General features: G+C 64.1%; 52 protein-coding genes and 3 pseudogenes (1 of these 55 running past the window's edge). 24 read left to right on the top strand and 31 right to left on the bottom strand.

The window, feature by feature from the left end:
* Positions 1-5 carry the 3' portion of a purine-nucleoside phosphorylase gene (locus V8683_RS21430; protein WP_411192786.1) on the top strand. The gene continues 1,063 nt to the left of window position 1, outside the view, so 5 of the gene's 1,068 nt are visible here — the last part of the coding sequence; its start codon lies off the left edge, out of view; it ends in the stop codon at positions 3-5.
* 41 nt (positions 6-46) lie between these two features.
* Here V8683_RS21430 and V8683_RS21425 read toward each other — a convergent pair whose 3' ends face one another.
* Together V8683_RS21425 and V8683_RS21420 are read right to left on the bottom strand one after the other, a co-directional pair.
* Entirely contained in the window at positions 47-298 is a 252-nt protein-coding gene (locus V8683_RS21425; protein WP_411192787.1) for a DUF3562 domain-containing protein, read from the bottom strand.
* Positions 299-693: 395 nt separating this feature from the next.
* Complete coding sequence (locus V8683_RS21420; RefSeq protein WP_411192788.1) at positions 694-909, bottom strand: DUF3820 family protein; 216 nt, start codon at positions 907-909, stop codon at positions 694-696.
* A 381-nt stretch (positions 910-1,290) separates the two neighbouring features.
* Between V8683_RS21420 and V8683_RS21415 the strand changes: the two genes are divergently transcribed.
* From V8683_RS21415 to V8683_RS21390, 6 genes are all read left to right on the top strand, one after another.
* Positions 1,291-2,364, top strand: coding sequence for an asparaginase (locus V8683_RS21415; protein WP_411193514.1), 1,074 nt, complete (start codon positions 1,291-1,293; stop codon positions 2,362-2,364).
* A gap of 107 nt (positions 2,365-2,471) precedes the next feature.
* Positions 2,472-3,386, top strand: coding sequence for a LysR substrate-binding domain-containing protein (locus V8683_RS21410; protein WP_411192789.1), 915 nt, complete (start codon positions 2,472-2,474; stop codon positions 3,384-3,386).
* A gap of 181 nt (positions 3,387-3,567) precedes the next feature.
* The gene (locus tag V8683_RS21405; RefSeq protein ID WP_411192790.1) at positions 3,568-4,863 is read left to right on the top strand and encodes a dicarboxylate/amino acid:cation symporter; all 1,296 of its coding nucleotides are present in this window, start codon (positions 3,568-3,570) and stop codon (positions 4,861-4,863) included.
* Positions 4,860-6,383, top strand: a complete 1,524-nt coding sequence (cuyB, locus tag V8683_RS21400) for a cysteate racemase (RefSeq protein WP_411193516.1) — start codon at positions 4,860-4,862, stop codon at positions 6,381-6,383. Before V8683_RS21405 ends, cuyB begins: the two co-directional genes overlap by 4 nt.
* A complete protein-coding gene (gene aspA / locus V8683_RS21395; protein WP_411192791.1) occupies positions 6,367-7,785 on the top strand; it encodes an aspartate ammonia-lyase in 1,419 nt (472 codons plus the stop codon). The genes cuyB and aspA overlap by 17 nt, the downstream gene beginning before the upstream one ends.
* 280 nt (positions 7,786-8,065) lie before the next feature.
* The gene (locus tag V8683_RS21390; RefSeq protein ID WP_411192792.1) at positions 8,066-8,812 is read left to right on the top strand and encodes a glucose 1-dehydrogenase; all 747 of its coding nucleotides are present in this window, start codon (positions 8,066-8,068) and stop codon (positions 8,810-8,812) included.
* 27 nt (positions 8,813-8,839) lie between these two features.
* On the opposite strand, the gene V8683_RS21385 is transcribed toward V8683_RS21390, so the two are convergent.
* A complete protein-coding gene (locus V8683_RS21385) occupies positions 8,840-9,445 on the bottom strand; it encodes a TetR/AcrR family transcriptional regulator (protein ID WP_411192793.1) in 606 nt (201 codons plus the stop codon).
* A 129-nt stretch (positions 9,446-9,574) separates the two neighbouring features.
* Between V8683_RS21385 and V8683_RS21380 the strand changes: the two genes are divergently transcribed.
* From V8683_RS21380 to V8683_RS21355, 6 genes are all read left to right on the top strand, one after another.
* Complete coding sequence (locus V8683_RS21380) at positions 9,575-10,498, top strand: NAD-dependent epimerase/dehydratase family protein (protein WP_411192794.1); 924 nt, start codon at positions 9,575-9,577, stop codon at positions 10,496-10,498.
* Between the two features lie 2 nt (positions 10,499-10,500).
* Positions 10,501-10,845 (top strand): DoxX family protein, encoded by a 345-nt coding sequence (locus V8683_RS21375; protein WP_411192795.1) that lies wholly within the window; start codon positions 10,501-10,503, stop codon positions 10,843-10,845.
* Positions 10,846-11,090: 245 nt separating this feature from the next.
* Complete coding sequence (locus tag V8683_RS21370) at positions 11,091-12,536, top strand: DEAD/DEAH box helicase (RefSeq protein ID WP_411192796.1); 1,446 nt, start codon at positions 11,091-11,093, stop codon at positions 12,534-12,536.
* 76 nt (positions 12,537-12,612) lie between these two features.
* On the top strand, positions 12,613-13,503 hold the full coding sequence (locus tag V8683_RS21365) for a LysR family transcriptional regulator (RefSeq protein ID WP_411192797.1): 891 nt from the start codon (positions 12,613-12,615) through the stop codon (positions 13,501-13,503).
* Positions 13,504-13,723: 220 nt separating this feature from the next.
* Positions 13,724-14,278 (top strand): cupin domain-containing protein, encoded by a 555-nt coding sequence (locus V8683_RS21360; RefSeq protein ID WP_411193517.1) that lies wholly within the window; start codon positions 13,724-13,726, stop codon positions 14,276-14,278.
* A gap of 65 nt (positions 14,279-14,343) precedes the next feature.
* The gene (locus V8683_RS21355; protein WP_411192798.1) at positions 14,344-14,745 is read left to right on the top strand and encodes a VOC family protein; all 402 of its coding nucleotides are present in this window, start codon (positions 14,344-14,346) and stop codon (positions 14,743-14,745) included.
* 109 nt (positions 14,746-14,854) lie between these two features.
* On the opposite strand, the gene V8683_RS21350 is transcribed toward V8683_RS21355, so the two are convergent.
* From V8683_RS21350 to V8683_RS21325, 6 genes are all read right to left on the bottom strand, one after another.
* Positions 14,855-15,748 carry an alpha/beta fold hydrolase gene (locus tag V8683_RS21350; protein WP_411192799.1) on the bottom strand — a complete coding sequence of 298 codons (894 nt, stop codon included), beginning with the start codon at positions 15,746-15,748 and terminating at the stop codon, positions 14,855-14,857.
* Positions 15,749-15,830: 82 nt separating this feature from the next.
* The gene (locus V8683_RS21345; protein WP_411192800.1) at positions 15,831-16,592 is read right to left on the bottom strand and encodes an SDR family oxidoreductase; all 762 of its coding nucleotides are present in this window, start codon (positions 16,590-16,592) and stop codon (positions 15,831-15,833) included.
* A gap of 406 nt (positions 16,593-16,998) precedes the next feature.
* A complete protein-coding gene (locus V8683_RS21340; protein ID WP_411192801.1) occupies positions 16,999-18,957 on the bottom strand; it encodes a glycoside hydrolase family 127 protein in 1,959 nt (652 codons plus the stop codon).
* Between the two features lie 14 nt (positions 18,958-18,971).
* Entirely contained in the window at positions 18,972-19,913 is a 942-nt protein-coding gene (locus V8683_RS21335) for a carbohydrate ABC transporter permease (RefSeq protein ID WP_411192802.1), read from the bottom strand.
* Entirely contained in the window at positions 19,906-20,847 is a 942-nt protein-coding gene (locus V8683_RS21330) for a carbohydrate ABC transporter permease (protein WP_411192803.1), read from the bottom strand. The genes V8683_RS21335 and V8683_RS21330 overlap by 8 nt, the downstream gene beginning before the upstream one ends.
* Before the next feature lie 22 nt (positions 20,848-20,869).
* Positions 20,870-22,111: an ABC transporter substrate-binding protein gene (locus V8683_RS21325; protein WP_411192804.1), complete on the bottom strand. Its 1,242-nt coding sequence runs from the start codon at positions 22,109-22,111 to the stop codon at positions 20,870-20,872.
* 97 nt (positions 22,112-22,208) lie between these two features.
* Between V8683_RS21325 and V8683_RS21320 the strand changes: the two genes are divergently transcribed.
* The 7 genes from V8683_RS21320 (at position 22,209) to araH (ending at position 30,870) form a co-directional block, all read left to right on the top strand.
* On the top strand, positions 22,209-23,192 hold the full coding sequence (locus tag V8683_RS21320) for an AraC family transcriptional regulator (protein WP_411192805.1): 984 nt from the start codon (positions 22,209-22,211) through the stop codon (positions 23,190-23,192).
* A 171-nt stretch (positions 23,193-23,363) separates the two neighbouring features.
* Positions 23,364-25,115, top strand: a complete 1,752-nt coding sequence (locus tag V8683_RS21315; RefSeq protein WP_411192806.1) for an IlvD/Edd family dehydratase — start codon at positions 23,364-23,366, stop codon at positions 25,113-25,115.
* Positions 25,116-25,200: 85 nt separating this feature from the next.
* Positions 25,201-26,139 carry a dihydrodipicolinate synthase family protein gene (locus V8683_RS21310; protein WP_411192807.1) on the top strand — a complete coding sequence of 313 codons (939 nt, stop codon included), beginning with the start codon at positions 25,201-25,203 and terminating at the stop codon, positions 26,137-26,139.
* A gap of 54 nt (positions 26,140-26,193) precedes the next feature.
* Positions 26,194-27,123, top strand: coding sequence for a Gfo/Idh/MocA family protein (locus tag V8683_RS21305; protein ID WP_411192808.1), 930 nt, complete (start codon positions 26,194-26,196; stop codon positions 27,121-27,123).
* An 81-nt stretch (positions 27,124-27,204) separates the two neighbouring features.
* Entirely contained in the window at positions 27,205-28,209 is a 1,005-nt protein-coding gene (locus V8683_RS21300) for an arabinose ABC transporter substrate-binding protein (protein WP_411192809.1), read from the top strand.
* A 31-nt stretch (positions 28,210-28,240) separates the two neighbouring features.
* Positions 28,241-29,779 carry an L-arabinose ABC transporter ATP-binding protein AraG gene (gene araG / locus V8683_RS21295; protein ID WP_411192810.1) on the top strand — a complete coding sequence of 513 codons (1,539 nt, stop codon included), beginning with the start codon at positions 28,241-28,243 and terminating at the stop codon, positions 29,777-29,779.
* A gap of 80 nt (positions 29,780-29,859) precedes the next feature.
* A complete protein-coding gene (gene araH, locus V8683_RS21290; protein WP_411192811.1) occupies positions 29,860-30,870 on the top strand; it encodes an L-arabinose ABC transporter permease AraH in 1,011 nt (336 codons plus the stop codon).
* Positions 30,871-30,926: 56 nt separating this feature from the next.
* On the opposite strand, the gene V8683_RS21285 is transcribed toward araH, so the two are convergent.
* The 8 genes from V8683_RS21285 to V8683_RS21250 all read right to left on the bottom strand — a co-directional run bounded on the left by V8683_RS21285 (position 30,927) and on the right by V8683_RS21250 (position 39,703).
* Positions 30,927-31,670, bottom strand: coding sequence for a FadR/GntR family transcriptional regulator (locus V8683_RS21285; protein WP_411192812.1), 744 nt, complete (start codon positions 31,668-31,670; stop codon positions 30,927-30,929).
* A 49-nt stretch (positions 31,671-31,719) separates the two neighbouring features.
* A complete protein-coding gene (locus V8683_RS21280) occupies positions 31,720-32,472 on the bottom strand; it encodes an ATP-binding cassette domain-containing protein (protein ID WP_411193519.1) in 753 nt (250 codons plus the stop codon).
* A gap of 80 nt (positions 32,473-32,552) precedes the next feature.
* The gene (locus V8683_RS21275; protein WP_411193521.1) at positions 32,553-33,566 is read right to left on the bottom strand and encodes an ABC transporter permease; all 1,014 of its coding nucleotides are present in this window, start codon (positions 33,564-33,566) and stop codon (positions 32,553-32,555) included.
* Complete coding sequence (locus tag V8683_RS21270; protein ID WP_411192813.1) at positions 33,566-34,690, bottom strand: sugar ABC transporter substrate-binding protein; 1,125 nt, start codon at positions 34,688-34,690, stop codon at positions 33,566-33,568. The genes V8683_RS21275 and V8683_RS21270 overlap by 1 nt, the downstream gene beginning before the upstream one ends.
* Before the next feature lie 329 nt (positions 34,691-35,019).
* A complete protein-coding gene (gene yjfF, locus V8683_RS21265) occupies positions 35,020-36,138 on the bottom strand; it encodes a galactofuranose ABC transporter, permease protein YjfF (protein ID WP_411192814.1) in 1,119 nt (372 codons plus the stop codon).
* Between the two features lie 17 nt (positions 36,139-36,155).
* Positions 36,156-37,184: an ABC transporter permease gene (locus V8683_RS21260; RefSeq protein WP_411192815.1), complete on the bottom strand. Its 1,029-nt coding sequence runs from the start codon at positions 37,182-37,184 to the stop codon at positions 36,156-36,158.
* Positions 37,181-38,701, bottom strand: a complete 1,521-nt coding sequence (locus V8683_RS21255) for a sugar ABC transporter ATP-binding protein (protein WP_411192816.1) — start codon at positions 38,699-38,701, stop codon at positions 37,181-37,183. Before V8683_RS21255 ends, V8683_RS21260 begins: the two co-directional genes overlap by 4 nt.
* A 54-nt stretch (positions 38,702-38,755) precedes the next feature.
* On the bottom strand, positions 38,756-39,703 hold the full coding sequence (locus tag V8683_RS21250; RefSeq protein WP_411193523.1) for an ABC transporter substrate-binding protein: 948 nt from the start codon (positions 39,701-39,703) through the stop codon (positions 38,756-38,758).
* 271 nt (positions 39,704-39,974) lie between these two features.
* Between V8683_RS21250 and V8683_RS21245 the strand changes: the two genes are divergently transcribed.
* Complete coding sequence (locus V8683_RS21245; protein WP_411192817.1) at positions 39,975-41,717, top strand: IlvD/Edd family dehydratase; 1,743 nt, start codon at positions 39,975-39,977, stop codon at positions 41,715-41,717.
* 48 nt (positions 41,718-41,765) lie between these two features.
* Here the strand turns inward: V8683_RS21245 and catC are convergent, their stop codons facing one another.
* From catC to alr, 8 genes are all read right to left on the bottom strand, one after another.
* The gene (gene catC, locus V8683_RS21240; RefSeq protein WP_411192818.1) at positions 41,766-42,050 is read right to left on the bottom strand and encodes a muconolactone Delta-isomerase; all 285 of its coding nucleotides are present in this window, start codon (positions 42,048-42,050) and stop codon (positions 41,766-41,768) included.
* A 40-nt stretch (positions 42,051-42,090) separates the two neighbouring features.
* On the bottom strand, positions 42,091-43,428 hold the full coding sequence (locus V8683_RS21235; protein WP_411192819.1) for a short-chain fatty acid transporter: 1,338 nt from the start codon (positions 43,426-43,428) through the stop codon (positions 42,091-42,093).
* A gap of 77 nt (positions 43,429-43,505) precedes the next feature.
* Positions 43,506-44,207 carry an SDR family oxidoreductase gene (locus V8683_RS21230; protein ID WP_411192820.1) on the bottom strand — a complete coding sequence of 234 codons (702 nt, stop codon included), beginning with the start codon at positions 44,205-44,207 and terminating at the stop codon, positions 43,506-43,508.
* 43 nt (positions 44,208-44,250) lie between these two features.
* Positions 44,251-45,303 carry a cyclase family protein gene (locus V8683_RS21225; protein WP_411192821.1) on the bottom strand — a complete coding sequence of 351 codons (1,053 nt, stop codon included), beginning with the start codon at positions 45,301-45,303 and terminating at the stop codon, positions 44,251-44,253.
* An 86-nt stretch (positions 45,304-45,389) separates the two neighbouring features.
* On the bottom strand, positions 45,390-46,133 hold the full coding sequence (locus V8683_RS21220; protein WP_411192822.1) for an IclR family transcriptional regulator: 744 nt from the start codon (positions 46,131-46,133) through the stop codon (positions 45,390-45,392).
* Positions 46,134-46,448: 315 nt separating this feature from the next.
* A complete protein-coding gene (locus tag V8683_RS21215; protein ID WP_411192823.1) occupies positions 46,449-47,636 on the bottom strand; it encodes a GGDEF domain-containing protein in 1,188 nt (395 codons plus the stop codon).
* Between the two features lie 52 nt (positions 47,637-47,688).
* A complete protein-coding gene (locus V8683_RS21210; protein WP_411192824.1) occupies positions 47,689-48,951 on the bottom strand; it encodes a multidrug effflux MFS transporter in 1,263 nt (420 codons plus the stop codon).
* Between the two features lie 157 nt (positions 48,952-49,108).
* Positions 49,109-50,227 (bottom strand): alanine racemase, encoded by a 1,119-nt coding sequence (gene alr / locus V8683_RS21205; protein WP_411192825.1) that lies wholly within the window; start codon positions 50,225-50,227, stop codon positions 49,109-49,111.
* Between the two features lie 268 nt (positions 50,228-50,495).
* Here alr and V8683_RS21200 point away from each other — a divergent pair.
* Positions 50,496-50,954: pseudogene (locus V8683_RS21200) on the top strand (PDDEXK nuclease domain-containing protein); the annotation flags it as partial.
* Between the two features lie 60 nt (positions 50,955-51,014).
* Here V8683_RS21200 and V8683_RS21195 read toward each other — a convergent pair.
* Positions 51,015-51,980, bottom strand: a complete 966-nt coding sequence (locus V8683_RS21195) for a quinone oxidoreductase family protein (protein WP_411192826.1) — start codon at positions 51,978-51,980, stop codon at positions 51,015-51,017.
* Positions 51,981-52,007: 27 nt separating this feature from the next.
* Positions 52,008-52,259: a hypothetical protein gene (locus V8683_RS21190; RefSeq protein WP_411193524.1), complete on the bottom strand. Its 252-nt coding sequence runs from the start codon at positions 52,257-52,259 to the stop codon at positions 52,008-52,010.
* A 96-nt stretch (positions 52,260-52,355) separates the two neighbouring features.
* On the opposite strand from V8683_RS21190, the gene V8683_RS21185 reads away from it, so the two are divergent.
* Positions 52,356-53,162: an AraC family transcriptional regulator gene (locus V8683_RS21185; RefSeq protein WP_411192827.1), complete on the top strand. Its 807-nt coding sequence runs from the start codon at positions 52,356-52,358 to the stop codon at positions 53,160-53,162.
* 71 nt (positions 53,163-53,233) lie between these two features.
* Here V8683_RS21185 and V8683_RS21180 read toward each other — a convergent pair whose 3' ends face one another.
* The 3 genes from V8683_RS21180 to pdxR all read right to left on the bottom strand — a co-directional run bounded on the left by V8683_RS21180 (position 53,234) and on the right by pdxR (position 56,038).
* Complete coding sequence (locus tag V8683_RS21180; protein ID WP_411192828.1) at positions 53,234-53,674, bottom strand: SET domain-containing protein; 441 nt, start codon at positions 53,672-53,674, stop codon at positions 53,234-53,236.
* A gap of 224 nt (positions 53,675-53,898) precedes the next feature.
* Positions 53,899-54,339: a PRC-barrel domain-containing protein gene (locus tag V8683_RS21175; protein WP_411192829.1), complete on the bottom strand. Its 441-nt coding sequence runs from the start codon at positions 54,337-54,339 to the stop codon at positions 53,899-53,901.
* Between the two features lie 217 nt (positions 54,340-54,556).
* Positions 54,557-56,038, bottom strand: coding sequence for a MocR-like pyridoxine biosynthesis transcription factor PdxR (gene pdxR, locus V8683_RS21170; RefSeq protein ID WP_411192830.1), 1,482 nt, complete (start codon positions 56,036-56,038; stop codon positions 54,557-54,559).
* Between the two features lie 123 nt (positions 56,039-56,161).
* Here pdxR and V8683_RS21165 point away from each other — a divergent pair.
* Positions 56,162-56,893, top strand: a pseudogene (locus tag V8683_RS21165) (GNAT family N-acetyltransferase); the annotation flags it as partial.
* Between the two features lie 54 nt (positions 56,894-56,947).
* On the opposite strand, the pseudogene V8683_RS21160 reads toward V8683_RS21165, so the two are convergent.
* Positions 56,948-57,365 (bottom strand): annotated as a pseudogene (locus V8683_RS21160) (hypothetical protein); the annotation flags it as partial.

Raw genomic sequence — 57,365 nt, 5'->3', positions numbered from 1 at the left:
GGTAAGGCGTTTGCGGCGTGGTGAAGCTGACCGCGCCGGTTGGCCGCTAGCTGCCGTCCGTCCGGGTCGTTGCCGGATCGCCTGGCGCGGCCCCTTGTTTTATTGATTGCAATGAGGCGTTCTTGAGGTTTTCACGAACCCGTCGTGCCGCCAGGAGGGGGACATAGTCCATTATTCTTGCATCGTGCCTGAAATCGGCCAGCGCTTCTGCATACATCCGGGACACCAGTTGCTCCGGTTGATTCGTTGAGGATGCAAGTTCTTGAACAATCGTCCTCGCGTCATCATTTCTGGCCATAACAACCTCCTTGAGTGGGTTCCTGTCGTTTGACCCTGCCTCGGTCAAACGACTTCGATGCTGCGCAACGGGCTAACGAGCTGAAGCGGATGGGCCACATCCAGCGGGTCAAACCTCCAAAATTTTGACGTGTGTCAACATGACAAGTATAGGAGCGGGGGTAGCCCAATCCCTGCGGCGCACAGTCGCTAACTCGGCCGACTAGATTAACCATCCGGTTAAAACGCCGGCTACGGCTCGTACTCGTGCGCGCATCGAAAGCGATTAAGCGTATGAGGGCCGCTCCGAGAAGTCGGACGTTGGGGAGCGAGGCAACGCGGCCAGTTTGAACTACTCGCCGGTCCCCTCGCGCGGCCATTTGCGTGGCGCGTTATACCGATGGCGCCCGATGGGCGCTATCCGCGTTTGCGCAGCGGCTCGAGCAAGCTCCTCAGGCCGTTATGGTCCATCTCGTGCATCAGCCCGAGCAGGCGGCCGAGGTTGCCCCGCGGAAACCCTTCGCGGGCAAACCAATTGAGGTAATGCCCGGGCAGGTCGGCGATAAGCCGGCCTTTGTATTTGCCGAAGGGCATGGTAACGGTGACGAGGTCTTCAAGATCCTGGGCTTGCATGCGGACATTATGCAGGGCTTTCCGTTCCCGCACACGCATACACCCGCCCGCCACGGCGCTCCACAACGTCCTGACCGGTCCAGGACGACTGAGCCTGTCGCTCAGGGTTTTCCCACGTTATGCGAGATTCGCATACGGACATGCCATCACCGCATCGCTCTTTTTTTGACCGCTTCTACCATCCGGTCTGACTCTGGTGCGAGGCGTGATCCATGCCGCGACAACGCGATTCCGGAGTCGCTGGATCGTCCGCTTTGAGCCGGTGAATTCGCGGCTCCTTCCGTTAAAGGTCTCTTCCACTTGTACACGATCATGAAAAAAAACGCGCCCCCTGTTTCAGTCCCGTTTCGTACGACCATTGCGGCAGTACTGGCGGTATTCATGGCCTTTCCCCTGTACGCCACGTCCGCCGCCGCAGCGGACGCCAGTGCAGATCAACAAGCGAGCGTTGCCGGCCAGACAAAGCAACTGCCGCGCGTCATCGTGCTGGCTACCGGAGGCACGATCTCCGGAACGGCAGATGCCCGCTCGGCTATTGGCTACAACTCGGGTGAGCGAACCGGACAGCAGTTGATCAAGGATGTGCCCGGCATCGAGAAATTCGCCACGATCTCGGCGGAGCAGATTTCGAATATCGGCTCGCAAGACATGAACGACAAGGTCTGGTTTCAACTGGCCAAACGCATCAACGAGATCTTCGATCGCGGCGAGGCGGACGGTGTCGTGATTACGCACGGCACGGACACCATGGAGGAAACCGCATTCTTTCTGAAGAACGTGATCCATTCCACCAGGCCGGTCGTTCTGGTGGGATCGATGCGGCCGGGCGGCGTCATCAGTGCGGACGGTCCGAATAACCTCCTCGAAGCCGTCGAGGTTGCTGCCAGCCCGCAGTCGCAGGGGCGGGGCGTGATGGTGGTCATGAACGATACGATTCATGATCCGCGCTGGATAACCAAAACGAATACCACTTCGGTTCAGACGTTTCTGTCTCCCAATGCCGGGCCAATCGGCTACGTGGACCCGGCGTCGATACGCTTCGTGGCGCCCGTTGTCGCGGCTCGCCGGGCTCCTTATGCGCTACCCGCCGATGGGCAATTGCCCCGGGTCGAGATTATCTTCGCGCACAGCAACATGGATGCGGTACAGATCGATCATGCGATAGCGGACAAGGCGAAGGGCATCGTGATCGCCGGAGTCGGCGACGGCGACGTTTCCAATGCCGCCATGCTTGCCATGCAGCGCGCCGCAAAAATGGGCATCGTCGTGGTTCGGTCGTCGCGAGTCGGATCGGGCTTTGTGAACCGGAACGTCGAAGTCGACGACGACAAGAGCGGATTCGTCGCGTCCCTCGATCTCAATCCGGAAAAGGCTCGTTTGCTGACGCAACTGCTGATCGCCAACGGGATCACGTCACCCGCCCAGGTGCAGGAAGCGTTTGCTGCGACCTACTGACCGAAGCCGACCAGGTCGGGCGCGGCCGGCGACCTGGTACAACGACCGGCGTAAGATCGTAGCTTCCTGAAACCGGTGTTTCGCGTCCCACGAGGCGGGCTCTACGTATGGAAATCAAATGGGTCGAGGACTTCATCGCCCTGGCTCAATACCAGAGCTTTTCTCGCGCCGCCGAATTCCGCAATGTGACCCAGTCCGGGTTCAGCCGGCGGATTCAATCGCTGGAGCAATGGGTCGGGGCGGAACTGATCGATCGCAGCAGCTTTCCTCCCGTGTTGACGCCCGCGGGTCAACTCTTTCGCGAAGTCGCCGAAGATATCCTGAGCCGACTCTTCGATACCCGCGCCATCATCCGGACTGAAAAACGGATCGGCGGCAAGAGCCTCCAGATTGCGGCCGGCCACACGATCGCGCTGAATTTCCTGCCCGCCTGGCTCAAGGCGCTTTCGGCCCACTTCGGGGAGGTGCGCGCGCGCGTGGTGCCGACCAACGTGCACGACTCGATCCTGATGCTCGTGAACGGCAACTGCGAATTGATGTTCGCCTATCACCACCCTGAACTGCCCTTGCACCTCGATCCCGCGAAGTATGAGCATCTCACCGTGGGGATCGACACGCTGATGCCGGCCAGCAGGCCGAACACGCGTTCCGCGCCGATGTATCGACTGCCGGGAACGGCAAAACAGCCGTTGCCTCACATTTCATACGCGGAGACGAGTTATTTCGGACGCTGCCTCGCGCTGCTTCTTGGCCGGGCGCCTTCAGCACCGGCGTTATTGCTTCACTACGAATCGGACATGGCCGAGGTTCTCAAGAAAATGGTCATGGAAGGCGAGGGGATGGCGTGGCTGCCCAGGAGCGCGATTGCCGCGGAACTGGATACGGGTGAACTGGTTCCCGCGGGTCCGTCGCCCTGGAATCTGGAAATCGAATTGCGTGTCTACCGTGATGTGTCCAACCGTAGCGAGTTTCTCGATACGCTCTGGCAGCATTGTCGGGCGGTACTGCAGTCCGGCGGCTAGGGTTTTCCCGTCTTATGCGAAATACGCATGCGCACATGCGACACCGGCATTGTCGTTGTTTTGCGCGTGCCTAAACTGCGCTTTAACGCTCGACCGAGGCGCAGCCGATCTCGCGCGAGTCGTCTCTCAACGCATGCCGGTCATGTGTCGACCGCTTTGCGTCACTCAAGGACAGACGGAAATGAAAAATCGCCTCACCGTTTATATTGCCGTTGGAATGATACTGGGCGTCATGGTGGGCTACGCGTGCCACGCCAGTACATCCGATCCGGCCACAGTCAAAGCCATCGCAGGATATTTCTCGATCCTCACGGACATCTTCCTGCGCCTCATCAAGATGATCATCGCGCCCCTGGTGTTCGTCACGCTGGTGTCGGGACTCGCCGGTATGGACAGCGGCCAGGACGTCGGCCGCATCGGCGTGCGCTCGGTAGGCTGGTTCGTTTGCGCATCGCTGATATCGCTCACGGTGGGCCTCGTCTTCGCGAATCTTCTGCAGCCGGGCGCAGGCCTGCACATGGTCGCAGGTACCGGCGAGATCGACACCGGCCTGAATACCTCGGCCTTGAACTTCAAGGATGTCTTGACCCACGCGTTTCCGACCAGCCTGCTGGATGCCATGGCGCGCAACGACATCCTGCAGATCCTGGTCTTCTCCGTCTTCCTCGGCCTTGGCTTGAGCGCGACGAAGCGGGATCCGCGCGTGAAGGTCGTGATCGAGATGATCGACGGCATGGTACCCGTGATGCTGCGCGTGACGAACTACGTCATGCGTGCGGCGCCCTTCGGCGTTTTTGGCGCGATCGCTTCGGCGGTGACGTTGCGCGGCCTCGATGTCATCTACACCTATGGCAAGCTGATTGGCTCCTTCTATGTGGGGCTGGTCGTGTTGTGGGCGATTCTGGTTTTCGTCGGCTATCTGTTTCTTGGCCGTAGCGTCGGCGCCTTGCTCAAGGCGGTGCGCGAGCCGGCGATGATCGCGTTTGCGACGGCGAGCAGCGAGGCGGCCTATCCGCGGCTCACCGAGCAGTTGGAGCGCTACGGGGTCGACAAGAAAGTCGTCGGCTTCACGCTTCCGTTGGGCTACGCGTTCAACCTGGATGGCTCGATGATGTACCAGGCGTTTGCGGCCATCTTCATCGCCCAGGCTTTCGGGGTCAACATGCCGCTCTCGCAGCAATTCTTCATGCTGCTCGTGCTCATGCTGAGCAGCAAGGGCATGGCCAGCGTGCCGCGCGGCTCGGTGGTGGTGGTCGCGGCGGTAGCGCCGATGTTTCATCTGCCGGTAGAAGGGGTGGCCATGGTGCTGGCGATCGACCAGATCCTCGATATGGGCCGCACGATGACCAATGTGATCGGCAACAGCGTGGCGACAGCTGTGATCGCGAAGTGGGAAGGCGCACGCCAGAGCAACGCGTCCGGCTTCATCGAGGACGACGAGCAGATTTTCGGCCCGGCGCAAGGCGGAGCAAAATGACTTCCGACCTCGCCGGCCACAAGCGCAAGTTCGGCATTGTCGGCGGCCTGGGACCGCTGGCAAGCGCGGACGTCTTCTTCAAACTGGTGAAGGCGACGCCCGCCTCGACCGACGCCGACCACTTCGACGCCATCTTTCAGCAGTCGCCCTTTCCCAACTCGCGTTCGGGAAGCGCGGCTACGATCGAACGGAAGTTGTATATCTTCGAGATGATCCGGGACTTCGAGAAGCGCGGCGTGACGACGGTCGTGCTGCCGTGCTTTCTCAGTCACACCTTTATCGACGAACTGCGCGCGAACACGAGCCTGCGGATCGTGGACATGGTCGAGGCGGTTCGCAGCCACGTTCAACGCAAGTTTCCCGGTGCAAGCCGCATCGGCGTGCTGGCCTCCGACTACACGCGGGAAAAGCGCTTGTTCGAACGCTACTTCGCGTCCCCTGAATTCGAAGTCATCCACCCCCGATGCCACGAGCGCCCCGATCCGGTGACGGAGGCCGTCTATGGATCGGACGGCATCAAGAGCGGCAATCTGCGCGGCCGTCCGATCAAGCTGTTGCGAGAGGCTTGCCAGGATCTGATCGAGCAGGGCGCCCAGGTGATCGTGCCCGGCATGACCGAAATCGCGCTGGTTGCGGAGGAAATCGGCCCGCTGAGCGTACCGTTCGTCGATACCAACCTGACGTATGCGCAGTCCGTCGCGCGGTACGCCGCGTCGGGCGGTGACGGCGCGCCGGCACATGCCTTCAAGGTTGGCGTCGTGGGCGGGGTCGGCCCGGCGGCGACGGTCGACTTTCTGCAGAAGCTTATCCGGAATACGCCCGCCACGCGCGACCAGGATCACATCAAGCTGCTGGTCGAGCAAAACCCGCAGATTCCGGACCGCACCGAGAATCTGATTGGCGACGGCGCTGACCCCACGGTCTCGCTGTATGCGACCTGCAAGCGGCTCGAAGACGGCGATGCCGACATCATCGCGATTCCGTGCAATACGGCCCATGCCTTTGTCGAGCGCATCCAGCCGTATCTCAACATCCCGATTGTGAATATGCTGACCGTCACGGTCGACTCTTTGCGCGAGACGTATCCGACGCTGCGCGATATCGGCGTGCTGGCGACATCGGGTACGATTGAAAGCGGCGTCTATCGAAAGGCGCTCGAATCGCAAGATCTTCGTCAGGTTGTTCCCGCCCCTGCGCTACAGGAGCGCGTGATGGAAGCCATCTACGGAAAGCATGGCGTCAAGGCGGGATTTACGACGGGGCAGTGTCAGGAGGACATCGCTGCCGCCGTAGAGGGGTTGATTGCCGAGGGCGTTGAAGTCGTCATCCTTGGGTGCACGGAACTTCCGCTCCTTTTGACCGGGAGTGAATTCGTGGGCAAGGGCGGCGCTCGCGTCAGGCTGGTCGATCCCACCGACGTTCTCGCTCGACGGTGTGTCGCTTATGCATTGCCGGTGGACACTGCCGCCGGTCGACCCGAAAACTCTCCCATGGAGCAACGCCATGTCCAACCGCTCTGAACGTATCGAACACGACCTTCTTGGCGACCTCGCCGTGCCCAGCGAGGCTTATTACGGAGTCCACACGCTTCGCGCACTCACCAATTTCCCGATTACCGGCATTCCGATCTCGACCTATCCGAATCTGATCAACGCATTGGCGTTCGTGAAAGAGGCCGCGGCACTGGCGAACCATGAGTTAGGACTGCTTCCCGAGAGCAAGATGGAGGCCATTGTTCACGCGTGCCGGCAGATTCGCGAAGGGATTGCCCACGACCAGTTCGTTGTCGACGTGATTCAGGGTGGGGCCGGTACGTCGACCAATATGAATGCGAACGAGGTGATTGCCAATCTCGCCCTCGAGCATCTTGGCCATGAGCGGGGGGATTACGCGGTGCTGCACCCGAACGAAGATGTCAATCTGGGGCAAAGCACCAACGACGTCTATCCGACCGCGCTGAAAATCGCCACCCATATGGGCATCGCGCAACTGGTCGATGCGATGGGCGTCTTGCGCGTATCGTTCGAACGGAAGGCGGAGGAGTTTCGCGACGATCTGAAGATGGGACGCACGCAATTGCAGGACGCGGTTCCCATGACATTGGGACAGGAGTTCAGCACCTTTGCGGTCATGCTCGGCGAAGATCAGGAGCGTCTCAGGGAAGCCTCGCAGTTGATTTGCGAAATCAACCTGGGCGCCACGGCGATCGGTACCGGTATCAACACGTCGCCCGACTATGCGCCGCTCGTCTGCCGCCATTTGGCCAGCGTCACCGGTATTCCTGTGACGACGTCGCCCAATCTCGTGGAAGCGACACAGGACGTCGGCTCGTTCGTGCAGTTGTCGGGGGTGCTGAAGCGCGTGGCCGTCAAGCTCTCGAAGACCTGCAACGATCTTCGCCTGCTTTCGAGCGGCCCGCGCGCAGGCTTTGGCGAAATCAATCTGCCGCCGGTTCAGGCGGGCTCCAGCATCATGCCGGGCAAGGTCAACCCGGTCATTCCGGAGGTCGTGAACCAGATCGCTTTCGAAGTCATCGGCAATGACGTGACGGTCAGCTTCGCGGCGGAGGCCGGCCAGTTGCAACTGAACGCGTTCGAGCCCGTCATTGCACACAGCCTGTTCAAGAGCGTCGCGCACCTGCGTGCGGGATGCCTCACCCTCGCGTCGAAGTGTGTCGACGGGATTACGGCCAATCGCGATCGGCTTCGCTCGCTCGTTGAAAACTCGATCGGCATCGTGACGGCGCTGAACCCGTACATCGGCTATACGAATGCGACCCAGGTGGCGCAGGAAGCGCTCGTGTCGGGAAGAAGCGTTGCGGAAATCGTCGTCGAGAGAGGACTGCTCACCCGGGCTCAACTCGAAGACATTCTCAAGCCGACCATGCTGACGCAGCCGAGGCATAATCTGCCCCTTTCGTAAGCAGCGGACGTTGCCATCGAACACCACCCGTGTCGGGCCGACGATTCGAAGTAGGGCTCGATGTCTATGCGGCAGTTGCGCGAGCGTTTGCAGTTCCACATACAGCGCCTCGCCGAACTGGCGGCCGGACACGGGATTGTTTGCCAGATCCTTCAGGTCAATTCGGTTTGAGGCGCTTTATCGCAGCGCAGCGACTGCCTAGACTCGGTCCACGGTGGCCGGCTGGCCTCGAAAGCAGCCGGTTCCGTTCAAAGCTATCGAATCGATTGGAGAAAAGGATATGGGCAAGCTCGCAGGCAAAGTGGCCGTCGTTACTGGCGCGTCTAAGGGTATCGGTGCAGGTATCGCCAAGGCGCTCGCAGGGGAAGGCGCTTCGGTCGTTGTCAATTACGCAAGCAGCAAGGCGGGTGCCGACGCGGTCGTCTCCGCAATTACATCGGCCAACGGCAAGGCGATTGCCGTCGGCGGCGATGTGTCTAAGGCGGAAGACGCGCAAGGCATCATCGACGCAGCGATCGAAACCTATGGCCGCATCGACATTCTCGTCAACAATTCGGGCGTCTATGAGCTGGCACCGATCGAAGAGTTTACCGAAGAGCAATTCCACCGGCAGTTCAATATCAACGTGCTCGGCCTGCTACTCACGACCCGGGCGGCTTTGAAGCATTTAGGCGAGGGCGCGAGCATCATCAATGTGAGTTCCGTGGTGACCACAATCACGCCGCCGACGAGCGCTGTCTATACCGGCACGAAAGGGGCCGTTGATGCGATTACAGGCGTGCTTTCGCGCGAACTGGGGCCGCGGAAGATCCGCGTCAACGCAATCAATCCGGGTGTCGTGATCACGGAAGGCGCACACGCGGCAGGGATCATCGGATCGGACTTCGAAGCGATGGCGGTGAGCCAGACGCCGCTCGGCCGTACGGGGCAACCGGAAGATATAGCGTCGATTGCCGTGTTCCTGGCGTCCGACGACTCAGGCTGGCTGACGGGCGAACGCATCGTCGCGAGCGGCGGCATGCGCTGACGATACTGGGACGTTATGCGGCACTCCTTAGCGAAGTGCCGCCGCCACTGCCTCGTCGATCTGCAGCGCAAAGCGCGCTTCGACATCGGACACCGTGTAGCCAATCGACAGTTCCAGATACGCGTCGCCTAGCACCAACTGAACGAATGTCGCTGCCCGCAATGCAGCAGTGGATTCGTCAAATTGCTTTCGCAGAATTTTTGCGGCGAAGGCACGCACGACCTTTGCACCATTTTCGTAGAACACCTGGCCGAGTTCCGGAAGACGCTCGGCTTCAGCAACGATGGCACGGTAAAGCCGCAGATAATCCGGCGTGATCAGGATCTGCGCCAACACCCATCCCAACTCGCGCAACTCGACTTCGGGCGTGCCAGCGGGTTGCTCGTTCTGAGCACTGGCAAGCACGCCGCCCACCTGAGTGCACATCGAACTTACCAGACCGACGAAGAGCGCCTCCTTCGACTTGAAGTGGCGGTAGACCGTCTGTTTGCCGACGCCAGCCGCCGCCGCGACATCGTCCATCGTTGCCAGGCCGAAACCCTGGCTCAAGAAAACGGTTTTCGCGCCGTCGAGGATGGCAGTCCGCTTGCGGCGTTGCAGCGGGCTCAGGCCGGGAAGAGAGGAAGCGTTCATACGAAATAAATACCAGATCGCCGGGCAGTTGACAAGACTGGCCAGTCTCGTCTACATTTCAACAAACGAGACTTATCGGTCTCGATTGTTGGGTTATCTAACTTCGCAGGCAATCGTTGGGAGAACGCTTTGGAACTGTTCATTACAGGTGGTACGGGCTACATCGGGCAAGCGGTCGCGCGCAAGGCAATCCGCCTCGGCCATCGGGTGACGGCGCTGGTGCGTCAGGACAGGTCGCCGGCCGCCGGCGCGCTGGCACGTCTCGGTGTGAAACTGCATTCCGGCGACCTGCGCGAGCCACAGTCTTTCGCTGCAATTGCCGGTGCCGCCGATGGCGTGGTGCACACCGCATCGACCAACGATGCTTCTGCCGCCGCTGCCGATGAGGCCGCGGTTGTAGCGATGCTTTCTCATTTGCAGCCGGGCGCGGCGTTTGTCTATACGTCGGGCACGTGGGTCTACGGCAATACGGAGGGGGAGCCCGCGACTGAAGCGTCGGCGCTGAACTCGACACCCCTCGTCGCCTGGCGGCCCGCGGTGGAGCGGCATGTGCAGACGTTAGCAGCGAGCCGCTCGATTGCCGCGGTGATCCTCAGGCCGGCGATGGTGCATGGCTACGGCGGCGGCGTCTTCGGCATGCTCGCCGGCATGGCCCATCAGACTGGCAGCGTGAGGGTCGTCGGCGATGGCCGCAATCACTGGCCTGCCGTTCATGTCGATGATCTCGCCACGGCTTACCTGAGCACGGTGGAGCAGGCGGCAAGCGGGAATGGTCAAGTCGCGGGACAGATCTTCAACGTGGTCGCGGAAGAGGCTGTTGCCGTTGCCGAAATCGGTGAAGCGATCCGGGCCTCGGTCGGCGCCGATCGCGTCGAATTCTGGCCGCTCGACGATGCTCGCAAATCGCTTGGGCCATTTGCTGATGCACTGGCGCTCGACCAGTCGGTAAGCGGCCAGCATATCCGGCGAGTTCTTGCGTGGAAACCCCATGGCCCCGGCCTGATTGCGGATCTCTCTGCACGAGAACACTTTCAGCAAACCGACGGAGCATGACGATGGCGTGGAACAGTGCGTCTCTCGAATCGACCCTCGCGATGATCGTCGCGGTTCTGTTCGCGATTGCTGGCGTGGTCAATCTCGCAAGACCCGGCGCGGTGAAGCGCGACTTCGCACGCTGGGGTTATCCGGCATGGTTTCAGTTGCTCTGTGGCGCGCTCGAGTTGCTCAGTGCGGCACTTCTTCCTGGACAACAAACCAGAATCCTGGGCCTGACGTTGGCCGGCGCGATCATGATCGGCGCGCTCTTCACGTTGGTGCGAAATCGGGAGCCATTCCGGCATCTCGCCCCGGCGCTGGTTTTTTCGGCTTTGATTGTGGTCACTTTGGCTGCCCGCGGTTGAGGCTTTCTCACCATCAGGCGAGTGAGCCCGGGACGCTAACAGGCCGCGTGGGCAATCCGTGCTGCAGGTACTTGAAAAACGCGCACGGATAGCCTGTCTTTCTCGCATGCTCTTGAGTCCCAATAGGACTTTGGCTTTATTTCGGGCAGTGGGTGGCGATCAACGTCGATCTTTTCGACTCTTGATCTGCGCGGCGCAATCGGGCGGCAACCGCTAGAATTGCGGTTTTAGCCTGGAATACGCCAATGTCCTTTGCCTCGCTTGGCCTGATCGATCCCTTGCTGCGTAATGTGCAGGACCTCGATTACCAGACACCTACGCCGGTGCAGGCCAAGGCGATTCCTGCCGTGCTCAGCGGCAAGGACGTCATGGCTGCGGCACAAACCGGCACCGGCAAAACGGCGGGGTTTGCGCTGCCGTTGCTGCAACGGCTGGTGCAACACGGCCCGGCGGTGTCCAGCAACCGCGCGCGCGTTCTGGTGCTGGTGCCCACGCGTGAACTGGCTGAACAGGTGCTGCAAAGCTTTATCGATTACGGTAAAGGCCTCGACCTACGATTTCTGGCTGCTTACGGCGGCGTGAGTATCAATCCGCAGATGATGAAGTTGCGCAAAGGCGTGGATGTGCTCGTCGCCACGCCGGGACGTCTGCTAGACCTCAATCGCCAGAATGCGGTGCAGTTCGATCAAGTGCAAACGCTGGTGCTGGATGAAGCCGACCGCATGCTCGATCTGGGCTTTGCGCGCGAACTCAACGCCGTCTTTGCGGCCTTGCCCGCTCAGCGCCAGACCTTGCTGTTCTCCGCCACGTTTACCGACGATATCCGCGCCATGGCGGCGGGGATTCTGCGCAGCCCGGTCAATATCAGCGTCAGCCCGCCCAATGCCACGGCCAGCAAGATCAAGCAGTGGGTGGTGCCGGTGGATAAAAAGAACAAGCCTGACCTCTTCATGCACCTTGTGGCCGAGAACAACTGGGAGCACGCGCTGGTGTTCGTCAAGACCCGCAAGGGCGTGGATTACCTCGCAGCCGTGCTGGACGAAGCGGGCTATGCGGTCGACACGATCCACGGCGACAAACCGCAACCCGCGCGCCTGCGTGCGCTGGAGCGCTTCAAGACGGGTGAAGTCAATATGCTTGTCGCCACCGACGTGGCTGCGCGCGGGCTGGATATCGACGATCTACCGCTGGTGATCAACGTCGATCTGCCGATCGTGGCGCAAGACTATGTGCACCGTATTGGCCGTACCGGCCGCGCGGGCGCCAGCGGTGTGGCGGTGTCCCTGGTGTGTGCCGACGAAGCGCCGCAACTGGCCGCGATTGAAGCGCTGATCCGGCAAACGCTGCCGCGTGAAGAAGAGCCGGGTTTTGAAGCCGAACACCGCGTGCCGCAGACCAGCGCGACGGGCGAGATCATCAGGAAACCCAAGAAGCCCAAGAAGTCCAAAGTGTCGCAAGCAGCGCCGAGCGTCGCGCAGGTGCTCGGCAAAAAGCCGCGCCCGCAAAGTGGCGAAAACAAGCGCAAGCCTGCGGCGCAGCGGGCTGTGGCCGTGGGTAAAGGCACAAGCTTGTCCAGCGGTAGCCCATTCAGCGTGCAAAAGCCACGCAGCAAACCGGCCGGCAAGTCGGCGGCGGGTTCGCGCAAGCCGGCTGGCAAACCCGCTGGTGGCCGCGGCAAACGCCAGCCCTGATCTGCGGGGAGGCGTCGCGCCAGCCTGGCAAAATCGACGACAATCGGCTCCATAAGTGCTCTGAAGGCGTGATTCCATGATGGACCTCTCTCTCCAGGATTGTTATCTTTTCGTCAGACTCGCCGAATCCTTGTCCGTAGCAGCAGTCGCGCGGGAGCGCAACGAACATCCTAGTCAGGTATCGCGCACGTTGTCGAAAATGGAAGCGGAATGCGGCCTGCGCCTGTTTCACCGGAGCACCCACGGGCTGTCCCTCACCGACGATGGCCGCATTTTTCTTGAGCATGCCAAAACGATTTCGCAAAATGCGACGTTCCTGGCTGACGATCTGGCGTCGCGCAGCAATCGGGTATCGGGACTGGTCAGAATTAGCGTTGCATGCATTCTTGCCGAATACGTCGTGATTCCGGATTTGCATCAGTTGACCGATCTCAACGTGAGCTTGCATATCTCCGATCGAGCGGTTGATATGTCGACAGAAGGCATCGATATTGCTGTCAGGGCGGGCATCGCTCCGCGGGACACGCACGTGGCACTCAAGCTTGGATCGCATAGAAGGGCGTTGTATGGGTCGCCCGCGTACCTGGCCGCTCGCGGAATGCCCCGATTTCCGCGCGACTTGAAGCATCATGATCTGATCGCCAATGCGGCGGTGGGCTCCCACAATCAATGGCCGTTCGACGGCGATGGGGAGTTGTCCACTTTGCCCGTAGCAGGAAGGATTCGCGCTGACAATACGTCCGCGATTGTGTCGCTCGTGCGAGCAAACATGGGAATTGGGCGCATCAACAAGGTGATAGGCGGCGAACTCGCGGCACGCGGGGTGCTCACCCAGGTTCTGGAAAACTACGAAGACCCGACCGAGTTCGATATCTCGGCGGTAACGCTGGCACCACGGAATCGCGTTCCCAAAATTCGTGTTTGTCTGGACTTTCTGTTTGATTGCTTCAAGAAATTCAGGACTTGAAACCAATCCGCTTTGCTTCCGACTCGATGCGGTAAGCACGCCGCCTGGAAACCGAGGCACGGTGCATAGCGTATTGCCTGTTCGGGTCGTGCTCGTTCTGCAATACCAAATTGCGCAGTGTCCGCTTTCAGCGCGATGAGACGTCTGCGATAGTAGCGCCATCTTTTCTTCGGCACGGTTCACTGCGATTGGCGCGCCGCTGCCGAAGCGTCGGGTGTCGATGTCGACCTTGCGGGTCGATTCGGTAACTGGCTTGTCGCGCACAATGCGTCAGGCTTTTCCTCCCAATTTTATCGAGGCCGAACAGATGTGCTGGTGCTGCCCTACCTCCCAAAGCCAACCGATCTCCCAGTCGCGACGTCAATTTGCATGGTCGGCGCTCGCTGTCGCAGCGACGACGACAGGCGTGATCGGTTGGAGTCGTCCGGCGCGAGCCGAGGCGCAATCCATCCAACCTGTCGTGCGAACCCTCCTTGAAAAGCGGGCGATTCCCGGCTCGGACCAGGAAATGCAGATGATGCTCGTCACCTTCCAGCCGGGCGTCGCATCGCCACTGCATCATCATCCCGTCGCCGGTTTGAACTATATCGTCGAGGGGACGGCAGAGTCCGCTTACGGTGACGATACTCCCAGGATCTATCATGCAGGAGAGACGCTCCAGGACTTTCCGAACATTCCTCATACGCTGTTCCGAAACCCCAGCAAGTCGGAAATATTACGCTTTCTCATCTTCACGAATCTTCGGCCGGACCAGCCCTATTTGATCGTGCCTTGAAGGTGCAATCCGTTCAGAATGTCCCGCTGGTTCGCTGAAGTCTATCGGTAGGGGAGATCCGTCTCATGCGATTGTCGAATTATCTGTTTTTTACGAACGACTGCGAAGCCGCGTTAGCCTTCTACACCGCGTGCGGACTGGGTGCTGTCGTCGAGCTAAAGCGGTACGGCGAGAACGGCATGCCGGTGCCGGTGCCGGAGATGCGGGGACTTGTGATGCACGCCGCTTTTGCGGGGCCAGGGGTATTCTTCTATGCTTCGGACAATCACGACGCTGAACCGATGCGCGGCTCAGCCCATATCTTGATGATGGACGACGTGGAGAAGACCATCAATCTTTTCGGAGAACTAAGTGAAGGTGGACGTGTGACGACTTCGCTCGCTATTCAACCTTGGGGTGATTTCTTCGGTAAGTTGACCGATCGCTTTGGCGTTCAATGGATGTTGAACTGCCCAGTTTCTCAATGACCGGCGATACGTCTCGACCTATTGTATCCGGTCGAGCAGGCGCTTTGCCGCAAGCGGACCGCCCCAACGTCGTAACGGGTAGGTGTCCGCTAATCCCATGCGCAAAGCGTCAATCGGCCCATGCGTTGATGTCGAGAACCGCATCGGCGAACGCCTCTGGCGCCTCCTGCGGAAGGTTGTGACCCACATTCGCCACGACGCGGTTCTGATGGCGTCCGGTGAAGCGCTTTGAATCAACCTGTCTTCCCCCCAATGGCGTGACGCCATCGGCGTCCCCTTCGAGCGTGATCGCGGGCACGGTGATGGACGGCATGGCAGACAGGCGGCGCTCGATATCGTCGAACTGGGGATCGCCGTCGACCAGTCCAAAGCGATGTCGATAAGAATGGACGACCACGTCGACGAAATCGGGATTGTCGAACGCTACCGCCGAGCGGGCGTAGATGTCGTCGTCGAAACGCCAGGTCGGCGACCATAGCGACCATAAGAGACGACAGAACTTGCGCCGGTTTTCAGTCAGCCCAGCCCGGCCGCGCTCGCCGTGGAAGTAGTACTGATACCACAAGCGGTATTCGTTTTCGGGGTCGGCTGGCAGGGAGGCGGCGGCGATATTCTGGATGTTGTAGCCGTTGACCGAAACCAGCCCGCGCGCTCTGGACGGGTAGAGCGCCGCCACGATGCATGCCGCGCGGCCGCCCCAATCGTATCCGCCGAGCACGGCCTGGTCGATCCGAAGCGCGTCGAGCAGCGCTAACAGGTCCGCTCCGAGTGCGGCCTGCTGGCCCGAGCGAAGTGTCGTGGACGCAAGAAAGCGCGTTGGCCCATAACCCCGAAGGTAGGGGGTAATGACACGGGCGCCTTGCGATGCCAGGCGTGGCGCCACTTTCTCGTATGCGTGGATGTCATAGGGGAAGCCGTGCAGTAGAATGACTGGCCATCCGTTAGCATCGCCCTGCTCGTCATAGGCAATATCAAGCAGTCGGGTTGTCGTACGTTTAAGCATAAAGCCCTCCTTCGCATGAGATCGTCCGGCCGGTTACGGCAAGTCCTTGCCGGGCACCGTCTCCGTCGCCGCACTTTGTTGCTCACTTGCCGCCGGTGACATCGAGGAAAGTGCCGGTGATGAAGGAGGCCTCGGCGCTTGCCAGCCACAGGATAGCCCGCGCAACCTCTTCAGGCTGACCGCCTCTTCCCATGGGGATCGAGTCCTTGACGCGATCCACCCGTCCCGGTTCCCCACCGCTAGCATGCATCTCCGTGTAGATATGTCCAGGGCGAATGCAATTGACGCGGATTCCGTCCCGCGCGACTTCCTTGGCGAAGCCGGTCGTGAACGTTTCGAGCGCCCCCTTCGAAGCAGCATAGTCGATATATTCGTTTGGACTGCCGAGCCTGGCCGATGCCGACGAGATGTTGATCACGACGCCCCCTTGGCCATTGTAGCGACGCGACATCCGCTTCACCGCCTGTTGTGCGCAGAGAATAGGGCCGATCGAGTTGACTGCAAAGATACGCTGCATGCGCTCGAATCCTAGATCCTCCAGCCGGGACTGCTGTGCAATTATTGCAGCGTTATTCACCAGCACATCGATCCGGCCGAACTTCCGGTCGATCGCGGAAAATAGCTGAGCGACCTGTTCTGGATCCGCGCTGTCTGCGCGCATGGGCAAAGCCTTGCGTCCAACGGCTTCCACATCGGCCGCCACTGCGAGGGCGGCCGATTCGTCGGAGATGAAACTCAGCGCGACATTGTAGCCTTGCGCGGCGGCAAGACGCGCGGTCGCTGCGCCTACGCCACGACTTCCGCCCGTTATCAGTATTAGTGGTGCCTGCGGAACAGTATCCATTTAACGAACACTCATGCGATAGTGAGAGAATAATTCAGGATTATTGAATAAATTGATGAATATGATGTGTGAAAAAAAGGAGTGCGATGCCGCCGGTATTACCGAGCATATGGGTTTCAGGAGGGAAGAGGAGAGGGAGATATCGTCAGCGGCACAACAAGAACGATATCTATCTTGTAGCGGCTGGGCAAACCAGATAAATTGACAATTCGCGTTAGAAAAACTTTCGCAATCGGTGCGGTGAGCGGGTACGTGCGGCGGCTCGTTGATTAGCGTCTTCGTGGAAGTCAGTCACTTCGAGGACGCTGCAACCCTCGAATTCTCGATGAAGAGGGTGGACGCCAGCGCGAAGATCCAGGTCGAGGCCTGGCGGGGTAGCGTTTTGCCGTCTCGCGTCGGGCCTCTGTCAAGCATCGCGGTAGTTGAGCCAGACCTTCATGGGACCGCTCTCGCGGTTGTGCCACGCGAAATAGGGAATGGCCGTGAGGGCGACAGGCTGCGACTGCGCGGTACGCGCGTCATCCGATAGCGCTGAGAACGGCCGATATAACTGGCCGGACCACGATGAATCGATTACACGATGTTGAGCAGAGCCTTTCAGGACCACGATGCCATTGAGTACGCCCGGATCCCACGAGGCCTCCAGGTTCGAAGGGTCGATAAAAATCTCGTCGAGGTCGACGCCTGGCATATCCGCCTGCTCCGCACAGTAAAGCACCGGACCTCGGCTCAATGCCACGCGACCGCGATTGTCCGGTACTTTCGGGTGGCTTTGCCACACGCGAACAGACATGGAGAGGTCGAGGCGCACGGTGTCGCCGCGATGCCAGGCCCGGTGTATTTCGACATACCCGTCGGGGGTGGTCGCCGCTTCGATTCGCGCTCCGTTAATGGCAATATCGAACGATGCGTCGTTGGACTTCGTGGAGGAAGGATCCGCGTCCGCACCGATCCACCCGGGAATTCGCAACTTCAACGTAAAGGTCGATTCGGCATCCAGATCAATGTCGACGCTCCCTTCCCAGGGATACCGAGTGCGTTGGCTAATCCGGACCGTGCTTCCGGCCACGTCGATGGTCGCGTCGCTATCGACGTAAAGATTGACGTAGAGCGACTGTGCATCCGTTCCATAGACGTAGCCAGGCAATGAGGCAATCGTGCGCGCGACGTTGGGCGGACAGCACGCGCATTCGTACCATGTCTTGCGCCGGTGCGCGCCGTCGTTTTCGAGCGGATTGACGTAATAGTAGGACTGCCCGTCCAGCGACCAGCCGGGCAGCATCCCGTTGTAAAGCGTCCACTCGAACAGGTCGACATAGCGTGCGTTGCCGGTTGCGGCGAACATGCGGTGGCACCACATCATGTTGCCGATCGCCGCGCACGTTTCCGTGTACGCCTGACTGTTGGGCAACTCGTAATCGTTGCCGATGGATTCGCCGTCATGACGCGAGCCCACCCCGCCGGTGATGTACATGCGGTGCGCGGTGAGTCGGTCCCAGAGTGTTTCGAGGCGCGGCAGCAGGCTCGCGTCTCCCGTTTCGAGGTACAGGTCGGTAATGCCGCAGACCATGTACAGCGCCCGCACCGCATGGCCCGCAAGCGATTCCATGCGTTCGAATGGCACATCGTCCTGGAAGTACGCGTCGCCGAAACGCCCGCCTTTCAGCAGGCCGTGGCCGCGAGCTTCGATGAAGTACCGCGCGAGTTCGAGGTAGCACGGCTGGCCGGTTTCGCGCGCAAGCTCTATCAGCGCCATTTCGATTTCCTCATGGCCGTCGATGCCTTCCACCTTGCCAGCGGACGCCGGGCCGAAGCGCTCGCGAAGCATGTCCGCGAATCGCAGGGCGACGTTCAGCAGGCGGGGGCTGCCCGTGGCGCGATGGTGAGCCACTGCGGCCTGAATCAGGTGCCCGCCCACATACATTTCATGCAGATCGCGCAGGTTGGTCCACTTCTCCGTGGGCCGATCCACCGTGAAGTACGTATCGATATAGCCGTCGGCTTCCTGGGCGCGCTCGATCAGGCCGATGCCTTCGTCGATACGCCTTTCAATCTCGGCGTCGGGTCCCTTGGCAAGGGACCACGATGCGGCCTCCAGCCACTTGTACAGATCGGAGTCGTTAAAGAAGAGGCCCGAATACGCCCCCTGGAACTCGCCGGAAACTCGCCGAAAATTATTCAATCTTCCGGTGGACTCCAGCAGATCCCACTGACTTATCAAGGTATGCTTACTATTGAGGTCATGGCGATGCCCCCAGAACGGTCCGCGCAGATTGACGGCGCTAATGGAGACCGGTTTGACTCTGGCGTAAGGAGACGCGGAAAGATCGACGACTACCGGACGATGGACAAGAGATTCGTTCATGGTTATCGGATGATTTACGCCTTGACCGCGCCGGCGATCAGGCCATGGATATAGAAGCGCTGAAGCAGCAGGAACAGCACCGCGCAGGGAAGAATCGAGATCGTTATGCCGGCCTGCATGAGGCCCCAATCGACGGCGCCCAACTGTCCGCTTTGCGCGTTGAGCAGCATGACCGGCAACGTATAGTTCGAGGAATCGTTGATCAGGATGAGCGCGGCGAGCAACTCGTTCCACGATCCGAAGAACGCGAACAATCCGGCCGTCACGAGCCCCGGCATGACGAGCGGCAGCATGACCATCCGCAGCGACTGGAGCGAGCTGCATCCGTCTATCCGTGCTGCCTCTTCGATTTCGCGCGGAACGGCATCGAACGAATTTCGCATCATAAAGACGGCAAACGGCAACTGGAATGTCGTATACACCAGCGCGAGGCCGAAGAGCGTTCCCTGTATATGCATCCAGCGCAGTAACACAAATAGCGGATTCAGGATCGACTGGAACGGGATCATCAGCGTCGCGAGGATGACGACGAAGATCAGGTTGCGCCCTCGAAACCGGAAACGGGAGAAGCCATAGCCGCCGAGCGTCGAGAGCAACAGCGTCATGGCGACCGTCATGCCGCTGACCGACGCGCTGTTGCCGAGGTATCGCCAGATCCCGGCGCCATAAGCGGCGAGATTGAGGTAATTTTCGAGCGACAGGTGCGAGGGCAGGTACTTCGGCGGCGAGGCATTGGCGTCCACCGACGGGTAAAGGGAAGTGAAAGCGGCCCATACGACAGGAAACAGAAACACCAGCATCAATGCACCGCACGCCGCGTAGTAGAGCGACGTCGCCACGCGCTTTCTGATGGCGACATGGACGTCGTGCCGGTGCATGTGCCGCTGCGCCGTCTCCATGGCCGCCGGGTCGCCCGCTCCCAGATCCGTGCCGCCGGAGTTCAGCACGTTATTCATCGTCGTCTCGCAGAAGGAGCATCTGGACCACGCTGAGAACCAGCAGGACGACCAGCAGCACGACGGACATGGCCGACCCGTAGCCCAGCTTGAAGTAGGTGAACGACGCGCGGTAGATCCAGTGAACCACCGTGATCGTGCTGTTCATCGGGCCGCCGTGCGTCATCACGTAAAACTGCTCGAACGCAAGGTACGAGCCGATCACGCACATGATCAAGGCGAGGGCGAACGTGCGCCGCATCAGCGGCACGGTGATGTAGCGCTGCTGGGCGAACCATCCGGCGCCGTCGATGCGGGCGGCGTCGTACAGATCCTCGGGAATCGCCTGCATGCCCACGAGCAGGATGACCATCGTGAAGCCCGAGGCTTTCCAGAGCACCATGACGGTGATCGACGCGAGGGCGGAGTTCGCGTCTCCCAGCCATTGAACCGGCTGGTCGACGATCCCCAACTGCATGAGCAGCGCACTGAAGATGCCGACCTGGTCGTTGAACATCCAGACCCATAGCAGGCTGGCCGAAGTCATGCCGATCACGACCGGCAGGAAATACGCAGTGCGAAAAATGCCGACCATCCGCCCCGCGCGGTTCACGAGCAGAGCGAGGACGAACGCGACGGCAAAAATCGCCGGTGTGACGATCAGCGTGTATTCGGTGGTGAACCACAACGCGCTCCAGAACGACTGGTCTCGCAGGAGTTCGAGATAGTTCGCGATCCCGGCGAACGTCGCGTGGCCCATGAGCGGCCACCGGTAGAGCGACATGCCCAGCGTCATCGCCAGCGGGACGATGAAGAACACGGTGGTGAAAATCACGCAGGGCAGAACGAACCAATAGCCCTGCCACTCGCGACCGACGCCGCCATGTTGCCTGCGTGCCCGGCGCGGCGGCCGGTCCGGCTGGCCGTGCGCAGGTGACTGAGTCAGGACCTCCATTGCGCGTCGCTCCTCGATACCGTTACTGTCCCGAGAGAATCTGCGTGAACTGTTGTTGCGCTGCGGCTACCGCTGCGTCCACTCCCTTGCCGAACACGGCCTCCTGAATCATCTGGAGCCACGGGCCATTCGGATCGTTGATCAACTGATTGAATTTGGCGCTGTACGGCGTGCGCCCTTTTGCCATGGCCGTGGAAGCGATGGCGTAGCGCGCGTCGAGCTTGCTGTAGTCGTTCGAGGCGAGATCGGTGCGGACGGGAATGCTGCCGTTTTTGGCGAACTGATCGATCTGGACCTGTTCGCTGAGGCACCATTTGATGAATTCCATCGCCTCCTTCTTGTGCTTCGAACTGACGGGAATGCCGATCAGGTCGCCTCCCGCGAAGCTCGACCAGTTTCCATCCTTGCCGGGCAGGTAGGCAAGACCAAAGTCGATATCCGGACGCTGCTTCTTCAGGAGACCGATCGAAAACGCTCCGGAGCCGACCATGCCGATCTTGCCCCCCATGAAGGCGCTGATGAAATTTTCGCCGCCGTCGGTTTTTGCACCGGACGGCATCTCGCTTGCCTGCCACATTTGCCGGTACATCGCCAGCGTCCCCTTGAGCGCGGGGTTGTCCAGCGTCGCATGCTTGCCGTCTTCGGAAAGGACATCGCCTCCGGAAGCCCAGACGAAAGGCGTCAGCGTAAAGATGTTGCAACTCGCGCAACTGCCGGAAAAATAGAAGCCTTTTATGCCGCCGCCGAGCGCCGTAATTTTCTTTGCGTCCTCCTGAAGCTCGGCCCAGGTCTTGGGCGGCTGATCGGGATTCAGGCCGGCTTTGCGGAAAAGCGTCTTGTTGTAGAGCAGCACGGAGCTTTCCGCGCTGAAGGGCAACGCGTAGATCTTGTTCTGATACGTCGCGAGACGCATGTGCGACGGGCTCAGGCTTGCGTAAAACGGAAGCTTCTTCGCTTCGTCGGTGATGTCGGTGAGTTGGCCCGCCTGCGAAAACGCCGGGACGTAGATGAGATCGATGGCGACGACGTCCGGCGCGGCACCCGCGGCCGACGCCGTGCCGAACTTCGTCACGAAATCGTTGGTCGGGATGATCGTCAGATTCACCTTGGTCGGATGGCTGTCGTTCCAGGCCTTGACGACGGGCGTAACAAATCCGCTGTCGGGGGCGCGTACCCAGAACGAGATGTCGTCCGCATGTGCCTGACCCGCCGCGATTGCGGCCACGCTTCCCAGGGCAGCGAGCAAGCCCTTGTATCGAACCATGTTGTCTCCTCTTGTCCAAAGCCTGTCGGCAGGCCACCGAACCGCTTCGTGTCGCGGGTTCGGCGCCGTGTCGCGCGCAGATGTTCAGTGAGCGCGATTGCTTCTTTTGTTTGTCCGCGAACCGTGTCCGGCCACCACGCTCAATGCACGGCAGCCAAAGATTGACATGCGCCGGGGCCTGCCACAAGATGAAGAAACCCCATCAATACGCGCTAATTCCGACTTTTTCATGGACCCCTCCACATTTGAATGGTCGAGCTGGCTCGGGCTCGACGCCAGTAACGGGGGGCTCTTCGTCTCGCGCGGCGAGGGCGTGCATCCGTCGCGGATCCTCCCCTCGTACGAGCTGATTTACGTGAAGCACGGCACGCTCCACCTGCATGAGCTGGGCGTTCCTTTCGAAGTGTCGGCTGGCGAAACGCTGCTGCTCTGGCCCGGGCGTCAGCATGGAGGCACGGCGCCGTTCGCCCCGGACCTGCAGTTCTACTGGGTGCATTTCACGACGGCCGACGCCGAACGTCGTTTCCCTTCCGGCGTGCAACGCGAGCAGGGTGCGCCGCCGGAGTCTGCGCTGCGTGTGCCCCAGCACGCCCGGATCGAACGGCCGGACCACCTCACGGGCTTGTTCCAGCGGCTGCTGAACGATCAGGAGATCTATGGCGTGCAGCCCTTTCCGGACGGGCTCACGATTCTTTTGATGCTGTGGGAAATTACGCGCTCTCACGATGCCAACGCCGGCGCGGGCGGGGCGCCGCAGCGTCTGGCGGCCAGTGCGGATCGCCTGATTCGCACGCACTTTCACGAAGCCATTAGCGCTTCGTCGATTGCCGATCAACTGGGCTGCAATGCCGACTACCTGGGGCGGATTTTCAGGTCGGTCTATGGGCGAACCCTGACCGATGCGGTCCACGAACGGCGGATTCTGTACGCCGCCACCTTGCTTGCGGACGGCCACCTCACCATCGACCAGGTGGCGCGGCAGTCGGGATTCGAAGACAGCGGCTATTTCCGGCGCATCTTCAAGCGCAACAAGGGCATGACGCCGAATGCCTTTCGGCGTCTTCATCTGCGCTGCATGTGAACACGGCGTGACGGCCGGTGCGGGACTCGCGCCTGGGACTCGTCTCCAGCATGATCTTAGGTGTTTATACCAATGTCTATATGGATATGCTACGCATCCGATTTTTCATTAGAAGGTTATCGGAGTTGTCCTTAGACTAGGCCGAAATATTTGCTCTACACCCAAGAGACGATGTCGGCAACGAAACCCAAACTGCGGTCCCAAGAGTGGTTCGGCACTACGGACAAGAACGGCTTCATGTACCGAAGCTGGATGAAGAACCAGGGCATTCCCGATCACGAATTCGACGGCAGGCCGATCATCGGCATCTGCAATACCTGGTCCGAACTCACGCCCTGCAACGCGCACTTCCGCAAGCTGGCCGAACACGTGAAGCGCGGCGTGTCCGAGGCGGGCGGCTTTCCGGTCGAGTTCCCGGTGTTCTCGAACGGCGAGTCGAACCTGCGGCCTTCGGCGATGCTCACGCGCAATCTCGCCTCGATGGACGTCGAAGAAGCGATCCGCGGTAATCCGATCGACGCCGTCGTGCTGCTGGCCGGCTGCGACAAGACCACGCCGGCGCTGCTGATGGGCGCAGCCAGTTGCGACGTGCCGGCCATCGTCGTGAGCGGCGGGCCGATGCTCAACGGCAAGCTCGAAGGCAAGGACATTGGCTCGGGTACGGCGGTCTGGCGTCTGCACGAGTCGCTCAAGGCGGGCGAGATCGATCTGCATCACTTTCTTTCCGCCGAGGCGGGCATGTCGCGCTCGGCGGGCACCTGCAACACGATGGGCACGGCCTCGACGATGGCGTGCATGGCCGAGGCGCTGGGCGTGACGCTGCCGCACAACGCGGCGATTCCTGCCGTGGACGCGCGGCGCTACGTGCTGGCGCATCTCTCGGGCATGCGCATCGTGGAGATGGCGCTGGAAGACCTGAAGCTCTCGAAGCTGCTCACGCGCGAGGCCTTCGAAAACGCGATCCGCACGAATGCGGCCATCGGCGGCTCGACCAACGCCGTCATCCACCTGAAAGCGATTGCGGGGCGCATTGGCGTGCCGCTGGAACTGGAGGACTGGATGCGCATTGGGCGCAATACGCCCACGATCGTCGATCTGCAGCCCTCGGGCCGCTTTCTGATGGAAGAGTTCTATTACGCGGGAGGCTTGCCCGCAGTGCTGCGGCGGCTGGGCGAAGCCGGGCTGATTCCGCATCCGGACGCGCTCACGGCGAACGGCAAGTCGCTTTGGGACAACGTGCGCACCGCGCCGAACTATAACGAAGAGGTGATCCGGCCGCTCGACAAGCCGCTGATCGAAGACGGCGGCATGTGCATCCTGCGCGGCAATCTCGCGCCGCGCGGCGCCGTGCTCAAGCCTTCGGCGGCGAGCCCCGAATTGCTCAAGCATCGCGGGCGCGCGGTCGTGTTCGAAAACTTCGACCACTACAAGGCGCTGATCGGCGACGAGTCGCTCGAAGTGGACAAGGACTCGATTCTCGTCATGAAGAACTGCGGGCCGCGCGGTTATCCGGGCATGGCCGAGGTGGGCAACATGGGCTTGCCGCCCAAGCTGCTGCGCCAGGGCGTGAAGGACATGGTGCGCATTTCGGACGCGCGCATGAGCGGCACGGCCTACGGCACGGTGGTGCTGCACGTCGCGCCCGAAGCGGCGGCGGGCGGCCCGCTGGCGGCGGTGCGCAACGGCGACTGGATCGAACTCGACTGCGAGGCCGGCAAGCTGCATCTGGACATCAGCGACGAGGAGCTGGCGCGCCGCCTCGCCGACGTCGATCCGGCGGCGGCGCCGGGCGTGGCGGAGCAGCTCGGCAAGGGCGGCTATGCGCGCCTCTACGTCGATCACGTGCTGCAGGCCGACGAGGGCTGCGACCTCGACTTCCTCGTGGGTCAGCGCGGCGCTGCCGTGCCGCGTCACTCGCATTGAGGACGTCGATGGACTGCGCGCGAGGCGGGGCGTCATTCGCCCCGCTGGACGCGCGCAGCGAACAGAAACGGAAGGAGACACGCACATGAGTGCGACGACGAACTCGCAGTCCCGCTACCAGGGCATCTTTCCGGTGGTGCCCACCACGTTCGCCGAGAACGGCGAGCTGGATCTCGAAAGCCAGAAGCGCGCGGTCGATTTCATGATCGACGCGGGCTCGGACGGCCTGTGCATTCTCGCGAACTTCTCGGAGCAGTTCTCGCTGACCGACGACGAGCGCGACCTCATCACCCGCACCGTGCTCGAACACGTGGCGGGCCGCGTGCCGGTGATCGTGACCACCACGCACTACGGCTCGCAGGTCAGCGCGGCCCGCAGCCGGCGCGCGCAGGAACTGGGCGCGTCGATGGTCATGCTGATGCCGCCGTACCATGGCGCGACGTTCCGCGTGCCCGAGCCGGCCATCTACGAGTTCTACGCGCGCGTTTCCGACGCCATCGACATTCCGGTCATGATCCAGGACGCGCCCGCGGCCGGCACGGTACTTTCCGCACCGTTCCTCGCGCGCATGGCGAAGGAAATCGAGCACGTTTCGTACTTCAAGATCGAAACGCCGGGCGCGGCGAACAAGCTGCGCGAGCTGATCCGCCTGGGCGGCGACGCCGTGGCCGGCCCGTGGGACGGCGAAGAGGCCATCACGCTGCTGGCGGACCTTAATGCGGGCGCGACCGGTTCGATGACGGGCGGCGGCTTTCCCGACGGCATTCGCCCGATCATCGTCGCGCATCGCGAAGGCCGCACCGACGAGGCGTTCGCGCTCTATCAGCGCTGGCTGCCGCTCATCAATCACGAAAACCGCCAGGCGGGCCTGCTGGCGGCCAAGGCGCTGATGAAGGAAGGCGGCGTGATCGCCTGCGAGACGCCGCGCCATCCGTTGCCGCCGATGCACCCCGAAACGCGCGCGGAGCTGATCGCCATCGCACGGCGCCTCGATCCGCTCGTGCTGCGCTGGGCGGCGCATTGAACCGGGCAACCCTGTCATGCAAACGCATCCCCTGATTCGCAAGCGGAGAACCCCATGAGCTCACCCTTTACGCTGGCCGTGGTCGGCGTCGGCAAGATCGCACGCGACCAGCATTTGCCCGCTATCGCGGCGAATCCCGGTTTTGCGCTCGTCGCTTGCGCGAGCCGTCACGCCGAAGTGGACGGCGTGCGCAACTACACCGATATCGACGCGCTGCTCGCCGCCGAATCCGATCTCGTGGCCGTTTCGCTCTGCGCGCCGCCGCAGGTGCGGTACGAGCAGGCACGCGCCGCGCTGCTGGCCGGCAAGCACGTGATGCTCGAAAAGCCGCCCGGCGCGAGCGTGAGCGAAGTGGAGGCGCTGCGCGCGCTCGCCCGCGCCCACGGGCGCACGCTCTTCGCGACCTGGCATTCGCGCCATGCGAGCGCGGTCGAGCCCGCGCGCGCGTGGCTCGCCAACCGCACGATCCGCTCGGTGCACGTGCGCTGGAAAGAGGACGTACGCCGCTGGCACCCGGGTCAGGAATGGATCTGGGAACCGGGCGGCCTCGGTGTGTTCGATCCGGGCATCAACGCGCTTTCCATCGTCACGCGCATGCTGCCGCGCGACCTGCTGCTGCGCGCCGCGACGCTGCACGTGCCCTCCGATTGCGCGACTCCCATCGCCGCGGAACTCGATTGCCTCGACACCGACGGCGTGCCCGTGCGCGCCGAATTCGACTGGCGCCACGGTCCCGTCGAGCAATGGGAGATCGACGTGGAGACGACGGACGGGCTCCTCGCGATCAGCGAGGGCGGCAAGCGCATGACGATCGCGGGCGAGACCGTCGCGCTCGATCCCGAACGCGAATATCCGGCGCTCTACGAGCGCTTCCACTGGCTGATCGCGCACGGCGCCGAGGACGTGGACGTGCGCCCGCTGCAGCTCGTCGCCGACGCATTCCTGCTCGGCCGTCAGGTCGAGGTCGAAGCGTTCGGGCACTGACGGCTCATACGGCCGCACCCAGCCCTATACAACCCACGTAACCGCGCAGTACCACAACCGCAAAACCAGAGGAGACACAGCATGACCAGCAAGATCCGCCGGCTGACCCTTCGCGCCGTTCTCGCCGCGATGTGCATCGCGCCGCTCGGCATGAACGTCGCGGCCCACGCCGACGCCCCCGTGAAGATCGGCTTTCTCGTGAAGATGCCGGAGCAGGCCTGGTTCATCAACGAGCAGAAGGCCGCCACGGCGCTTGGCCAGAAAGAGGGCTTCTCGGTGGTGAACATCGGCACGCCGGACGGCGAAAAAGTGCTGGCCGCGATCGACAATCTCGGCGCGCAAGGCGCGCAGGGCTTCGTGATCTGTGCGCCCGACGTGCGTCTCGGACCGGCGATCCAGGCTCGCGCCAAGCGCTACAACATGAAGTTCGTGACGGTGGACGACCAGCTCGTCGACTCGTCGGGCAAGCCGCTCGCGGGCGTGCCGCACCTCGGCATGTCGGCGTTCAAGATCGGCAATCAGGTGGGCCAGGCGATCAGCGACGAAATGAAGAAGCGCGGCTGGAAGCCCGAGGAAGTGGGCGCGCTGCGCATTACCGACTATGAGCTGCCCACGGCGAAACTGCGCACCGACGGCGCGACGCAGACGCTGCTCGCCAACGGCTTCAAGAAGGACAACATCTTCGACGCGCCGCAAAAGACCACCGACGACGAAGGCGGCTTCAACGCGGCCTCGCCGGTGCTCGCGCAGCATCCGAACATCAAGAAGTGGGTGGTCTTCGCGCTCAACGAAGAGACCGTGCTGGGCGCCGTGCGCGCGACCGAGCAACTGCATATTCCGTCTGCCGACGTGATCGGCGTGGGCATCAACGGCGCGGGCGAAGCGTTCGCCGAGTTCCAGAAGAAGGAACCGACGGGCTTCTACGGCACGATCGCCGTGAGCTCGACGAACCACGGCAAGGACAGCACGCAGAACCTCGTGGACTGGATCAAGACCGGCAAGGAGCCGCCGGCCGACACGCAGACCACCGGCAAGCTGATGACGCGCGACAACTGGCAGGCCGTGCGCGCGGAGCTGGGTATCTAAGCGCCGCCGGACGTTTCGCGAAAGGGATGCAATGACTGAAGCCATGCTTGAAACGCCGGCCCGCGAGCCGGCGCGGGAGGCGCCGCGCGCGTATCTGGAACTCGACGGCATCACGGTGAGCTTTCCGGGCGTGCGCGCGCTGGACCGCGTTTCGCTCGGAGTGCGAGCGGGCGAGGTGCACGGCCTGATGGGCGAGAACGGCGCGGGCAAATCCACGCTGCTCAAGGTGCTCTCGGGCGTGAACCAGCCGCAGGAAGGCACGTTGAAGCTGAACGGCGTGGAGCAGCGCTTCACGACCACGCGTGCCGCGCTCGACGCGGGCATCGCTATCATCTATCAGGAACTGCATCTCGTGCCCGAGCTGACGGTGGCGGAAAACCTGATGCTCGGGCAGTTGCCCAATCGTTTAGGGGTGCTCGACGAAAAGACGCTGGTCGAGCGCGCGATGAACGAACTCCAGCGGCTTGGCGAGCGCATCGATCCGCGCACGCCGGTGAAGGCGCTGTCGATCGGCCAGCGCCAGATGATCGAGATCGGCAAGGCGCTCATGCGCGACGCGCGCGTGATCGCCTTTGACGAGCCCACGAGTTCGCTTTCGGCGCGCGAGACGGAGAACCTCTTTCGCATCATCAACGCGTTGCGCGCCGACGGGCGCGCGATCATTTATGTCACGCACCGCATGGACGAAGTCGATGCGCTTTGCGACCGCGTGACCGTGTTCCGCGACGGCCGCCGCATCGAAACCTTCGAATCGGTGGCCCACCTCGACCGCAACCGCCTGATCGCCGCGATGGTGGGGCGTTCGATCAGCGACGTGTATGGCTATCGCTCGCGCGAGGCGGGCGAGGTGCTGATCGAGGCAAAAGGGCTGCTCGGGCCGGGGCTGGCCGAACCCGTTTCGTTCAGCGCGCGGCGCGGCGAGATCGTGGGCTTTTTCGGTCTCGTGGGCGCGGGGCGCTCCGAGCTCATGAAACTGATCTATGGTGCGACGCGCGCCACGGCGGGCCATGTCGAACTGAACGGCAAACGCGTGAACTTCGCCAGCCCGCGCGACGCCGTGCGTGCCGGCCTCGCGCTGTGTCCCGAAGACCGCAAGCAGGAAGGCATCGTGGCGATCGCCTCCGTGGCCGACAACCTCAACCTCAGCGCGCGCCGCCATTTCAGCCCGGCGCGCTTCCTGCTGGACGCGCGCCGCGAACGCGCCCTCACCGACGATTACATCGCGAAGCTCGCGATCAAGACGCGCAACGGCGATACGCCCATCGGCACGCTTTCGGGCGGCAACCAGCAGAAAGTGATTCTTTCGCGCTGGCTGGCCGAGCGTATCGAGGTGTTCCTGATGGACGAACCCACGCGCGGCATCGACGTGGGCGCGCGCGCCGAGATCTACAACCTGCTCTACGAGCTCGCGGAAGCGGGGCGCACGGTCATCATGGTGTCGAGCGATCTCGCCGAGGTGATCGGCGTGTCGGACCGCATCGTGGTGATGCGCGAAGGGCGTATCGCAGGATGTGTCCAGAAAGCCGATGCGCGCCCCGACGAACTGATCAAGCTGGCGCTGCCGCATTAGCGGCGCCCATGCCATGCCATCGCGGCCCGTTGCCGTTGCGGGCCGTTGAACCGAAACGTAGCTGAACCGTAGAACCTCCGATGAGTCAAGCCATGCAACCTCCAGGCACCTCCTCCGTCACCGAAGCCGCCGCGCCGGCTGCCGCCCGGCGCGTGCGCGCGTGGGACATGATCAACAAGTCGGGCATCGTCGTGGTGTTCGTCGTACTCTTCGCGGTGCTCTCCGCGACCGTGCCCGACTTCCTCACCACGCGCAACATCCAGGGCCTGCTGCTCTCGGTCACGCTGATCGGCTCCATTGCGGTCACGATGATGTTCGTGCTCGCGCTAGGCGAGGTGGACCTCTCCGTGGCGTCCATCGTGGCGTTTTCGGGGGTCGTCGCCTCGACGGTCATCACGCAGTCGCACAGCGTCATGCTCGGCATCGCGGCCGGCATTCTTGCCGGCGGCGCCGTGGGCCTCGTCAACGGCGTGCTGATCGCGCGCTTCAAGATCAATTCGCTGATCGCGACGCTCGCCATGATGGAAGCGGTGCGCGGTCTCGCGTTCCTCACCTCGAACGGCGACGCCGTGATGATTTCCGAGGAGCGCTTCTTCGACCTGGGCGGCGGCTCGTTCCTCGGCATTTCGTACCCCATCTGGAGCAACATCGTCGGCTTCGTCGTGTTCGGTTTTCTGCTGAAGAAGACCGTGTTCGGCAAGAACGTGCTGGCCGTGGGCGGCAATAGCGAGGCCGCGCGGCTTGCGGGCCTGCCCGTCACGCGCATCAAGATCACCGTGTTCGTGCTGCAGGGTCTCATCACCGGCTTCGCGGGCGTGATGCTCGCCTCGCGCATGAGTCTCGGCGACCCGAAGACCTCGGTGGGGCTGGAGCTGGGCGTGATCTCCGCGTGCGTGCTGGGCGGCGTGTCGCTCACGGGCGGCGTGGCGACCATCTCCGGCGTGCTGGTGGGCGTGCTCATCATGGGCGCCGTGCAGGACGCCATGAGCCTCATGAACGTGCCGACGTTCTACCAGTACCTGATTCGCGGCGGCATTCTGCTGCTGGCCGTGCTGTTCGACCAGTTCCGCCGCAGCCGTCGCGCGGTCTGATCATGAGGACCGGCGGCGCGACGACCCCCCCCCCGCAGCGAGAACGCGCGCGCCGCTCAGGTGCGCCGCGGCTGCACGGGCTCCAGCGCCGCGCCGCCGAGGATCGAGTTGGCGTCGGCGCGCGCGTTGTCGAGCTGCACGACGCTCGCCTGGCGCGCGGAGAGCGCGTCGCGGTGCTCGATGGCCGTGAGGATGGCCTTGTGGCGCGGCAGCGAGAGTGCGTGCGTGTTCGGGTGGCGGCTCGTGAGCTTGATCGACTCCATGAGCGCGAGCGTGAGCATGTTGCCGATATACGCCAGCATGTCGTTGTGCGTGGCCGCCATGATCGCGCGGTGGAACTCCAGGTCGGGTTCGAGCAGCTCGGAGGCCGTTTGCGCGGCCTCCATGCGCGCGTAGGCCGCGCTGATGCGCTCGACGTCCGTCTCGCTTGCGGAGATGGCGGCGAGCGCGGCGGCGGCGGGCTCGATGATCTGGCGCACCGTCATGAGCGCCTGGAAGAAATCGCCTTCGGGAATGCTGTTGACGGTCCAGTAGAGCACGTCGGGGTCGAGCATGTGCCAGTCTTCGCGCGGCTTCACGACGCTGCCCACGCGCGGCTTCGAAATGACGAGGCCCTTGGCGACGAGCACGCGCGTGGCCTCGCGCAGCACGGGGCGGCTCACGCCGTAGGTTTCGCATAGCGTGGGCTCGGGGGGCAGCCGCTGCCCGGGCGCGAAACGTCCGCCGACGATTTGCATCCCCAGTTCCTGCACGATGCGGCCGTGCATGCTCTTGCGATTCTGCAGGTTGCGGTAATCCATGATTCCCCGGCTGGTAGGCGGCCCTTGCCGGCCGCACCTCCGCGTGTTGTCAATGCGCGCTCGTGGCGCGCATCGCGCGGTATTCCCGCCGCACGATGTCCATCAGCTCCGGTACCGAGGTCTGCGCACTGCGCTGTTCGAACGTCACGCGGCCACGTTGCATCAACATGATGCGATCGGCGATGTCGAGCGTCTGCGCATAGTTGTGCATGATCATGATAATCGATAGCCCGCCTTTTTCCTTCAGGCGCAGAACGAGGTCGATGATCAGTCCGGCTTCGCGCGCGCCCATGGCTGCAAGCGGTTCGTCCAGCAGCAGGATCTTCGCGTTCGAATTCACGGCGCGCGCCACGGCAATGGCCTGGCGCTGTCCGCCGGAGAGCCGCTCCACCGGCAGATCCACCGACGGCACATGAACACCGATATCGTCGAGACACTGCGCGGCGCGCTCGCGCATCTGCCCGTGATCGAGCAGCCGGAACGGGCCGCGCCGCACGATCTCGCGGTTCAGGAACATGTTGTGGTAGATGCTGAGCGAGTTCGCAAGCGCGAGATCCTGATAAACGCATTCGATGCCGAGCGAGCGCGCGTGATCGACGGATCGCAACAGCGTTTCCTGGCCGTTCACGTAGAGCGTCCCTTCGGTCTGCTGATGAAAGCCCGTGAGGATCTTGACGAGGGTGGACTTGCCCGCGCCGTTGTCGCCGAGAATGCCGAGGATCTCGCCCTCGCCGAGCGTGAACGAAACGCCGTCGAGCGCCGTCACGGCGCCGAAGCGCTTGACGATCTTCTCGCCGCGCATGGCAAGCGGCCCGGCAGCGGCGGTGGAGGCTGTGGAGTCGGCTTCGGCGGACGAGGCCCCTGCGGGCGGTAGCGGCTCGCTCATCCGTGCCTCCCTTTGCGCCGGATACGACCGACGTGAATATTGAAGACCATTGCGGCGAGAATCGCGGCGCCGAGGATGATGTTGAACGTGAAGGCGTTGATGCCGATGAGCGTGAAGCCGTCGTTGAGGATACCGAGCACGGCCGCGCCGATCAGGCCGCCCACGATCGTGCCCGAGCCGCCCGTGAGCGGCGTGCCGCCGATCACGGCGGCGGCGACGGCGAGGAACATGATCTGGTTGCCGCCGGCCTGCGGGTCGATCGAGGTGATGCGAAAGCCTTCGAGTATGCCGGTGAGGCCCGCGAGCACGGCCGCGAGAATGAAGTTGCCAAGCCGCAGCCGGTTCACCTGGATACCGGCCTCGCTCGCGCCGAGCGGATTCGCGCCGGCCGCCTGGGTATGCAGCCCCCAGCGCGTGTGCCGCAGAAGAATGTGCATGACGAACGCCAGCACGACGGTCCAGAGGATTTCGCTGTAGCCCCAGGCGCCCATGAAGTTCGCGAAAGCGGGCGAGCCGGGCGTTTCGACGGGCGTGCCGCGCGAAACGGTGAGCGTGATGCCGTTGATCAGAAAGAGCGTGCCGAGCGTCGTCACGAACGAGGGCAGCCGCAGCCATACCGTGATCGCGCCGTTCACGAAGCCGATCACCGCGGCCGCGACGAGCCCCACGAGCACGGCGAGCCACATGGGCGCGCCCGCTTCGTTGGCGAACACCATCATGAACGGTGCGAAGGCGAACACCATGCCCGAGGACAGGTCGATGTCGCCGCCGATCATCAGCATGATTTCGCCGAACGCGATGATCGCAACCGGCGCGATGAACTGCGAGAGATTGACGAGACTCGCATTCGTCAGCAGAAAATCGTGATTGGCGAACTCGAACCAGGCGGCGAGCAGCACCGCCACGAGCAGGATGCGCAGCTCCGCCGACCACGCCGAAACAAGCGTCCCGGGCGACCGCGGGGGCCGCGCCGGGACATCCGCCTTGCGGGATTCGTCTACCGTACCCATCATGACTTGATTGCGCCGCTCAACGGAACGATTTGCGGCTTGGTGCTCTTGCCCTCATAGCGCGTCGACGTGTTGAGGTACGGCTCGACCGTGCCCTTCGTGACGAACTTGAGGCCGCTGTTGATGTTCGCCGGCCCGACGAGTCCGCCGGAAGCGAGGAACACGAATGCCTCCATCACAGTATAGAAGCCCTGAACATAAGGCTGCTGGTCGATCGTGAAGTCGAGGAAGCCTTCGTGAATGAGCTGGACCGTGGTGGGCAGCAGGTCGAAGCCGCCGCCGTGCACGCCCTTGGAAGGCAGGTTCGACTCCTTCATCACTTGAGCCACGCCCTGGGTGCTGCCGGCATCGACGGCGAACATGCCCTTCAGGTCCTGGTGTCCCAGATAGAAGGATTTGATCTTCGAAAGCTCCTCGTTGACCGTCGCGCCCGTTGCCACGCTCTGGACTTCGATGTTCTTGCCCGACTTCTTGATCGCGTCGCTCGCGCCGTCCAGCCGCGGCTGGATGTTGAGCTGGCCCGGCGTGGCGATGAAGAGCGCCACGAGCCCGCTGTCGATCAGCGAGGCAATGCGCTCGCCCATCTGGTAGCCGGAGAGATAGAGGTCCTGGCCGATGTACGCGAGGCGCGGGCTGGATTTGCCGCGCGGCGCGTCGGCGTTGTAGGCGAACACCGGAATGCCCGCGTCGAGCGCGGCCTGGATCGGCTTGTCGAAGGCGGTGGGGTCGACGATCGGCACGGCAATCGCGTCGGCCTTGGCGGCAATCGCGGCGTTCACGGCACGCACCATTTCGCCGGCGTCCGAGGTGGCCGAGCCGGTCCACTGGTAGTCCATGCCGAACATCGAGCAGGCGTCCTGAATGCCGTACTGCGTGGGCACGAAGAACGGGTTCGTCGTGACGTGGTTGACGAACACGATCTTCCATTTCTTGTGCCCGGGGAACGCCATTTCGGCCGCCTGCGCGGTCGAAATCAGGCCGCCCGCGCCGGCGCCCAGCGTTCCCAGCAGCGAGAGCGCCGCACCGAGTCCTGCGCCCTGGAGCAGGCCGCGCCGGCCTGCATGAACTAGTCCCTGCATCTTATCTTGCGTCTGGTCTTGCGCATCATCCCGTTCTTGCGACATCTTTTCCTCCGGTTGTTTTCGTGGGTCCGGGACCTGCCGAAAAACTGCCGAACAGCAGGTCCTGGCGCATGCACATTCACGATGGCACCGGGCGGCGCGGCGGCGTCCCTGTCATGACGCTGCGGGTGAAAACGTGGAGACCGTGCCGGACGGTACGACGAAGATGGTAGTGCAGTGCTTTGTTGGGGCCTAATCCACGTATACCCGTAATAAGTCGGACTATTGTCAGGTAGCGCGGCGGGTTCTCCGTGCCCGCGCGCGCCGCCCGTCACCGCACCGGATGCCCATCCACTTCACGCAAATCTGTTTTGCGGCCATCGTGCTTACGTTCAGACGTGCGGCGGCGCCGCAGCGAGCTGCGCCTCGTCGAGCGACGTGCTGCTTTGCGGCCGCGCCGCTTTCGCCGTGGGCGCGCCGATGCCGGTGCCGCCCGACTTGCGCCGCACCGCGTGGCGTTCGGTGGCGCGCTGCATCAGGCAGAACGCGCACAGCAGCGCGCCGATCACAATGCGCGTCCACCACGAGCTGAGCGTGCCGTCGAAGGTGATGAGCGTCTGGATCGTGCCGAGTATGCCCACGCCGAACACCGAGCCGATCACATAGCCCACGCCGCCCGTGAGCAGCGTGCCGCCGATCACGGTGGCGGCGATGGCGTCGAGTTCCATGCCCTGCGCCTGCAGCCCGTAGCCCGAGAGCACGTAGAGCGTGAACACCACGCCGCCGAGCGCGGAGCAGAAGCCGGAAAGCGCATACACGCCGATCTTGGTGCGCGCGACGGGCAGACCCATCAGCAGTGCAGAACGCTCGTTGCCGCCGATCGCGTAAACGTTGCGTCCGAACCGCGTGAAGTGTGCGATCACGATGCCGGCTGCGAGCATGGCGAGCGCGATGAGCGAGCCCGTGGTGAGCGAGCCGGTGCCCACAGGAATGCTGAAGCCGGCGAGTGTGTGGAAGCTCGGGTCGTCGATCGGGATGGACTGCGTCGTGATGAGAAAGCAGGTGCCGCGCGCGAGGAACATGCCCGCGAGCGTGACGATGAACGGCTGCAGGCGGAAGTAGTGGATCAGCGCGCCCATGGCTGCGCCGTAGAGCGTGCCGCACGCCAGCACGGCGAGCAGGATGAGGGCCACGGGCCAGTGCCAGCGCTCGGCCATCACGGCGCACAGGATCGTGGCGAGCGCCACCACGGCGCCCACCGAAAGATCGATGCCGCCCGAGATGATCACAAACGTCATGCCGATTGCGACGATCAGCAGGAAGGCGTTATCCACGAGCAGTCCGAACAGCACCTGCAGCGAGAAAAAGCCGGTGTACATCACGGAGCCGAAACCGAACAGGGCGACGAACAACAGCACCGTGATGGCGATGGGCAGCACGCGCGGATCGACGAAGCGCGCGGCGCTGCGCCGGCACGCGGCGAGTGGCAGGGCGAAGGGAGGCGTGCGCACGGTTTCCTCGCGGTGTCCTAATAGTTGGGAGTCTGGGCGCGGCGGGCGCCGGCCACGCGCAGCAGTTGCCGGGCGGCGAGCGCGCGCGCCGTGGGCGACTGGATCACGGTCACGAACGTCACGACCACGGCCTTGACGACGAGCGTGGCCTCGGGCGGCACGCCGATCGAATAGGTCGTGTAGGTAAGCGTCTGGATGATGAGCGCGCCGAGCACCGTGCCCGCGAGGCTGAAGCGCCCGCCGGCGAGCGACGTGCCGCCCAGCGTGACGGCGAGGATCGCATCGAGTTCGAGCAGCAGGCCCGCATTGTTGCCGTCGGCGCTGCGCACGTTCGAGCTGATGAGGATGCCCGCAACAGCGGCCATCACGCCGCAGAACGTATAGGTGCCGAACACCACGAGCTGGGACGAGAGGCCGGCGAGGCGCGCGGCCACGGGATTCACGCCGATCGAGCGTACGAAGAGCCCGAGCGCCGTCTTGTTGACGATCAGCACCGTGACGAGCGTGACGGCCAGGGCGATCCAGACGTCGCACGGCACGAGCGCGAAGTAGCCGTCGCCCGCGAACAGATAGCCGGGTGCGCCGATGGGGATGATCTGGCCGCCCGTGAGCAACTGCGCGACGCCGCGCCCGGCCACCATCAGGATCAGCGTGGCGATGATGGGCTGCATGCCGATGAAGGCGACGAGCAGGCCGTTCCACATGCCGGCGAGCAGGCCGACCGCGAGCGCCGCGCCGAAGGCGGCGGCGACGCGCGACGGATCGGCTTCGAGCACGATCGCGGCGGCGGCCCCGGCAATGGCCACCACGGCGCCCACCGAAATGTCGATGCCGCGCGTGGCGATCACGAGCGTCATGCCGAGCGACACGACGACGAGCGGCGCGGCGTTCATGAGGATGTCGATGGGGGCGCCGAACAGATGCCCGGAGAGCAGCGTGATCGAGAGGAAGTTCGAGCGGTGCGCAACGTCGACGGCAAAGAGGCACACGAGCGTGGCCGCGGGCCAGACGAGCGGATGCCTGAACAGCGTGGAAAGGCGGATCATCGGCGGCCTCCCGCGATCAGATCGTAGACCTCGTCTTCGGAGCGGCCGTGACCTTCGAGCTCGGCCACCTTGCGGCGGTCGCGCAGCACGGCGATGCGGTCGCTCACGCGCACCACCTCGCTGATCTCCGATGAAATGAATAGTATCCCTAAACCCTTCGCGCACAGCGCGCGCACGCGGTCCATGATCTCGAACTTGGCGGCCACGTCGATGCCGCGCGTGGGTTCGTCGAGGATCAGCAGCCTGGGCTCCGTGGCGAGCCAGCGTGCGAGCAGCACTTTCTGCTGGTTGCCGCCCGAAAGCAGGCCAATGGGTTGTTCGGCGTCGCGCGCCTTGATGCCGAGTTGTGCGATGTATTCGTTCGCGAGCTCGCGCTGGCGCGCGCGCGAAATCATGCGCCACCAGCCGCGCCGCGCCTGCAGCGCGAGAATGATGTTCTCGCGGATCGAGAGGTCCGCCACGATGCCTTCCTTCTTGCGGTCCTCGGGGCAATAGGCCATGCCGTGGCGCACCGCATCGCGCGGCGTCGCGAGCTTCACGGTCTTGCCGCGTATCGACACGGCGCCCTGGTCGACGCGGTCGACGCCGAACAGCAGGCGCGCCGTTTCGGTGCGCCCGGAGCCGAGCAGCCCCGCGAGGCCGAGTATCTGGCCCGGCTGCACGTCGAGGTCGAGCGGATTGAGCACGCCGCGCCGCGCCACGCCCTGCGCACTGAGGTAAGGTTCGGACGCCCGCGGCTGCGGGGCGGCGGGCGGCGCTGCGGCTTCGTTTTCCAGCCGTTCGCGTGCGATCTGCTGGCCGACCATCTTTGCCACCAGCGTCTGCACGGGCAATTCCGATGCAAGGTATTCGCCTTCGCATTCGCCGTTGCGCATCACCGTGATGCGGTCGGAAATCGCGTAGGTCTGCTCAAGAAAGTGCGTGACGAAGAGGATTGCGATGCCCGAGGCCTTGAGTTTGCGCAGCACGTCGAAAAGCCGCGAGACTTCGTTGTCGTCGAGGCTGGAGGTCGGCTCGTCGAGGATCAGAATGCGCGCGTCCACCGACACCGCGCGCGCAATCGCCACCATCTGCTGGATCGCGATGGGGTAGGTGTCGAGCGACTGTGTGACGTCCAGCGTGAGGTTCAGTTCCGCGAGCACCTCGGCCGCGCGGCGATGGATCGTTTTCCAGTCGATCAGGCCGTGCCGCCGCGGCTGGCGGCCCGCGAAGATGTTCTCCGCGACCGAGAGGTTCGGGCAGAGATTGACCTCCTGGTAGAGCGTCTGGATGCCGGCGGCTTCCGCTTCCAGCGGCGTGGCGAAGCGCACGGGCGCGCCTGCCAGCAGGATCTCGCCGGCTTCGGGCTGATGCACGCCGGTGAGGACGTTGATGAGCGTCGATTTTCCCGCGCCGTTCTGGCCCATCAAGGTATGGACCTCGCCGGGATAGAGGCGGAAATCGACGTTGGCGAGCGCGCGCACGCCGGGGAAGGTGCGCGAGAGGCCGTGCGTTTCGAGTAGGGGCGTCGTGCTCATGAGGCGGATGTGTGCGCGGCCCGGCGAGCGCCGGGCCGCTCTCTCGCGTCAGGATTAGTACTTGCGCGAAGGCAGGATCTGCGCCGCGACGTTTTCCGGGAACACGGTCTCGTTCGTGACGATGCGCTTGGGCAACTGCTTGCCCGCCACGACGTCCTTCACGGCCTGCATGAGCTGCGGGCCAAGCAGCGGGCTGCATTCGACGTCGACGTTCATCTTGCCCGCGATCATTGCTTCAAAGCCGCCCTTGGTCGCGTCGAACGACACCACGCTGATGTCCTTGCCGGGCTTCATGCCGGCTTCCTCCATGGCCTGGATCGCGCCGAGCGCCATGTCGTCGTTATGCGCATAAACAACGTTGATCTTGTTTCCATACGTCTTGGCGAAGGCCTCCATTACCTGCTTGCCGCCTGCGAGCGTGAAGTCGCCGCTCTGCGAAGCGATGATCTTGAACTTCGGATCGTTCTTGATGACTTCCATCAGGCCCGCGTGGCGGTCGTTCGCGGGGGCGGAGCCCACCGTGCCCTGCAGTTCCACGATGTTGATGGGGCCGGGATTATCCTTGTAGTGCTCTTCGAGCCAGTGGCCGGCGCGCCGCCCTTCTTCCATGAAGTCGGAGCCGATCATCGTGACGTAGAGCGACGTATCCTTCACGTCGATGTTGCGGTCGGTGAGGATCACGGGAATCTTCGCGCGCTTCGCTTCTTCGAGCACCGGCTCCCAGCCCGATTCCACCACGGGCGAGAACGCGATCACATCCACCCGCTGCGCGATGTACGAGCGGATCGCCTTGATCTGGTTTTCCTGCTTCTGTTGCGCGTCCGAGAACTTCAGGTTGATGCCGGCGTCCTTCGCGGCCTCTTTGACGGATACCGTATTCGCGGTGCGCCACGCGCTTTCGGCGCCGACCTGGGCGAAACCCAGGGTGATCTGCTTGTCCTGGGCGTAGCCAGGGCCCGCCGCGAGTGCGAAGGCGGTGGCCATGAGGGCGCTCGCGATCATGCGCGTTGCCAGTTTCATGCGTGTCTCCGTTGTAGCTTGCGTTATTTTTTCTCAAAGCGCGCTACCGCCCGCCGTGCACCACAGCCGGACTACGTCACGAGGATTTCGCGCCATCCCAAACCGCCCGAAGAATCGGGCAATCGTTGCCTGCCGACTTCAATAGCCAAACTATATGCAGGAGATTTAACGGTTTTTATTAGCGTTTTCCCGATAACGCGCCTCGATATAGTCATGCTATTTAATAGTTTATTGTCACCAGAAAGGCACTGTCATGAGCACTCGCGCGAGGAAGCTCCGTTCGGCCGCCTGGTTCGGCGCCGCCGACAAGAATGGCTTCATGTACCGAAGCTGGATGAAGAACCAGGGCATTCCCGACCACGAATTCGACGGCAGGCCAATCATCGGCATCTGCAACACGTGGTCGGAACTCACGCCCTGCAATGCGCATTTCCGCAAGCTGGCCGAGCATGTGAAGCGCGGCGTGTCCGAGGCGGGGGGCTTTCCGGTCGAGTTCCCGGTGTTCTCGAACGGCGAGTCGAACCTGCGGCCTACCGCGATGTTCACGCGCAATCTCGCTTCGATGGATGTCGAGGAAGCCATACGCGGCAATCCTGTCGACGCCGTCGTGCTGCTCGTGGGCTGCGACAAGACCACGCCGGCGCTGCTGATGGGGGCGGCGAGCTGCGACGTGCCCGCCATCGTCGTGAGCGGCGGGCCGATGCTCAACGGCAAGCAAGAAGGGCGCGACATTGGTTCGGGCACCGTAGTATGGCAACTGAGCGAGCAGGTGAAGGCGGGGCGCATCTCGATCCACGAGTTCATGTCGGCGGAAGCCGGCATGTCGCGTTCGGCGGGCACCTGCAACACGATGGGCACGGCTTCGACGATGGCGTGCATGGCCGAGGCGCTGGGCGTGACGCTGCCGCACAACGCAGCGATTCCCGCCGTGGACGCGCGGCGCTACGTGCTGGCGCATCTTTCGGGCATGCGCATTGTGGAGATGGCGCTGGAAGACCTGAAGCTCTCGAAGCTGCTCACGCGCGAGGCTTTCGAAAACGCGATCCGTGCGAACGCGGCCATCGGTGGCTCGACGAATGCCGCGATTCACCTGAAGGCGATTGCAGGGCGCATAGGCGTGCCGCTCGAACTCGACGACTGGACGCGCCTCGGACGCGGCACGCCCACCCTCGTCGATCTGCAGCCCTCGGGGCGTTTTCTGATGGAGGAGTTCTATTACGCAGGCGGTCTGCCCGCGGTGCTGCGGCGGCTGGGCGAGGCGGGACTGATTCCGCATCCGCATGCGCTCACGGCGAACGGCAAGTCGCTCTGGGACAACGTACGCGAAGCGCCGATCCACAACCCCGAAGTGATACGCCCGCTCGACATGCCGCTCGTGCACGACGGCGGGCTATGCATCCTGCGCGGCAATCTCGCGCCGCGCGGCGCGGTGCTCAAGCCTTCGGCGGCGACGCCCGCCTTGCTCAAGCATCGCGGACGGGCCGTGGTGTTTGAGAATATCGACGACTACAAGCAGCGCATTGCCGACCCCGATCTCGATGTCACAGGGGACTCAGTGCTCGTCATGAAGAACTGCGGGCCGAAGGGGTATCCCGGCATGGCCGAGGTGGGCAACATGGGCCTGCCGCCGAAGCTGCTTGCGCAGGGCGTGACCGATATGGTGCGCATCTCGGACGCGCGCATGAGTGGAACGGCATACGGCACGGTGGTGCTGCACGTGGCCCCCGAAGCGCGCGCGGGCGGTCCGCTCGCGATCGTGCGTGATGGCGACTGGATCGCTCTCGATTGCGAGGCGGGGACGCTGAATGTCGAGATTGGCGAGGAGGCGTTGCGGGCTCGTCTCGATGCGTGGGCGAAGGCGCTTGAGGCGATACCGGAGGACCGCAGCGGGTATCGCAAGCTGTATGTCGAACACGTGCTGCAGGCCGATGAGGGGTGCGATTTTGATTTTCTCGTCGGCTGCCGCGGGGCCGAGGTGCCCCGGCATTCGCATTGAGGGGCGCAGGGTGGCGACGCGGCGGGCGCCTCACAAGGCGCCTTCGCCTCAATTCGGCGCGATAGCGGAAGGATGCTGGGCGAGCGGCGTGACTTCGATCTTCATGTACGGGAAGAGCGGCAGCGAGCTGAGGATCGTATGCAGCGCGTCGTTCGTTTCGACGTCGAACACGCTGTAGTTCGCGTACTCGCCCACCACGCGCCACAGGTGGCGCCATGTGCCTTCGTGCTGCAACTTCTGCGAGTACGCCTTTTCCTGCGCCACGATGGCGGCGATGTGGGCCTTGTCGGCATCGGGCGGAATCTGCACCTGCATATGAACCAGAAACAGCATGGGGTGTTCTCCTCGGTGAGCGATGGATGCCGCCCGGGCATTATGCCCAGAGCAGAATGGCGACGGTGTAGACGATGCCGATCCAGAACATCATGATGACCGTATAGCCCATGATGTCCTTCAGCCTGAGCCGGGAGATCGCGAGCGCGGGCAGGATCCAGAACGGCTGGATGAGATCGTTCCAGGCATTGCCGAGCATGACGGACATCGACGTGTGGCTCACCGAGGCGCCGATCGACTTCGCCGCCTCCACCATGAACGGGCCCTGCACGACCCAGTGTCCGCCGCCCGAAGGCGCGAAGAAGTTGATGAAGAACGAGCTGAGCAAGCCCCAGAACGGCAGCGTGGCGGGTGTGGCGACTTTCACGAAGGCGTGCGAGAAGGTGCCGACGAGGCCCGAGGACGCCATGATCGCCATGATGCCCGCGTAGAACGGATACTGCAGGATGATGCCGCTGATCGTGCGGATGCCCTCGTTGAGCTTCTCGACATACCGGATAGGCGTGCCGAGCAGGATGATGCCGAGGAACAGGATGAAGAAGTTGATGAGGTTCAGGTCGATCGAGCCGCCCTGGTGGAAGTGCAGCGCGACATAGCCCATGCCGATCAGGCCGATCACGTAGCTCAGGATGCGGCTGTTGTTCAGGCGGTTCGCGAAGGTGTTGCCTTCGTCGATGTCGAGCGCGGGCGCGGCCTGCTTCGTTGCTGCCGCATCGAGGCTCAGGCTCGCATCGATCTCCGTCACGGGCTGGCCGGCCTTCGGATGCAGCCAGGCGTTGAGCAGCGGCAGCGTGACGATCACGACGAAGCTCGTGACGAGCATGGCGGGCGAGAAGATGGTTTGGGAGAGCGGAATGACGCCCATCTGCGCTTCGAGCGGATGGCCCTTCGTCGAGATCAGCACCGGAATGCTCGCGGAAAGGCCGAGGCCGTAGAGCGTGAAGCCGCTATAGGCCGAGGCGATGATGAGCGGATAATGCACGCCCTTCACGCGCAGCGCGAGCTTGCGCGCCACGATGCCGCCCACCACGAGCCCGAAACCCCAGTTCAGATAGCTGCCGATGCCGCCCACGAGCGTCGCGACGATCACGGCCGTGCGCGGGTGGTTCACGCGCGCGACGAGCCGGTCGAGAAAGCGGTCGGTGAGCGGCGCCGTGGCGAGCACGTAGCCCATGGCGAGGATCACCGCCATCTGCGTCGTGAAGGCGAGCAGCGCCCAGAAGCCCTTGCCCCAGCTCGCCGTCAGCGCCGCGACGGCCTGGCCCTGCACGAGCACGGCCAGTACCATCGTGAGCAGCGTGAGGCCGATCGCGAACACGAACGGGTCGGGGAGATAGCGGCGCATGAGCTCCGTGAAGAAGGCGGTGATTCTTTGCATCTGAGTGTCTCCGTCGGTCGTAATAGTTATGGTGCTGCGCGCGAGGTTGATTCAGATTTTGATTCGTACTCCTCTTGTTACACTCCCGCCACGCCGACCGTCATGCCGCCGCACACGTAGAGCACCTGGCCCGTGACGAAGCCGCTGCGCGCGTCGAGCAGGTACGAGGCGGCATGCGCGACGTCGTCGGGCGTGCCCACGCGCTTGACGGGCACGGCGTCGATGATGGCCTGGGTGCGCGGGGCGCCGGGCGGGTTCGCGCGGTCGAAGAGCTCGGTGCGGATGGGGCCGGGGCCGATGGCGTTGGCGGTGATGCCGAACGCGCCCAGTTCCAGCGCCCAGACGCGCGTCATGCCGATCAGCGCGGCCTTCGTGGCCGAATAGGCCGTACGCAACTCCTTGCCGAGCGCCGCGCGCGACGACATGTTGACGATGCGTCCGAAGCCCGCCGCTTTCATGCCGGGCAGCAGCGCTTGCATGCACTGCTGCGCGCAGCGTACGTTGAGGGCCCACGCGCGTTCGAGTTCGTCGAGCGTCTGGTGCTCCGCGTCGGCGGGCAGCACCACGCCCACGTTGTTGACGAGGCGCGTGATCGGCCCGCCTTCCAATGCGCGTTCGAGCGCGGCGGCGGTGGCCTCGACATCGGAGAGGTCGGCGATCAGGCCGTGGCCCACGCGGTCGACGGTGACGACTTCGTAGCCGTCGGCCTGGCAGCGCGCGGCGCACGCGGCGCCGATGCCGGCGGCGCCGCCGGTGATCAAGACTCGTTCTTTTGCCATTTTCGGAGGTGCGTGAGTAACGGGTGAATGCAGCCGGGTACGTTCAAACCGTGGCGATGGGCGTGACGGGCGAGCCCATCGCGCCGGGCAGCCGCAGCGGCGGGGCGGTCAGCAGGAAGCGCGAGCGGCCGTGCGCGCGCAGCCACTCGGCCAGTTCGCGCAGATACCACAGCTCGCCGAGCGGCAAGCCGAGCTTGAAGAGGCAGTGATGATGCAGCGGCAGCAGCGGATGCTCGCCGGGCGTGGCGGGAGGCCGGGCGGGATAGCGTTCGACGGCGTAGTTGTCGGCGGCGAGCGCGGCGACGCCCGAATCGGTGATCCACTGCAGCAGGCGTTCGTCGCGTCCGTCGAGCGCGCTGCAATGGCTCGCGAGCACCGCTTCGTCGGGCTGGCGGTCCATTTCGAGGATCAGCTCCGAGAAGCCGGTGCGCAGCACGAGCATGTCGCCGCGTTCGACAACGACCTTGTCCTTCTCCATCACGCTCATCAGATCGTCGTAGCCGACGGTGCGGAATTCGCGCCCGTAATGGGCGAACAGGTCGATCAGCACGCCGCGGCCCTGCATGCCCTTCACGGCGAGATTCTCGATGCCGAGCACGTCCGCATGGCTGTGCTCGCCGCCGCAGGCATAGGGTGCGTAGCCGTCTTCGGCGCGGTACTCCATGGGGCCGACAATGTCGTGGTTCGCGCGGTAGCCGTTGTAGTAGACGCTTTCGGCCACGCCGTCGCCGTTCGCGTCGAAGCGAGCGCCTACGTGCGCGAGCGAATCCCATTGCGTCGAATACTGCAGCGAGAGCAGCACCTGGTCGTCGCTCACGACGTCGGTGGCGAGCGCCTCGTTGCGCGCGAACGGGAAGTTCACATAGGGCAGGCCGTCGCGAAAGGTCGGGCGCAGCACGGGCGGGTGGCGGCGCACGTTGAGCTTGTTTTCGCCGGGAAAATCGAGCGGCAGCGAGAGCGCGAAGCTCAGGCCCGCGCGTATTTCCTGCGCACCCCTGAGCACCTGCTCGGTGCCGATGAGGTTCGGGCGGCCAAGCTGGTCGTCGGGGCCGAAGTCCCCCCAGCTGGATCCTTCGGGCCGGTTCTTCCAACGCATCTCACTGTCTCCTGCAAGAGGGCCGCCGGGTGCGGCCTGCCTGGAAAACGCGCGTTCCGGCCCGCGCGCGGACGCCTGTGCAAGGACTAGGCGAGCAGCGCGGGCGGGATCTGCGCGACCACCTCGAGCAGCGCCTTGACGGCGTTCCGCTCGTTCTTCAAAAGCCGCGCCTTCGGCGCGCCGAGGACCAGCGCGAAGGCCTCGCCGTGTATCCGGAAGCCACACGCGAGACCGGCCACGTCTTCGACGTTCTCACCCGTCGAACGATGCCAGCCGCGGCTCACGCCCTGTTCGACCTCGCGCTCCAGCGCTGCGCGCTCGATGACGGTGCCGTCCGTGTAGGGCGGCAACGGCTCGCAGCTGTCGAGCAGGCGGGCGCGCGCTTCGGGCGCCAGGGCGCCGAGCAGCGCTTTGCCCGCCGCGCTCGCGTGTACGTACATGAAGCCGCCCGGCTCGTCGCTGTAACGGATCTTCTGGCGCGACTCCATCACCTCCAGATAGACCACGCGGTTGCCCGCGAGCGTCGCGAGCCCGGCGGTTTCGCCGGTGGCGTCGCGCAGCGCGGAGAGGAGCGGCTGGAATACCGCCGTGAGCGGGTCCTCGCTGCAAATCTCGCGCGCCACGTGCAGAAGCCGTTGCGTGGGGTAGTAACCGGCCTTCACGCCCGGCGCGTACAGATAGCCTTTGGCCACCATCGTCTGCAGCAGGGCGTGGCAACTCGATAGCGGGATCCCGGTTCGACGCGCGATCTCGCTGTAGATCATCGGTTGGCGGACCTCGGCAAAGAGGTTGATCACGTCGAAGACGCGCACTGCGGTTTTCACATCCATGAGAGCATTATCGGTATATCGATAATTTTCTGGCAATGGGTTGGCGGGTAAACACCAGGCCGGGCACGCGGAAAGCGTTACGTTCCGGTTGTCGAGTTGGCGAGCACCCACGCGGAAATGGCGTTGACGACGTCGCTCTTTATGCCGTTGAAGCCGTGATGGCCGAACGCTTCGCAAGGGTTGCCCCGCGCCGCGCCACCCGAAACGATCGTCAGGTTTGCCTTGGGCGATTGCGTGATTCCGGGGTTCGCGGCGGGCACCTCCAATTAAGGGGACGTTGAGCGCGCTTCGACGAACTGCGCGATCTCACCCCTCTCAGCGCTGCGTACGGGCGACCTCGGACCGAGAGGCGGACGGCGCGACGACGAGCCGGTTGCCGCCGAGCGACTTCGCCCGGTACAACGCTTCGTCCGCGGCGGCCAGCAAGTCGGCCAGCATGGGTGTTTCGGTTCCGGACTGGGCGAGCCCGATGCTGACGGTGGCCTGTATCGCGCTGCCGTCCGTCCCGCGGTGGATCGTCCCGGCGAAATGCCGCGCGATGGTCTCGCCCACTTCGCTCGCACGAACGGCATCGTGGCCGGAGAGCAGGGCGGCAAACTCTTCGCCGCCAATGCGGGCGAGAATCGCGTCGGGTCCGAGCGTGCCGCGGGCAATGTCGCCGAACGCTTTCAGGACTTCGTCGCCCGCCTTGTGGCCGTATCGATCGTTGATCGACTTGAAACGATCGAGGTCGAAGGCAAAGAGCGACACCTGCCGGCGCGATCCCGCCTCGCGTATCGCGCGTGCCCCTTCCTCGAAGAACCATCTACGATTGCCAAGACGGGTCAGGTAGTCGGTCTGGGCGTGGCGCAGAAGCTCGCCGTGGGTTTCCTCGCGTATCAACCGCAGCAGGGTCATCGGCAACACGACCGAATACAGGACTCCTTCGTATATCGTGATGTTGCTGGCGACCAGCACGACCTCCTGACCGTACCGTGCCGCCAGCCAGGGCAGGATGTCGGCTCGCGCGGCATACAGAAACGCATGGATGCCCGTCACGAGCACGGCGATGTGCCGCGATTGCAGCGCTTTCATGCCCTCGGTTCGCAGCAGCACGAACGACGTGGCGCCGCTCGCCAGCGCGATGGGAATCGCGCTGGCGTAGTACCACACCGCATCCTCCCAGCGCGTGCCGGCCACGGCCCACGTGAGCGCCAGCAGCACGAGCATCGCGATCGAGCCCCTGAGATACCGCCGGCCGCTCAAGGCCGCGACACCGTGCAGGATCAGCAGGTAGCCGGCGACGATAACGAGGTTGCCAAGCGCGGAACCCGTCGCGCCGGGCAGCTTGTGACGGACGGTGATCGCCACGCATCCGATGGCCAGCGTGGCGTATCCCGCGGCCAGAATCTTCAGTTCCCGGCTGCGTCGCGGATGCGTTCGATGTTCCCATAGCGTCATCCCGGAACTGGCAAGTAGCGTCCCGATCGCAAGGAAATAAAGAGTGAGAAGATCGACGTGCATCGCTGACGAGATAATTCCACGGCGCGGCAGCCCGCGGAAGCAGGAGCAAGAGCTATGCCGCTTCGCTGCTACCGCGTACGACGGCCGCGGACTGAAGTTGTGCGAGATGGCGCAGCAGCTTGCTCACCATCCAGACGACCGTGAACGCGAGGACCACGAAGAACGCCGCGAGCGGTGCCAGGATCTGGATCGACACGAAGCCGGCGAGCGCCATCATCGCAGAAGAAACGAGCAGCAACGCGCACCCCAGGATCGCGCTCGTCAGACCCGCGATGTGCGGGAACAGCGAATTGCCTTTGGCCATGAAGGTGGGATACATGGCGCCGGCGCAGAACCCCATCACGACGACGGGTGCCGCGAGCGTCCATACGCGCAGGCCGATCGTCAGCGCCAGCACGAGCATCACGATCGATGCGGCCGCCATCGCGCGCGAGCCGATGCGCAGCCGCGCCTCGGCGCTCGGCAAACGCGGACCATGCACGCGGTTCGAGAGGCCGCCCAGAAAGTACGCCATCCCGACACCGAGGGCGAGGTAGCCGAAAAAGGTCGGCGGCTCGTGCAGCGTGCTCTGCACCATGAACGGCCCGACGATGTTGAACACGAGCAGGATGCTGTAGCAAAGCCCCTGCGCGAGAAAGCAGCTCTGGAACACCGGGCTCGACAGCACCTTGCGCGCATTCGCGAAAAGCGTGCGCGGCTCGAGATGCACCGGCCGCGGCAGGCTCTCGCGATAGCGCCACAGCGCCGCCCACATCACCAGCGAGTAGACGAGCAGGAACACGAGGCTGGCCTGCCAGCCGAACCACGTCTGCAAGTGAGCGCCGATCACCGGCGCCACGATCGGTGCAAGCCCCCAGGCAATCGACATGTAGGTGAACATGTGCATGAGCGCCTGTCCGGAGAACGAATCGGTGATGATCGCCTTTGCGAGCAGATTGGTCGTGGCGATGCCGAAGCCCTGCAGGCAGCGGGCCAGGACGAAGGTTTCCAGGTTCGGGGCGTAGAGCGACAGCACGCAGCCAATCGTGAAGACGACGAGCCCGAACGCGAGGACGCGTTTGCGTCCGTAGGCGTCGGCGATGGGCCCGAAGAGGAGCTGGCCGAACGCGTAGGCCGCCATGTAGCTGGAGACGCTCGACTGGATAGCCTGCGGCGAGGTTCCGAAGAAATGCGCCATCGCGGGAAGCGCGGGCACATAGATGTCGATGGCCAGTTGTCCGGCGGACGCGTACAGGCAGATCAGGATCAGCAGGAAGCGTGGGGAATTCGGCGTGCGCGGGGCAGTCGCGGCGCTCTCGGAGGTCGGGTGGTTCATGAATGCGTCGAAAAAGCAGTGTCAGCGACGCAGCCTCAATCTGTTCGAATATCGAACACGAAACCCGTGCGGCGCCAGAGCCGCATATTGTGCCTGTTGCTGGCCGTCTCCGCTCGACGCGGATCGGCCAGGCGCGGGCTTGCGCCGTTGGTCGCCCTCAGCCCGCTACGTCCTCCGTCTGCCGTGCGCTGCTGGCCAGGGGCGCGTCGCCTTCGACTTCGACAGGCACGCGCCGGGCCAGCGCGCACATGAGCTCATAGCCGATCGTGCCGGACGCCTCGGCCACTTCGTCCACCTTGATCTGCTCGCCCCACAGCTCGACCTGAGAGCCGATGGTGGCCGCCGGGCACGGCGTGAGATCGACCGTGAGCATGTCCATCGAAACGCGCCCGACGACGCGCGTGCGCACGCCGTCCACGGCGATCGGCGTGCCGGTGGGGGCATGGCGCGGATAGCCGTCGGCATAGCCGCAGGCCACGACGCCGATGCGCAGCGGCTGATCGGCCTGAAACGTGCGGCCGTAGCCGATGGTTTCCTGCGGCGCGAGAGTCTGAATGCCGATGAGGCGGCTCGACAGCGTCATCGCGGCGCGCAGCCCGAAGCCCGCGACGTGCCGCGCGACGCCGGTGGGCGAGGCGCCGTAGAGGATCGTGCCGGGGCGCACCCAGTCGCGGTGCGCGCGCGGATGCCAGAGCACGCCGGCCGAATTCGACAGCGACTGTTCGCCGGGCATGTCCTGGGTGACCGCGTCGAACTGGTCGAGCTGCCAGTCGATGGCGCCGTCGTCGGCGTTGGCGAAGTGGCTTATGAGACCCGTCGAGCGGACCGCGGGCAGCGCCCGCGCGCGCTCCCACGCCTTTCGGTAGGTGTGCGGGCGGAAGCCGAGGCGGTTCATGCCCGAATTCATCTTGAGCAGGATGTCGATGGGCTGGCGCAGCTTCGCGGCGGCCAGCAGGTCCAGTTGCTCGTCGCAATGCACCGCGACGGTGAGGCGGTGGCTGTCCGCGAGTGCGAGATCGGCGGGCTCGAAGATGCCTTCGAGCAGCAGAATAGGCTTCGTCCAGCCGAGCGCCCGGATGCGCACGGCTTCGTCGAGGTCGAGCAGGGCTATGCCGTCGCTTTGCGCGAGCGCCGGATAGATGCGCTCGATACCGTGCCCGTAGGCGTTGGCCTTGACGACGGCCCATACGCGCGAGTCGGGCGCCATCTGCTTGACGAGTCCGAGGTTGTGGCGGACGGCTTCGGGATGAATGCGGGCGGTGATGGGACGCGGCATGGCGGTTCCTGATCCGGGTTGTCGTGCGCTTTGCGCCGCCTGGTGGAACCGGCGGCGAGTTCAGCTTTGGGTAGTGGTTTTTGCAATCATATTGATCTTCATCCAGTTATTTTTAATGTATTTTTTGTCGTTTTTGGGTGAAGTGACTGTGCGGATTGCGATTGAGGTTTATTGGCTGTTCGCTCACGTCGCTGGCCCAACAGGAGGTTTGCCTGAGATCGCGCCCGGCGAATACGCCGGGCTTCACCGGGACGTGGTCAGCGTGGTCGAATACTCCGAGTCGGAACTCGAGGCGGCCTTGATCCAGCATCTCGCAGACTTTCTGCTGGAATTGGGCGATGACTTTGCGTTCGTGGGCAGGCAGCGGCGGCTGAGACTCGACGACACCTGGTTCCGGGTCGACCTGGTATTTTTCCATCGACGTCTGAAGTGCCTCGTCATCATCGACCTCAAGGTGGGCCGCTTCAGTTATGCCGACGCCGGGCAGATGCACCTGTACCTGAATTACGCGCGCGAGCACTGGATGAAGCCGGGGGAGAATCCACCTGTCGGGTTGATTCTCTGCGCTGAAAAAGGGGCTGCCGAAGCCCACTACGCGCTAGACAATCTGCCGAACAAGGTGCTCGCGGCGGAATACCAGATGGTGCTGCCCGACGAGGCAACGATCGCGCGCGAACTGGAGCGAACGAGGGCAGAACCGGAGCGGCGGAGCGGTGGGATCGATTGACGGCGGGTTGGCGCCGCGCGCATGAAACCTGCGGCGGAATTTTGCCGACCCGGTTTCCGTTCACCGCCCATTCCCGATCGTCAACACCGTGCGCACGTCGCTGCGCTCATGCGCCCAATGCTCGTCCAACTCTGCCAGCGGCACAGCCCGCGTTTCGATTCGCAACCCCGCGGGGGCGACGGCGCCGAACACGCCCCGTACTGCGTCGAGCAGGTGGGCGAGGCTCACGCTGCCGATGCCGCTGCCTGACAGCGTGATCGGCGCAGCGCGCAGAACCGCGCCCGGCAGCGCGATCTCGGCGCCGCTGATCGAGCCGATCTGGACGAAGCGCACGGATTGCGTTTCAGCGGTGGCTTTCGCGGCGGCGATGAGCAAGGCGCGCGCGCTTGCCCCCCACAGGTAATCGAGCACCACGTCCACGCCTTGCGCGAAGAGCGGCTCGAAGGCGCGCACGAGGCTTGCTTCGTCCTGCTGCAACGAGATCGTGACATCGGCGCCGAGGGCCTCGAGCGCTTCGAGCGAGGCCGCGTTGCGGCCGGTGGCGATCACGCGCCGCGCGCCCAGATGCCTCGCGATCTGCACGGCGAGTTTGCCCGAGGTGCCCGTGGCGCCATTGATCAGCACGGTCTCACCGGTTTCGAAGCGGGCGCGTTCGGCGAGCGCCGCCCACGACGACAGGCCCGGAATGGCAATCGCCGCGGCCGTGACGTCGTCGAGCGCGTCGGGCAGCGGAATGCATTGGGCCGCGGGCACGAGCGTACGCTCGGCCAGCGCGCCGAACGGCGCGCGCGGTCCGAAGAAATAAACACGCTGTCCGTTTTCGAGGCGACCGGCGCCGTCGATGCCGGCGACGAACGGAAACGCGCCAGTCGAGGAATAGTGCTTGCCCGATGCCCGGGATCGCGCCACGACGCTCAGCGCGGACGCGCAGACGTCGATCACACGATGCCCTTCGAGCGCGGCGGGGTGATCGAAATCGGCGAAAACGGGCGGTTGACCCGCGGCGGTGACGATAGCGGCTTTCATTCGAACTCCTGATGGTGTAGGGGCGCGTCAATGCGCTTCGACCCACGCGCGCAGTGTCGTGTCGCGGATATCCAGCACCTCGAAAAGGCCGAGGGCGCGCAGCGCAGGCAGGATGGCGGTGAGGTCGGCTTCGGCCTGCTCGTGCGCGGCGGCGCCGGCCGCAGGATCGGTCAGCACGCGCGCATTGGCGAGAAAGGCCGCGACCGTGCCTTTGCGGATCGTCGTGCCTTCGAGTTCGACGCGGTCGAGGTGGTCGGGAAGAATCTGGTCGGCTCGCATGGTGCGGTGCTCCGGAAGTTGTGTCATGAGGCGAGTCTAGGCGTGCGCACGCGGCCAGTCTCCGGTATAACAGCCATTCAATACGGAATTCCAGCCATGAATCTCCCCTTGATCCGCCCCGATCTCGTGCTTTCGCAAAGCGGCCCGTTTCTCGCGGCCGCCGAGCTGACGCAGAAGGAGAGCCGCGAGACCGCGCCGCATGCGCACGCGCGCGGTCAACTGATGGGCGCGCTGAGCGGGCTGGTTTCGGTGGGCGTGGATACGCAGCGCTGGGTCGTGCCGGCCATCCACGCGATCTGGATTCCGCCGCACCGCGTGCATTCGGTGAGTTCGTACGGGCCGTTTGCGGGCTGGAGCGTGTTCGTTGCCGAGGCGCGCTGCGCGACGTTGCCGCGCGAGCCGCGCGCGATTCGCACCACGCCGCTTTTGCGCGAGGCCGTGCGGCGGGCGGCGACCTGGCCCGGTGCGGAGCTCGACGCGGCGCAGGCCCGCATTGCGGAGGTGATCCTCGACGAGCTGGCGGCGTCGAAGGCGGAGTCGCTGGGCTTGCCGCGTCCCACGGATGCGCGCCTCGTGCGCATTGCCGACGCGTTGGCAAGCGATCTGGCCGACCACCGTGGACTGCAAGCGTGGGCCGAGTGGGGCGGCGTTTCGGCACGCACGCTGAGCCGCCGCTTCGCGGTCGAGACCGGGCTCACGTTTGCGCAATGGCGTCAGCAGGCGAGACTGATGCGTGCGCTGGAGCGGGTGGCGGACGGCGTGCCGGTGACGACGATTGCGCTCGAACTGGGCTACGACAACGTGAGTGCCTTCATCGACATGTTCCGGCGTGCCACGGGCACGACGCCGGGGCGTTATCTGGCCGACATGGGAGAAGCTTCCGGGCGGCCGTCGAAGCCGTGAGTCTCGAAGGGGGAGAAAGGGGGAAGGCAGCCGCCTGGGTGCGCGCGGGCTTCCCGTGCCGCTATGTGCCGCTAGTTGCCGCCGCCCAGCATCGTGCCGCGGCAATGGCTCGAACCGCAGCGGCAGGCGTAAAGGAGCCGCGTCTCTACCGGCGTGTCGGGTTCGACTTCCAGCGCATAGTCGATGAACAGTTCGGTACCCGCCGCGATTTCGCAGACCGTATCGATGAAAACGCGGCCGTCGATCTCGATCGTTTCGCAATTCGCGGCGCAGGCGTGGTTGAGCCAGCGCGCACCGTTCCCGCCGCGGCCGCCGTCGATCACGCGCCCGTCCGAAAGACCGAACAGGAAGGTATGCGCGCCGTCGCCGCGCGATTGCCAGTGGCGCGACGCTTCACGCCACGTCGTCACCTTGCCCCGGTATTCGAAGATGCGCTCGCCTGCGTGCAGCGCCTGCAGGGCAAAAACGCCTCGCCCATGAATGGGCGAGCGGTGTACGGAGATTCGTCTCATGGTGGTCGCGCGCGTGACGGGTGCGCGCAGTATAGGCGCGCAATATTCTGTCGAGTGTGACAGTTGCGAGACGGTCAATTCAGGTTGATTCGCATGACTGAGCGTCAGGCGGAACGCGCGCGGCGATCGAGGCAGGGAGGAGGGCGATTGCGGCGTCCGGTGCGAGACCAGACCGCCGCGAGGGACCGGCGGCGCTGCTGAGTGCCGCGCCGCCGCTTGCCTGCTTATTGCTGCTTGGCGTCGGCCTGCTTCGGCTTGGGCGGCGATTGCACCTTCGCGTATTCGAATGCCGGCGTGGCCTTCAGCGCTTCCTTCGTCGCGCCCGGCAGATAGAGGTTGCCGTTGTGCACGTCGAGCGAAGCGATGGGCACCGCCACGTCATGCACGCCGACACCGAGGAAGCCGCCGGCCGAGACGATGGCCGCCGAAACCGTGCCGTCCGGCGCGATGATCAGGTCGCGGACCACGCCCACCTTGACGTTGCTGTCGTTGTACACGGCTTTGCCGAGCACGCTTTTCTTCACGCTCCAGCCTTCGAGGAGCGCCTGCGACTGCTCGACGGTCACGCTGAGCGGCTGCGTTCCGGCGACCTGCGCATCAGCACTGCTGGTCGCCACACCTGCGGCCAGAACGGCTACTGCCAACATCGTCTTGCTCAATGCCATCTTGTTGTTCTCCTGTTTGAGATCGGGACGCTTTCGCGAGCCATGTTGCCGACGGCGACAACCGGATGCCGCCGCCCCTGGCCCGTACTGCACCAGAACCGTGCGCGGCAGCAGCGCGCGAACGATTCGCGAGGCAATCCACCATGTTAGCGAGATTGTCGCGGGGCTGCGCTCGGACTGCACGATCGCGGGGGCGCCGGTGTTGCAGAGACTTCTTTCAGCGCCTCTTTTTGTTCGACCGGATCACCTGCGCGAGCCGTTGCACGAGCGGCACGTAAAGCGACTCCGAGGTGTTGCCGTAGCCGAGCACGAGGCCATTGTCGTCTGGCGTGGGGCGTAGTGCGAAACGCGAGAGCGGCGCCGGCGCCATCTCGTACTCGCGCGCTGCCGCCGCGATTCGCTCGTCCGGAAAGACGCCGGGCAGGCGGACGGCGAGGTGCATGCCGCTGTCTCCGCCCGTCATGGTGTGCGGTATGTCCAGATGAGCGGCCAGGGCCGCCTGCAGCAGGTCGCGGCGGCCGCGGTAGAGCCGGCGCATGCGCCCGAGGTGCCGGCTGAACTGGCCGCTTTCGATGAACTCGGCCAACGCCAGTTGCTCGTGGCGATGGCCCCCGCGCAGGAGTTCGTCGAACAACGGCTGCGCGCGAGCCGCCAGCGCCTCGGGCAGCACGAGAAAGCCGATGCGCAGCGCGGGGAACAGCGTCTTGCTGAAGGTGCCCACATAGAGCACCGGCGCGTGCGGCACGAGGCCCTGCATCGCGCCCACGAGTTCGCCCGAGCGGCGGAATTCGCTGTCGTAGTCGTCTTCGACGATCCATGCGCCGTGCGCCAGTGCCTTGTCGATCAGTTCGAGTCGGCGCGGCGCGGGCAGTACTGCACCCGTCGGGTACTGGTGCGAGGGCGTGCAGTAGATGAGGCGCGGTGGGTCGTTGGCCCAGGCTTCGGCGTTGGCTTGCAGGCCGTCGGCATCCACGCGCACCGGCCGCACGTTCAGATCGCCGCACTGAAACGCCGTTTGCGCGCCGCGATAGCCGGGGTCTTCGACCCATGCCGTGTCGCCGGGATTGGTCAGGAGCCGAACGCACAGCGCGAGCGCTTCCTGCGCGCCTTCGGTGATGACGACCTGTTCCGGTTCCGCGCGCACGCCGCGCGCCACGGCCAGATGGCGCAGGATGGCCACCCGCAGCGCCATGTCGCCCTGGGGCGTGCCGTAGCCCAGCGTGAGCGCGCCACCGTGCGCGATGGCGCGGTCGAGGCAGCGCTTCCAGACGCCGAGCGGGAAGCGGCCCAGCGCGGGCACGCCCGGGCGGAAAGCGAGCGTGTCCGCGCCGTTTTGCCAGCTCTGGCGAACTTGCGCGCCGCGCGTGGCGATTGCCGGCGCCGGGGCGGTGCGGCTCGCGCGGCGCGCGGATCTCGGTCGCGCCAGCGCGGCCACGCGGGTGCCCTGCCGGCTCAGTTCGATATAGCCTTCGGCGCTCAGCAGTTCGTAGGCCGCCGTCACGCTGTTGCGCGAAACGCCGATCGCGGCGGCCAGCGCGCGCGAACCGGGCAGACGGCAGCCCGAAGGCAGGCGCCCTTCGAGGATGCCGTTGCGGATGCGATGGAGCAGTTGCCGCTGGAGGGACTCGCCCTCGCGATCGCGCGCGAGCGGTGTTTCGAGCAGGAAGTCCACCAGCGGGTCGGGGGTGTCGTCGGTCATGGGCGGGCTAGTGTCTGAAGCGCGGGCCGTGGCACTATCAGAATTGTCGTTAGTGGATCCTCTACAGGAGCCACGAAAAGCGTAATCTAGCACATCATCCCATCACCTTTGCTGGAGCAATCCGTGACTCAGCGCCTCAACGAATACGGGCAACCCATAGGCGAACCGGTTGACGGCTGGACGCCGCGCGCGCGGCCCGAAGCCGTCGTGCTCACGGGCACGCGGTGCCGCATCGAGCCGCTCGACGCCGCGCGCCACGCCAACGATCTCTTCCTCGCCTGGGGCAACGCGCCCGACCGCCGCGACTGGACCTATCTCGGCGTCGGGCCGTTCGAGCAGGCGGAGGATTTTCGCCGCTACATCGAGGCCGCGGCGCACAGCACGGATCCGCGTCACTATGCGGTGATCGATCTCAAGACGGGCCGCGCCGTGGGCAGCCTGGCGCTGATGCGGCAGGATCCGGCCAATGGCGTGATCGAAGTGGGTCACGTGACGTTCTCGCCGTTGCTCAAGCGCACGCCCGTTTCGACCGAGGCGCAGTTTCTGCTGATGGCCTATGTCTTCGATACGCTCGGCTACCGGCGCTACGAGTGGAAATGTGATAGCTGCAACGTGCCTTCGCGCACGACGGCCGCGCGGCTGGGCTTCACCTTCGAGGGGATCTTCCGCCAGGCGATCGTCTACAAGGGACGCAATCGCGATACGGCGTGGCACTCGATCGTCGATGCGGAGTGGCCGCCGCTCAAGCGTGCTTTCGCGACCTGGCTAGCCGAGGGGAACTTCGACGCAGCGGGGCGGCAGCGGGCCGGGCTGGCCGAGTTGCGGGCGAGAGAGGCGGGCGGGGCGAGCGGGGCATAGGGGCTGCCAGCGGGCGGCGCATCCATCGCGCCGCTGTCTCGTAGTCGTGTTCTACCCGCCGATCAACGTCAACCCCGCGGGCAGCGACTCGCCGAAGATGCGGCCCGTATCGGCGTGATCGAGCGCGACTACTTCGCGAACCATGGCGATCCACGCGGGCGGTGCGCTGGCCGCCGCGAGTCGCCGCACGATTTCCTCGCGCAGCGGATCGGCCAGGTCGCGCGAGCGGTCGCCGGTCATACGGGCAATCTGCACGGAGGCGAACATGGCCGGCTCCACCTTGCGCCAGTTGTGCGCGAGTATCGCTTCGAGCCAGCGCGCCGCCACGTCGGGCGGCACCACGCCGTGGGGGGGGGGGGGGGGGGGGGGGGGGGGCGCGGCCCGCCCCCCCCCCCCCCACCGGACGGCCGGGGGGGGGGGCGGGGGGCGCGGGGAGGGCGCCCGGGGACCCCGGGGCGGAGCGGCGCGG

The sequence above is a fragment of the Paraburkholderia sp. AV2 genome, assembly GCF_054968425.1.
This window is presented reverse-complemented; position numbering and strand designations above follow the sequence as displayed.

Coding starts and splice junctions, on each gene's coding strand:
- V8683_RS21425 (WP_411192787.1), bottom strand. CDS start 298: ATGGCCAGAAATGATGACGCGAGGACGATTGTTCAAGAACTTGCATCC.
- V8683_RS21420 (WP_411192788.1), bottom strand. CDS start 909: ATGCAAGCCCAGGATCTTGAAGACCTCGTCACCGTTACCATGCCCTTC.
- V8683_RS21415 (WP_411193514.1), top strand. CDS start 1,291: ATGGCCTTTCCCCTGTACGCCACGTCCGCCGCCGCAGCGGACGCCAGT.
- V8683_RS21410 (WP_411192789.1), top strand. CDS start 2,472: ATGGAAATCAAATGGGTCGAGGACTTCATCGCCCTGGCTCAATACCAG.
- V8683_RS21405 (WP_411192790.1), top strand. CDS start 3,568: ATGAAAAATCGCCTCACCGTTTATATTGCCGTTGGAATGATACTGGGC.
- cuyB (WP_411193516.1), top strand. CDS start 4,860: ATGACTTCCGACCTCGCCGGCCACAAGCGCAAGTTCGGCATTGTCGGC.
- aspA (WP_411192791.1), top strand. CDS start 6,367: ATGTCCAACCGCTCTGAACGTATCGAACACGACCTTCTTGGCGACCTC.
- V8683_RS21390 (WP_411192792.1), top strand. CDS start 8,066: ATGGGCAAGCTCGCAGGCAAAGTGGCCGTCGTTACTGGCGCGTCTAAG.
- V8683_RS21385 (WP_411192793.1), bottom strand. CDS start 9,445: ATGAACGCTTCCTCTCTTCCCGGCCTGAGCCCGCTGCAACGCCGCAAG.
- V8683_RS21375 (WP_411192795.1), top strand. CDS start 10,501: ATGGCGTGGAACAGTGCGTCTCTCGAATCGACCCTCGCGATGATCGTC.
- V8683_RS21370 (WP_411192796.1), top strand. CDS start 11,091: ATGTCCTTTGCCTCGCTTGGCCTGATCGATCCCTTGCTGCGTAATGTG.
- V8683_RS21365 (WP_411192797.1), top strand. CDS start 12,613: ATGATGGACCTCTCTCTCCAGGATTGTTATCTTTTCGTCAGACTCGCC.
- V8683_RS21360 (WP_411193517.1), top strand. CDS start 13,724: ATGTCGACCTTGCGGGTCGATTCGGTAACTGGCTTGTCGCGCACAATG.
- V8683_RS21355 (WP_411192798.1), top strand. CDS start 14,344: ATGCGATTGTCGAATTATCTGTTTTTTACGAACGACTGCGAAGCCGCG.
- V8683_RS21350 (WP_411192799.1), bottom strand. CDS start 15,748: ATGCTTAAACGTACGACAACCCGACTGCTTGATATTGCCTATGACGAG.
- V8683_RS21345 (WP_411192800.1), bottom strand. CDS start 16,592: ATGGATACTGTTCCGCAGGCACCACTAATACTGATAACGGGCGGAAGT.
- V8683_RS21340 (WP_411192801.1), bottom strand. CDS start 18,957: ATGAACGAATCTCTTGTCCATCGTCCGGTAGTCGTCGATCTTTCCGCG.
- V8683_RS21335 (WP_411192802.1), bottom strand. CDS start 19,913: ATGAATAACGTGCTGAACTCCGGCGGCACGGATCTGGGAGCGGGCGAC.
- V8683_RS21330 (WP_411192803.1), bottom strand. CDS start 20,847: ATGGAGGTCCTGACTCAGTCACCTGCGCACGGCCAGCCGGACCGGCCG.
- V8683_RS21325 (WP_411192804.1), bottom strand. CDS start 22,111: ATGGTTCGATACAAGGGCTTGCTCGCTGCCCTGGGAAGCGTGGCCGCA.
- V8683_RS21315 (WP_411192806.1), top strand. CDS start 23,364: ATGTCGGCAACGAAACCCAAACTGCGGTCCCAAGAGTGGTTCGGCACT.
- V8683_RS21310 (WP_411192807.1), top strand. CDS start 25,201: ATGAGTGCGACGACGAACTCGCAGTCCCGCTACCAGGGCATCTTTCCG.
- V8683_RS21305 (WP_411192808.1), top strand. CDS start 26,194: ATGAGCTCACCCTTTACGCTGGCCGTGGTCGGCGTCGGCAAGATCGCA.
- V8683_RS21300 (WP_411192809.1), top strand. CDS start 27,205: ATGACCAGCAAGATCCGCCGGCTGACCCTTCGCGCCGTTCTCGCCGCG.
- araG (WP_411192810.1), top strand. CDS start 28,241: ATGACTGAAGCCATGCTTGAAACGCCGGCCCGCGAGCCGGCGCGGGAG.
- araH (WP_411192811.1), top strand. CDS start 29,860: ATGAGTCAAGCCATGCAACCTCCAGGCACCTCCTCCGTCACCGAAGCC.
- V8683_RS21285 (WP_411192812.1), bottom strand. CDS start 31,670: ATGGATTACCGCAACCTGCAGAATCGCAAGAGCATGCACGGCCGCATC.
- V8683_RS21280 (WP_411193519.1), bottom strand. CDS start 32,472: ATGCGCGGCGAGAAGATCGTCAAGCGCTTCGGCGCCGTGACGGCGCTC.
- V8683_RS21275 (WP_411193521.1), bottom strand. CDS start 33,566: ATGGGTACGGTAGACGAATCCCGCAAGGCGGATGTCCCGGCGCGGCCC.
- V8683_RS21270 (WP_411192813.1), bottom strand. CDS start 34,690: ATGTCGCAAGAACGGGATGATGCGCAAGACCAGACGCAAGATAAGATG.
- V8683_RS21260 (WP_411192815.1), bottom strand. CDS start 37,184: ATGATCCGCCTTTCCACGCTGTTCAGGCATCCGCTCGTCTGGCCCGCG.
- V8683_RS21255 (WP_411192816.1), bottom strand. CDS start 38,701: ATGAGCACGACGCCCCTACTCGAAACGCACGGCCTCTCGCGCACCTTC.
- V8683_RS21250 (WP_411193523.1), bottom strand. CDS start 39,703: ATGATCGCGAGCGCCCTCATGGCCACCGCCTTCGCACTCGCGGCGGGC.
- V8683_RS21245 (WP_411192817.1), top strand. CDS start 39,975: ATGAGCACTCGCGCGAGGAAGCTCCGTTCGGCCGCCTGGTTCGGCGCC.
- catC (WP_411192818.1), bottom strand. CDS start 42,050: ATGCTGTTTCTGGTTCATATGCAGGTGCAGATTCCGCCCGATGCCGAC.
- V8683_RS21235 (WP_411192819.1), bottom strand. CDS start 43,428: ATGCAAAGAATCACCGCCTTCTTCACGGAGCTCATGCGCCGCTATCTC.
- V8683_RS21230 (WP_411192820.1), bottom strand. CDS start 44,207: ATGGCAAAAGAACGAGTCTTGATCACCGGCGGCGCCGCCGGCATCGGC.
- V8683_RS21225 (WP_411192821.1), bottom strand. CDS start 45,303: ATGCGTTGGAAGAACCGGCCCGAAGGATCCAGCTGGGGGGACTTCGGC.
- V8683_RS21220 (WP_411192822.1), bottom strand. CDS start 46,133: ATGGATGTGAAAACCGCAGTGCGCGTCTTCGACGTGATCAACCTCTTT.
- V8683_RS21215 (WP_411192823.1), bottom strand. CDS start 47,636: ATGCACGTCGATCTTCTCACTCTTTATTTCCTTGCGATCGGGACGCTA.
- V8683_RS21210 (WP_411192824.1), bottom strand. CDS start 48,951: ATGAACCACCCGACCTCCGAGAGCGCCGCGACTGCCCCGCGCACGCCG.
- alr (WP_411192825.1), bottom strand. CDS start 50,227: ATGCCGCGTCCCATCACCGCCCGCATTCATCCCGAAGCCGTCCGCCAC.
- V8683_RS21195 (WP_411192826.1), bottom strand. CDS start 51,980: ATGAAAGCCGCTATCGTCACCGCCGCGGGTCAACCGCCCGTTTTCGCC.
- V8683_RS21190 (WP_411193524.1), bottom strand. CDS start 52,259: ATGCGAGCCGACCAGATTCTTCCCGACCACCTCGACCGCGTCGAACTC.
- V8683_RS21185 (WP_411192827.1), top strand. CDS start 52,356: ATGAATCTCCCCTTGATCCGCCCCGATCTCGTGCTTTCGCAAAGCGGC.
- V8683_RS21180 (WP_411192828.1), bottom strand. CDS start 53,674: ATGAGACGAATCTCCGTACACCGCTCGCCCATTCATGGGCGAGGCGTT.
- V8683_RS21175 (WP_411192829.1), bottom strand. CDS start 54,339: ATGGCATTGAGCAAGACGATGTTGGCAGTAGCCGTTCTGGCCGCAGGT.
- pdxR (WP_411192830.1), bottom strand. CDS start 56,038: ATGACCGACGACACCCCCGACCCGCTGGTGGACTTCCTGCTCGAAACA.